This window comes from Streptococcus ovuberis (assembly GCF_012396585.1).
GTDB classification, from domain to species: Bacteria; Bacillota; Bacilli; order Lactobacillales; family Streptococcaceae; genus Streptococcus; species Streptococcus ovuberis.
In genome coordinates this window covers 1-55,202 of record NZ_JAAXPR010000015.1, presented here as the reverse complement: position 1 = coordinate 55,202, position 55,202 = coordinate 1, and the positions used below count along the sequence as shown (strand labels likewise).

49 protein-coding genes and 5 pseudogenes are annotated in these 55,202 nt (G+C 43.4%); 14 read left to right on the top strand and 40 right to left on the bottom strand.

Annotation, left to right across the window (positions count from 1 at the left end):
* The 5 genes from HF992_RS08305 to HF992_RS08285 all read left to right on the top strand — a co-directional run.
* Positions 1 to 437: IS30 family transposase (locus tag HF992_RS08305; RefSeq protein ID WP_168549570.1), on the top strand; the 437-nt coding region annotated here is incomplete at its 5' end.
* Positions 438 to 509: 72 nt separating this feature from the next.
* Positions 510 to 2,012, top strand: a complete 1,503-nt coding sequence (locus HF992_RS08300; RefSeq protein WP_168549569.1) for a sensor histidine kinase — start codon at positions 510 to 512, stop codon at positions 2,010 to 2,012.
* A 4-nt stretch (positions 2,013 to 2,016) separates the two neighbouring features.
* Positions 2,017 to 2,601 (top strand): response regulator transcription factor, encoded by a 585-nt coding sequence (locus HF992_RS08295; RefSeq protein ID WP_168549568.1) that lies wholly within the window; start codon positions 2,017 to 2,019, stop codon positions 2,599 to 2,601.
* Between the two features lie 209 nt (positions 2,602 to 2,810).
* Positions 2,811 to 3,686 carry an ABC transporter ATP-binding protein gene (locus tag HF992_RS08290; RefSeq protein WP_168549567.1) on the top strand — a complete coding sequence of 292 codons (876 nt, stop codon included), beginning with the start codon at positions 2,811 to 2,813 and terminating at the stop codon, positions 3,684 to 3,686.
* Entirely contained in the window at positions 3,683 to 4,852 is a 1,170-nt protein-coding gene (locus HF992_RS08285; protein ID WP_168549566.1) for an ABC transporter permease, read from the top strand. The genes HF992_RS08290 and HF992_RS08285 overlap by 4 nt, the downstream gene beginning before the upstream one ends.
* 94 nt (positions 4,853 to 4,946) lie before the next feature.
* On the opposite strand, the pseudogene HF992_RS08280 reads toward HF992_RS08285, so the two are convergent.
* The 4 genes and pseudogenes from HF992_RS08280 to HF992_RS08265 form a co-directional block, all read right to left on the bottom strand.
* Positions 4,947 to 5,460 (bottom strand): annotated as a pseudogene (locus tag HF992_RS08280) (IS3 family transposase); the annotation flags it as partial.
* A 602-nt stretch (positions 5,461 to 6,062) separates the two neighbouring features.
* A complete protein-coding gene (gene ytpR, locus HF992_RS08275) occupies positions 6,063 to 6,686 on the bottom strand; it encodes a YtpR family tRNA-binding protein (RefSeq protein WP_168549565.1) in 624 nt (207 codons plus the stop codon).
* A complete protein-coding gene (locus HF992_RS08270; RefSeq protein ID WP_168549564.1) occupies positions 6,683 to 7,006 on the bottom strand; it encodes a thioredoxin family protein in 324 nt (107 codons plus the stop codon). The genes ytpR and HF992_RS08270 overlap by 4 nt, the downstream gene beginning before the upstream one ends.
* Positions 7,003 to 7,287: a DUF4651 domain-containing protein gene (locus HF992_RS08265; RefSeq protein WP_168549563.1), complete on the bottom strand. Its 285-nt coding sequence runs from the start codon at positions 7,285 to 7,287 to the stop codon at positions 7,003 to 7,005. Before HF992_RS08265 ends, HF992_RS08270 begins: the two co-directional genes overlap by 4 nt.
* 126 nt (positions 7,288 to 7,413) lie before the next feature.
* Between HF992_RS08265 and pepA the strand changes: the two genes are divergently transcribed.
* Complete coding sequence (pepA, locus tag HF992_RS08260) at positions 7,414 to 8,466, top strand: glutamyl aminopeptidase (RefSeq protein WP_168549562.1); 1,053 nt, start codon at positions 7,414 to 7,416, stop codon at positions 8,464 to 8,466.
* 71 nt (positions 8,467 to 8,537) lie between these two features.
* Here pepA and HF992_RS08255 read toward each other — a convergent pair.
* The 10 genes and pseudogenes from HF992_RS08255 to HF992_RS08210 form a co-directional block, all read right to left on the bottom strand.
* Positions 8,538 to 8,663 (bottom strand): annotated as a pseudogene (locus HF992_RS08255) (IS3 family transposase); the annotation flags it as partial.
* Positions 8,664 to 8,986: 323 nt separating this feature from the next.
* Entirely contained in the window at positions 8,987 to 10,840 is a 1,854-nt protein-coding gene (locus HF992_RS08250; protein WP_168549561.1) for a proline--tRNA ligase, read from the bottom strand.
* Positions 10,841 to 10,862: 22 nt separating this feature from the next.
* Positions 10,863 to 12,134: an RIP metalloprotease RseP gene (gene rseP / locus HF992_RS08245; RefSeq protein WP_168549560.1), complete on the bottom strand. Its 1,272-nt coding sequence runs from the start codon at positions 12,132 to 12,134 to the stop codon at positions 10,863 to 10,865.
* A 17-nt stretch (positions 12,135 to 12,151) separates the two neighbouring features.
* Entirely contained in the window at positions 12,152 to 12,946 is a 795-nt protein-coding gene (locus HF992_RS08240; RefSeq protein WP_168549574.1) for a phosphatidate cytidylyltransferase, read from the bottom strand.
* A 23-nt stretch (positions 12,947 to 12,969) separates the two neighbouring features.
* Positions 12,970 to 13,725, bottom strand: a complete 756-nt coding sequence (uppS, locus tag HF992_RS08235) for an undecaprenyl pyrophosphate synthase (protein ID WP_168549559.1) — start codon at positions 13,723 to 13,725, stop codon at positions 12,970 to 12,972.
* Between the two features lie 210 nt (positions 13,726 to 13,935).
* A complete protein-coding gene (locus HF992_RS08230; RefSeq protein ID WP_168549558.1) occupies positions 13,936 to 14,385 on the bottom strand; it encodes a MarR family winged helix-turn-helix transcriptional regulator in 450 nt (149 codons plus the stop codon).
* A 179-nt stretch (positions 14,386 to 14,564) separates the two neighbouring features.
* Positions 14,565 to 14,744: a hypothetical protein gene (locus HF992_RS08225; RefSeq protein ID WP_168549557.1), complete on the bottom strand. Its 180-nt coding sequence runs from the start codon at positions 14,742 to 14,744 to the stop codon at positions 14,565 to 14,567.
* A complete protein-coding gene (locus tag HF992_RS08220; RefSeq protein WP_168549526.1) occupies positions 14,719 to 14,904 on the bottom strand; it encodes a hypothetical protein in 186 nt (61 codons plus the stop codon). The genes HF992_RS08225 and HF992_RS08220 overlap by 26 nt, the downstream gene beginning before the upstream one ends.
* An 87-nt stretch (positions 14,905 to 14,991) precedes the next feature.
* Positions 14,992 to 15,201, bottom strand: coding sequence for a hypothetical protein (locus HF992_RS08215; protein ID WP_018368783.1), 210 nt, complete (start codon positions 15,199 to 15,201; stop codon positions 14,992 to 14,994).
* Between the two features lies 1 nt (position 15,202).
* Positions 15,203 to 16,300, bottom strand: a pseudogene (locus tag HF992_RS08210) (minor capsid protein); the annotation flags it as partial.
* A 112-nt stretch (positions 16,301 to 16,412) separates the two neighbouring features.
* Here HF992_RS08210 and msrB point away from each other — a divergent pair.
* The 4 genes from msrB (at position 16,413) to HF992_RS08190 (ending at position 19,324) form a co-directional block, all read left to right on the top strand.
* Positions 16,413 to 16,844 carry a peptide-methionine (R)-S-oxide reductase MsrB gene (gene msrB, locus HF992_RS08205; protein ID WP_168549556.1) on the top strand — a complete coding sequence of 144 codons (432 nt, stop codon included), beginning with the start codon at positions 16,413 to 16,415 and terminating at the stop codon, positions 16,842 to 16,844.
* A 37-nt stretch (positions 16,845 to 16,881) separates the two neighbouring features.
* Positions 16,882 to 17,370 carry a peptide-methionine (S)-S-oxide reductase MsrA gene (gene msrA / locus HF992_RS08200; protein WP_168549555.1) on the top strand — a complete coding sequence of 163 codons (489 nt, stop codon included), beginning with the start codon at positions 16,882 to 16,884 and terminating at the stop codon, positions 17,368 to 17,370.
* Between the two features lie 18 nt (positions 17,371 to 17,388).
* The gene (locus HF992_RS08195; RefSeq protein ID WP_168549554.1) at positions 17,389 to 17,802 is read left to right on the top strand and encodes an Ohr family peroxiredoxin; all 414 of its coding nucleotides are present in this window, start codon (positions 17,389 to 17,391) and stop codon (positions 17,800 to 17,802) included.
* Between the two features lie 478 nt (positions 17,803 to 18,280).
* Positions 18,281 to 19,324 carry an LLM class flavin-dependent oxidoreductase gene (locus HF992_RS08190; protein WP_168549553.1) on the top strand — a complete coding sequence of 348 codons (1,044 nt, stop codon included), beginning with the start codon at positions 18,281 to 18,283 and terminating at the stop codon, positions 19,322 to 19,324.
* 130 nt (positions 19,325 to 19,454) lie between these two features.
* Here the strand turns inward: HF992_RS08190 and HF992_RS08185 are convergent, their stop codons facing one another.
* From HF992_RS08185 to HF992_RS08130, 12 genes and pseudogenes are all read right to left on the bottom strand, one after another.
* Positions 19,455 to 21,248, bottom strand: a complete 1,794-nt coding sequence (locus HF992_RS08185; RefSeq protein WP_168549552.1) for an LPXTG cell wall anchor domain-containing protein — start codon at positions 21,246 to 21,248, stop codon at positions 19,455 to 19,457.
* Between the two features lie 255 nt (positions 21,249 to 21,503).
* Positions 21,504 to 23,390 (bottom strand): annotated as a pseudogene (locus HF992_RS08180) (YfhO family protein); the annotation flags it as partial.
* A gap of 241 nt (positions 23,391 to 23,631) precedes the next feature.
* Positions 23,632 to 23,973, bottom strand: coding sequence for a preprotein translocase subunit YajC (gene yajC, locus HF992_RS08175; protein WP_168549551.1), 342 nt, complete (start codon positions 23,971 to 23,973; stop codon positions 23,632 to 23,634).
* A gap of 61 nt (positions 23,974 to 24,034) precedes the next feature.
* Positions 24,035 to 25,828: an oligoendopeptidase F gene (gene pepF, locus HF992_RS08170; RefSeq protein ID WP_168549550.1), complete on the bottom strand. Its 1,794-nt coding sequence runs from the start codon at positions 25,826 to 25,828 to the stop codon at positions 24,035 to 24,037.
* Positions 25,829 to 25,981: 153 nt separating this feature from the next.
* Entirely contained in the window at positions 25,982 to 26,974 is a 993-nt protein-coding gene (gene ruvB / locus HF992_RS08165; RefSeq protein ID WP_168549549.1) for a Holliday junction branch migration DNA helicase RuvB, read from the bottom strand.
* A 181-nt stretch (positions 26,975 to 27,155) separates the two neighbouring features.
* Positions 27,156 to 28,406, bottom strand: coding sequence for a DUF3114 domain-containing protein (locus HF992_RS08160; RefSeq protein ID WP_246201271.1), 1,251 nt, complete (start codon positions 28,404 to 28,406; stop codon positions 27,156 to 27,158).
* Between the two features lie 313 nt (positions 28,407 to 28,719).
* Complete coding sequence (locus HF992_RS08155) at positions 28,720 to 30,612, bottom strand: M13 family metallopeptidase (protein ID WP_168549548.1); 1,893 nt, start codon at positions 30,610 to 30,612, stop codon at positions 28,720 to 28,722.
* A 295-nt stretch (positions 30,613 to 30,907) separates the two neighbouring features.
* Positions 30,908 to 31,486 carry an excalibur calcium-binding domain-containing protein gene (locus tag HF992_RS08150; protein WP_168549547.1) on the bottom strand — a complete coding sequence of 193 codons (579 nt, stop codon included), beginning with the start codon at positions 31,484 to 31,486 and terminating at the stop codon, positions 30,908 to 30,910.
* 92 nt (positions 31,487 to 31,578) lie between these two features.
* Positions 31,579 to 32,424, bottom strand: a complete 846-nt coding sequence (locus HF992_RS08145) for a metal ABC transporter permease (RefSeq protein ID WP_168549546.1) — start codon at positions 32,422 to 32,424, stop codon at positions 31,579 to 31,581.
* Positions 32,417 to 33,274, bottom strand: a complete 858-nt coding sequence (locus HF992_RS08140) for a metal ABC transporter permease (protein ID WP_168549545.1) — start codon at positions 33,272 to 33,274, stop codon at positions 32,417 to 32,419. Before HF992_RS08140 ends, HF992_RS08145 begins: the two co-directional genes overlap by 8 nt.
* Positions 33,258 to 34,031 carry a metal ABC transporter ATP-binding protein gene (locus HF992_RS08135; RefSeq protein ID WP_168549544.1) on the bottom strand — a complete coding sequence of 258 codons (774 nt, stop codon included), beginning with the start codon at positions 34,029 to 34,031 and terminating at the stop codon, positions 33,258 to 33,260. The genes HF992_RS08140 and HF992_RS08135 overlap by 17 nt, the downstream gene beginning before the upstream one ends.
* Positions 34,032 to 34,047: 16 nt before the next feature.
* The gene (locus HF992_RS08130) at positions 34,048 to 34,977 is read right to left on the bottom strand and encodes a metal ABC transporter solute-binding protein, Zn/Mn family (protein ID WP_425505601.1); all 930 of its coding nucleotides are present in this window, start codon (positions 34,975 to 34,977) and stop codon (positions 34,048 to 34,050) included.
* 140 nt (positions 34,978 to 35,117) lie between these two features.
* Between HF992_RS08130 and HF992_RS08125 the strand changes: the two genes are divergently transcribed.
* Positions 35,118 to 35,765 (top strand): metal-dependent transcriptional regulator, encoded by a 648-nt coding sequence (locus HF992_RS08125; protein ID WP_168549542.1) that lies wholly within the window; start codon positions 35,118 to 35,120, stop codon positions 35,763 to 35,765.
* A gap of 193 nt (positions 35,766 to 35,958) precedes the next feature.
* Here HF992_RS08125 and treC read toward each other — a convergent pair whose 3' ends face one another.
* The gene (gene treC, locus HF992_RS08120) at positions 35,959 to 37,584 is read right to left on the bottom strand and encodes an alpha,alpha-phosphotrehalase (RefSeq protein WP_168549541.1); all 1,626 of its coding nucleotides are present in this window, start codon (positions 37,582 to 37,584) and stop codon (positions 35,959 to 35,961) included.
* Positions 37,585 to 37,793: 209 nt separating this feature from the next.
* A pseudogene (gene treP / locus HF992_RS08115) lies at positions 37,794 to 39,269 on the bottom strand (PTS system trehalose-specific EIIBC component); the annotation flags it as partial.
* Positions 39,270 to 39,465: 196 nt separating this feature from the next.
* On the opposite strand from treP, the gene treR reads away from it, so the two are divergent.
* Both treR and HF992_RS08105 read left to right on the top strand, forming a co-directional pair.
* Positions 39,466 to 40,179: a trehalose operon repressor gene (gene treR, locus HF992_RS08110; RefSeq protein WP_168549539.1), complete on the top strand. Its 714-nt coding sequence runs from the start codon at positions 39,466 to 39,468 to the stop codon at positions 40,177 to 40,179.
* A 10-nt stretch (positions 40,180 to 40,189) separates the two neighbouring features.
* Entirely contained in the window at positions 40,190 to 40,660 is a 471-nt protein-coding gene (locus HF992_RS08105; protein ID WP_168549538.1) for a GNAT family N-acetyltransferase, read from the top strand.
* Positions 40,661 to 40,738: 78 nt separating this feature from the next.
* Here HF992_RS08105 and glnA read toward each other — a convergent pair whose 3' ends face one another.
* The 6 genes from glnA to HF992_RS08075 form a co-directional block, all read right to left on the bottom strand.
* Positions 40,739 to 42,088 (bottom strand): type I glutamate--ammonia ligase, encoded by a 1,350-nt coding sequence (glnA, locus tag HF992_RS08100; RefSeq protein ID WP_168549537.1) that lies wholly within the window; start codon positions 42,086 to 42,088, stop codon positions 40,739 to 40,741.
* A 23-nt stretch (positions 42,089 to 42,111) separates the two neighbouring features.
* On the bottom strand, positions 42,112 to 42,474 hold the full coding sequence (locus tag HF992_RS08095) for a MerR family transcriptional regulator (protein WP_168549536.1): 363 nt from the start codon (positions 42,472 to 42,474) through the stop codon (positions 42,112 to 42,114).
* Between the two features lie 75 nt (positions 42,475 to 42,549).
* Entirely contained in the window at positions 42,550 to 43,068 is a 519-nt protein-coding gene (locus tag HF992_RS08090; protein WP_168549535.1) for an FUSC family protein, read from the bottom strand.
* A gap of 184 nt (positions 43,069 to 43,252) precedes the next feature.
* Positions 43,253 to 44,143: a C39 family peptidase gene (locus HF992_RS08085; protein WP_246201270.1), complete on the bottom strand. Its 891-nt coding sequence runs from the start codon at positions 44,141 to 44,143 to the stop codon at positions 43,253 to 43,255.
* A 296-nt stretch (positions 44,144 to 44,439) separates the two neighbouring features.
* Positions 44,440 to 44,667, bottom strand: a complete 228-nt coding sequence (locus HF992_RS08080; RefSeq protein WP_168549534.1) for a hypothetical protein — start codon at positions 44,665 to 44,667, stop codon at positions 44,440 to 44,442.
* A gap of 1,040 nt (positions 44,668 to 45,707) precedes the next feature.
* Positions 45,708 to 46,904: a phosphoglycerate kinase gene (locus HF992_RS08075; RefSeq protein WP_168549533.1), complete on the bottom strand. Its 1,197-nt coding sequence runs from the start codon at positions 46,902 to 46,904 to the stop codon at positions 45,708 to 45,710.
* A gap of 249 nt (positions 46,905 to 47,153) precedes the next feature.
* On the opposite strand from HF992_RS08075, the gene HF992_RS08070 reads away from it, so the two are divergent.
* Positions 47,154 to 47,864: an SDR family NAD(P)-dependent oxidoreductase gene (locus HF992_RS08070; protein WP_210729447.1), complete on the top strand. Its 711-nt coding sequence runs from the start codon at positions 47,154 to 47,156 to the stop codon at positions 47,862 to 47,864.
* 459 nt (positions 47,865 to 48,323) lie between these two features.
* On the opposite strand, the gene HF992_RS08065 is transcribed toward HF992_RS08070, so the two are convergent.
* From HF992_RS08065 to HF992_RS08040, 6 genes are all read right to left on the bottom strand, one after another.
* The gene (locus HF992_RS08065) at positions 48,324 to 49,052 is read right to left on the bottom strand and encodes an SDR family NAD(P)-dependent oxidoreductase (RefSeq protein ID WP_168549531.1); all 729 of its coding nucleotides are present in this window, start codon (positions 49,050 to 49,052) and stop codon (positions 48,324 to 48,326) included.
* 11 nt (positions 49,053 to 49,063) lie between these two features.
* Entirely contained in the window at positions 49,064 to 49,900 is an 837-nt protein-coding gene (locus HF992_RS08060; protein WP_168549530.1) for an aldo/keto reductase, read from the bottom strand.
* 17 nt (positions 49,901 to 49,917) lie between these two features.
* Positions 49,918 to 51,111: an iron-containing alcohol dehydrogenase gene (locus HF992_RS08055; RefSeq protein WP_168549529.1), complete on the bottom strand. Its 1,194-nt coding sequence runs from the start codon at positions 51,109 to 51,111 to the stop codon at positions 49,918 to 49,920.
* Between the two features lie 12 nt (positions 51,112 to 51,123).
* Positions 51,124 to 51,882 (bottom strand): GntR family transcriptional regulator, encoded by a 759-nt coding sequence (locus HF992_RS12290; RefSeq protein ID WP_343032966.1) that lies wholly within the window; start codon positions 51,880 to 51,882, stop codon positions 51,124 to 51,126.
* A gap of 330 nt (positions 51,883 to 52,212) precedes the next feature.
* Positions 52,213 to 53,238 (bottom strand): winged helix-turn-helix domain-containing protein, encoded by a 1,026-nt coding sequence (locus HF992_RS08045; protein WP_168549528.1) that lies wholly within the window; start codon positions 53,236 to 53,238, stop codon positions 52,213 to 52,215.
* The gene (locus tag HF992_RS08040; protein ID WP_168549527.1) at positions 53,235 to 54,485 is read right to left on the bottom strand and encodes an MFS transporter; all 1,251 of its coding nucleotides are present in this window, start codon (positions 54,483 to 54,485) and stop codon (positions 53,235 to 53,237) included. Before HF992_RS08040 ends, HF992_RS08045 begins: the two co-directional genes overlap by 4 nt.
* Positions 54,486 to 55,202 lie beyond the last annotated feature (717 nt).

The following is a 55,202-nucleotide window of genomic DNA, read 5'->3' as shown; positions in this document are numbered from 1 at the left end:
AAAATCTAGGCGATTATGAGATTGATACCGTTATTCAGACGCGTGCTAAAAACGAGTGCTTACTGACACTCACAGACAGGAAGAGTCGCTTTCAAATCATTCGTCTCATTCCTGACAAGTCAGCGACCTCAGTCAATCAAGCTTTGAAAGGGATTCTTCAAAACTATCACATCAACTCAATCACAGCGGATAACGGGACAGAATTTAGTCGCTTGGCAGATGTCTTTGATCCTGAGTGCATCTATTATGCCCACCCTTACGCCTCTTGGGAAAGAGGAACCAACGAGAACCATAACAGACTCATTAGACGATGGTTGCCAAAAGGCACAAAGAAAACGACCATAAGAATGGTCGCCTTCATCGAAAATTGGATTAACAACTATCCAAAGAAATGTTTGAACTATTTATCTCCTAGACAATTTTTACTAAATGCCTAACTTAGGCTTGAAATTTAGCAATAGTTTAAAATATAAATATTATTAAATATTTAGGATAAAGGAGTTGACAAAATGAATAATAGAGTGTTGAAGCTATTTGTGGAAATAGGATATATTGTAATGATGACTATTTTCTTACTTCTTACCACATATCATAAATTAGACAGCGGACACTATATCATTCTATACTTTTTTAATGTGTTTTGTATGCAGTTAATGGAAATGCTTGAATCAAGAATGAATAATTTTTTAATATATAAGTTCGGTATTTCAAGTTTATTATTATTATTTGTTTGTTTTACCTATTTACAAGATGTAGATAGCTATTTCGCACATATTCTATTATTAATAATGGTTTTATTACTATTAAGCAATTGGCATTTTATATTGGATAATAAGATTTATCGTACCTATAATATAATCATATCTACAGTAGTTACAATTTATTCGTTGGTTGGATATATCATATTCTCATCCAAAAATGAATGGATAGAGTGGTATTTGTTTTTATCTGTTTTGGTTATAATGTTTACCCCAATCATATATTTTATAATACACTACAGAAGAATAACTAACTATATGGAATACAAAAAGAACATAATGATATTTCTGATTGTATCATGGCTTTTTTCCGGAGTGTTGTATATAAAAATGGGATTGTTTGATAGTAGATATTCAACAGTAATGCTATTTTTAGTTATTAGTTGTTTTCAGTACGCTATTCAAAATATATTTTTAAGTTATTACTCTATAATAGTTTTTAGAATAAAAAGTTATCTGATGAGTTTAGCAATTATTGGTATTTTTATTTTGCTGACAAATTTTTATTATCTTCAGATATTGCTCTTATTAATAGTAAATCTTGTTTATGTTATTACGGATCATACCAAATTTGGAGTGCATTCAAAAGATAAGATAAAAAATACATATTTGATGAGGATTAGTCATCTAAGTAATGAGTTAAAATACAATAAGGATATGGCGAATTATTTGCATGATTCAATCCTACAGGATGTTATCTATTTGAAAAAATCTGTTGATGATGAAAATGTATCAAAAGAAGAAGTTTCTATGATATTATCTAATATCATAAACGATTTAAGATTAAAGCTTGACAATTTAGCACCTTCTATATATTTAGATAAATCATTATATGAAAATTTATGTTTAAATATTGAGCAGATAAAAAATCGTCATTTCGATAAAAGAATTGTTTTAGATCTATTTTGTGATGAGAAAGCTTATTTAGAAAACCCGTACGATGAATTGCTGCTAAGAGTGGTTAAGGAACTGATAAATAACATCTATAAACATACAGAATCTAATTTTGCCGAAATAAAAATATGTATAGAAAAATCTATTCTTAGCATTGAAGCGTTTAATGATGAGGGATTCTTGGATGAGAACTTGTTATATGAAAATAACAGGTTTTCCGGGCTAATTGGAATTTATAAGACAGTTCAAATGATAGGAGGAAAGATTATGGTAGATAATAGCGAGGGGGTTAATATAATAATAAACATTCCATTAAAAGGGGGAGATATCATTGAGGATTCTATTAATAGAAGATCATAGACTTTTGTCTGAAAGCTTAAAAAACTCTTTGTTAAGATATTCCGATATTCAATGTGTTGAAACTGTTGACTATAAGACAACGAAAAGTGAGATCATTAGTAAGATATTGAGGAATAGTTTTGATTTGCTCTTAATAGATATCAATATAAAAAAAATTCTTGATATAGATGGTCTTGAATTGTGCAGAAATATTTTGAAGGAAAAATCCGATTGTAAAATTATAATTTTGACCGGATACGATTATTACGCATTTGAAAAGGAGGCTAAAAAGAGCGGAGCGGCTGGATTTCTTAATAAGGATATTGAAACAGATAAGTTATATAGCATTATAAAAGAAACAATAAAAGGCAAAATACATTTTAAAATAAATGAAGATAAGCTAACAGATTTAACTGATAAGGAATTAGAAATTATAAACTTATATGCTCAAGGATTTACAAGAAATGAGGTTGCTTCAAGATTATTTATTTCATTAAGAACATTAGCGAATCATTTGAATATAATTTATGATAAGCTTGATGTGAAAAACTATCAAGAAATGCTTAGAAAAGCAACGCTGCTTGGCTATATTAAAAAAAATATCTTTTAAACTTTGCACATTAGTACCAATACTTTTGATTTATACAAAGATATACTGTTATTATCCTGAAAATAGTATAACGAATAGATCGAAAGATGGTTACTGAGTAAGTTTTGTGGTTTATTAATCCATCTTCGATTTGAAGGTGGTTTTTTATGTATTTAATAGGTTATTCTATTTTTACAAAATCAAAGACCATAAACAAGGAGGAGGTTTAGATGGAGTTAAATTTAACCAATGTAACTAAAAAGTATGGTAAGTATGAGGCGATTAGCAATCAGAGTCTTATTTTGAAAAACGGTGTGTATGGACTATTAGGAATTAATGGTGCAGGTAAAACGACATTAATGAATATGATTTGTACTCTAAGTAAACCGAGTGGTGGAAGCATTATGTTTAACGGAAAAGATATCTATAAGCTTGATGGAAAATACAGAGAAATACTTGGATACTTACCTCAAAATTTTGGATATTATCCGGACTTGAATATCCTTGATTATATGAGGTATATTGCTTGTTTAAAAGGAATAGAGACTGATTTAGCAGAAAAAAGAATTGATTATTTAATAAAAAAAGTTGGGCTCGAGAAAGAAATAAAGAAAAAAATGAGAAGCTTATCAGGTGGTATGTTAAGGCGTGTAGGGATTGCTCAAGCGATGATTAATGATCCTAAAGTGTTGGTTTTAGATGAGCCTACAGCAGGGTTGGATCCAAATGAACGAATCAGATTTAGAAATTTGATTAGTGAAATTGCACGAGATAAAATTGTCCTCTTATCTACACATATCGTTTCGGATGTTGAACACATAGCAGAAGAAATAATAATGATTAATAAAGGGAAAATTTTTTTGCAAGGACAACCTATGCAAATAATATCATCTTTGGATACAAAAGCATGGACTTGTAATATTCATAGGGATAAAGTTGATTTTTACTTAAAAAATTTTCTTGTCGTCAGTTCTAAATCTACTTCAAATGGAGTAGAACTACGAATTATTTCCAAAGAAATTCCTATATCAGGTGCTAAGGAAGAAGAAAAAACTCTTGAAGATGCTTTCTTATATTATTTTGGAAGAGAAGGAAAAATATTATGATGACTAAATTAGAAATAAAAAAAGTATTTAACAATAGAAAAAATCGTTTACTAATTATAGCGGCTTTTTTAGGTGCTATAGTTTTTAGTATATTTGCCATACATAGTTTCAGATTTGTTGATTCTAATGATAACATCAAAAAAGGTATATCTTCCCCACGTTTATTAATAGAAGAAAAAAATAAATGGAAGGGGGAAATAACATCGGATACTCTTTCTGAAATTGTTAAATCATATAAGAATGGGGAATGGCAATCAACTTATGACATTATTTTCACAACAAGCAGAATGCTAACAGGCGATCTGTTAGAAAATCTTGAAGGCAATGAAATATCAAAAGCAACTTCAAATGAAATTGATTCATTCTATGAAATTTATAGAAGAAATTTGTATTTAGAAAGCAAAGATAACGGAGATACTTCCGAAAAGATAGATTTTTTACAGAAACAATATAAAAAAATAAAGACACCATTCTATTATGAAGCAGCGGACTCTTGGGAAACGATGTTTTTATATGCAACAACTTATAGTTTAATATTAATTATTATTACAAGTTTTTTGACATCAGGGATATTCTCCGATGAGTTTAAGCATAATATATACCTTGTATTATTTTCTACCAAATATGGAAAAAGTAAATGTGTCAAAAGTAAAATCTATGCAGGAGTAATTGTTACAAGTTTAGTTTATTGGATCGGCATAAGCTTATTATCAATTATATGTTTTGGAGTAATGGGAACAAGCGGCGCATCAACCTTATACCAAGTATACAGTCCTTTTTCAATATATGTAGTTAGTATGAGAGGGTTATACATGATTATTATTTTATCTGGATATGTGGCTTGTCTGCTATCAGGAGCAGTATCCATGTTGATTGCGACTGTTTTCAAAAGCTCAAGTCTTGCTATTGGTTTATCGTTTGTCTTGTTTTTTGTATCTCCATTCATTGGGCGGGCATTACCTTTTAAAACATTCTTTAGTCTGACTCCGGATCAATTGACAAACGTAATGAATAGTGTTCGTATTCCGTATATATATCAGATTGGAAATATAGTGTTTAAACAAATTCCTTTTATTTTTGTTTTTTATACTTGCGTTTCGATTTTAATATTACCGTTGATATATATAAAATATAAAAATTCAATGAATACAATAATGAATAAATGATTACTGTAAGTAGAAATACAATTTTTATAAAGTGTTTTTTGGGTTAAGCGATCACTCGCTTAGACATGGGTGTTTGGTAATCGAGAGTGCTATGAATGCGACGACGAGACACCGTCATCCCTTGCACTTCTCTTCTAAGCGTTTCTTGATTTTTCGTGCACCATATCTGGCCTTGCTCTCAAGGAAAATCCTTTTGATTTTTTCTTCAAGTTCGGCCTCAGATACTGGCTCTACTGACCTGTAGTAATAACTGGAGCGAGGGATGTTTAGCCAGCGGCACATTTTTGAAATACTATATTTCTCCTTATTAGCAGTGATTATTTCTCTCTTCGCGCCATAATCACTGCTGCTTGCTTTAGGATATCGACCTGCATTTCAAGCTCTTTATTGCGCTTTCGGAGTGCGATCAGCTCCCGCTGTTCATCGGTAAGATTATCAATTGATTTGAAATATCCCGTTGTTTTAGCTTGTCTCACCCGCTTGTCAAAGGTCAAGGGAGTTAAGTCCTATTCTTTGATCAGCGCACTTCGTTTCATACCTGCATTGTGAAGGTCAACGATTTGTTGTTTGAAATCATCCGTAAAATGACGACGGATTTTTCTAGACATATAGTTCTCCTTTTGCTTTAGTGTAGATCACTTTATTCTGCGGTCTAGTTTAGTGTAACCTATTCAACGATACCTATGATTTATGTCTTAAGTTCTGAAGGTTAGTGGGCATTTGCGTCTTTGGGGATAAGCTCTATTCCGAATCAAACCATTAAGCGAACAATGTCTTTTAACCTGGATTCAGCTACTCTAAATGGCTCCAAAGAAAAGCAAACGTATCTTGCCCTAGTTCATCGGCTTAAACGTTGTCCTTGTAACTCAATGTCATAAAAATAGCACCCCAACAGTTAGATTTTGTGTCCAACGTTTGGGGTGCCGTTCAAAGTTCAGTCGCTTACAATCATTTATGTCAACAGTTTAGCAGAAGGGAAATTGACTGTTTTAGGCGTTTTTTAAACTCCACAACCGTCCCAACCGATGACATCAAAATTGCTTGTCAGATAGCCACCCTCAAACAGTCTCTTCACAGACCATTTCAGCTATCCAAAAACGCGAGTTTCTACGTTTGGAAGACCGTTTTGAGTGATTTCTAGACTCTTTTTCAAGGATTAGCGTTTTTTCGCCGCCCGCAATCTTTTTCGCTAATCTAGGATCTGCTAAGATTAACCCTTCCAATGCTTTTCGGCATCAAAGACCTCGCCCACAACCGCATCATCTGAAAGGCTAATGATGCCACGAACTTGTGGTGCATTGGGAAGCTCTAATTCACGCGCACTGCAGAGCATGCCATGACTGTCCATTCCGCGAAGCTGACCTGAGAAAATCAGACTTCCATTAGGCATCATAGCGCCAGGTAAAGCCGCCACTGTCTTGAGGCCAACAGCAGCATTAGGCGCCCCACAGACAATTTGAACAGGCGCTTCTTGACCAATCCCCACCTGACAAATATGGAGGTGGTCACTATCTGGATGGTCTTCCATTTCAAGGATCTCCGCGACGACAAAGACAGGACTTGGGGTCGCTTCCAGAGTTTCTGTGAAGCCTTCTCTGGCCAATTCACTGTTAAGACAAGTCAATGCTTCCTCAGACAGGAAAATCTGTCCTTGCCCCGAAATCGGAAAGAGCTCCGAGACCCCAAAGATATTCCAAGCTAGGGTTTCGCCTGACTCGCTAACCACCCTAGCGACACGCCCCTTACGCTCCACATGCCGCTTAACAGGAGTCGTTTCTTGCAAAATCACCATCAAGACATCTCCAACGTGTTCCTTATTGTAGGCAAAAATCATTTCTCTTCTAATCCTTCTAAAAATCTAATAATCTCTTCCTTGGTCTTCCGCAATTTATTGACCAGGCGACCAACTTCACGGCCATTATCAATTACAACAAAACTAGGAATTCCAAAAATATCCCATTCCTTGGCCAATGGCATAAAGGCATCTCTGTCCAGCTCAACAAAAGTTGCTGTCCCAAACCGCGCTTCAATCTCTGGCAAATAAGGGGCAATAAAATGACAATCTGGACACCAGCTCGTCATAAAGACAAAAACCAAACGCTGACCGGTTTCAATCAAGTCCGCAACTTCTTCTAAGCGAGTTGGTTTTCTCATAAGGTATCCTCCTCAAAAAATAACTCACCGGCCAAATAGTCAAAATGGTAGAAACGCCCATCTGTCATGATGACACCACCTTTAGTTTGAAGTTGGTCAGAGACGGTATAATCCACAAATACCGTTGCAATTTCTCCCATCGGTGCAAAAAACGCTCGGACTTGAAGCAGAATCTCTCTCATCCGCTCCTCTTCTTGATAATCCAAATAAGCCTTGGTCCCAACAGCCAGACAAGTCAAACCAACCAAACCGGCCAAGGCAATCGCTGTTCTTTTTTTCATATCCAAATTATACCATAAAACCTAGCTTTTGACCGATTAAACTCCTGTTTTTCTATGGTCTTTTGCTTCATTTTTCAATAGAAATGGTACAATAGAATCCATAGAAATCATTTTAAGGAGTCTTTTATGTCAGAACTTTTTCAAAAAATTCAAGAAGTCACTGCCTTAGATGGCTTAGCAGGCTATGAACACGACGTCCGTGATTACCTTCGGCAAAAAATCAGCCCACATGTCGATCGCATCGAGACAGATGGCCTTGGCGGCCTCTTTGGCATCAAGGAAAGCAAAGCTCCAGAAGCTCCTCGGATCATGGTAGCTGCCCACATGGATGAGGTCGGTTTTATGATCAATCAAATCCGACCAGACGGGACCTTCCGCGTTGTATCCATTGGCGGTTGGAACCCAATGGTTGTAAGCGCTCAACGCTTTTCTCTGTATACCAGTAAGGGAACTAAGATTCCTGTCATTTCAGGTTCTGTTCCTCCTCACCTAGGCGCTTCCGGTACACCCAAGATAGAAGATATCGTTTTTGATGCTGGTTTTAGCAACAAAGCAGAAGCTGAAAGTTTTGGCGTCCAACCCGGCAATATCATCGTTCCTCAGGCGGAAGCTATTCTGACAGCTAATGGTAAAAATGTCATTTCCAAAGCCTGGGACAATCGCTTTGGCCTCCTTATGATAACGGAGCTTCTAGAACAGCTATCTGGTCAAGAACTCCCCAATACTCTTATTGCAGGCGCAAACGTCCAGGAAGAAGTCGGCCTACGAGGAGCTACTGTTTCCACCACAAAATTCCAACCCGACATCTTCCTTGCCGTTGATTGCTCTGCAGCCGGTGATGTCTATGGCGAGCAAGGAACAGTGGGGGGAGGTACTCTATTTCGTTTCTACGATCCTGGCCATATCATGCTCAAGGATATGCGTGACTTTCTCATGACGACTGCTGAAGAAGCTGGCATCAAGTTCCAATACTTTGCTTCTAAGGGCGGCACCGATGCAGGAGCTGCCCACCTCAAACATCACGGAATTCCATCGACCACTATCGGCGTTGTTGCCCGATACATTCATTCCCACCAAACCCTGTTTAGCTTGACTGACTTTGAAGAAGCTCAAGCCTATTTGCAAGCGATCGTTAAAAACCTTGATCGTCTTTCGGTCGATCAAATCAAACGCTATTAAGGGTCAGCAGGGAGAACAAACTGAAAAGGTAACCATTTTGCTGCACAATTTTTATAAAGTGTTTTTGGGTAAGCGATGATTCGCCTGGTCATTGGTGTTCGGTAGTTGAGGCTGCCTTTAATGCGATGGTAATTCCACCAGTGGGCATAGTTCTTAGTTTTAATCGTTAGTTCTTCAAGTGAATGAAAGGTTTCTTGATTCCCAATTTGTAATATTAAGTTAGGGCTCTATAAGACTGTAGTGGGTAAATCCACTACGGAGATTATGGAGCCTTTTTGAGTATGCCCCCATATCACCTATAATGAAAAGTAACCGCCCAATAACGAAGTATTTATAAAAATAATCCAACCTCCCTTAAACTGGCTCATTGTCAACTGTAGTGGGTGACAATAAGCCGAAAATAAAGCAGTTAATCTTGCTCTAAATGCCCCAAAAACCAAACTAAAAAGACTGAAGAAAGTGACCGGTTCACCATCTTCAATCTTACGCAATCCTCAAATACACTGGTTAACTGTCTTTGTTAATCCTGTACCAAAATAGAAAGCGTCTCAATCAAGTTATCTGCATGCACTTCAATAGAAGCACCTGTTGCCTTGATTTTAACTTCCACAATTCCTTCTTCTGCTTTCTTACCGACAGTTACTCGGATTGGTAAACCAATCAAGTCGCTATCGGAGAATTTGACTCCTACTCGCTCATTGCGATCGTCAGTCAAGACCTCATAACCCGCTTTTTGAAGAGCAAGTTCAATGGCAGCTGTCACTTTATTAGAGACCTCATCCTTGCTATTAACTTCAATCAAATGCACATCGTAAGGGGCCAATTCTTTAGGGAAGTTAATCCCCCAAGCATAACGGTATTCTCCCTTTGGTGTCTTATTCACAAAGAGACGGGCGTGCTGTTCAAGAACAGCCGACAAGAGGCGACTGACACCAATCCCATAACAGCCCATGATCATTGGAACAGCTCTGCCATTTTCATCTAAAACCAAACCGTTCATGCTCTCCGTGTAGCGAGTTCCTAGTTTAAAGATATGCCCAACTTCAATTCCACGAGCAAATTTGAGCGTCCCTTGACCATCAGGAGACAACTCTCCCTCACGCACTTCGCGGATATCCACATATTCTGCAGTGAAATCTCGGCCTGGATTCACTCCAGTCAGATGGAAGCCGTTCTCATTGGCACCAGCGACAGCATTGCGCAGGTCTTGCACACGACGATCTGCCACGATACGAACCTTTTCGGCCAAATCAACTGGTCCTAAGGATCCAAAATCAGCTCCAAAAATCGCTCTAGCTTCTTCATCCGTTGCAGGTTCCAAGAAATCAGCTGCTAGGTAGTTTTTGAATTTCACATCGTTAAGCTGGTCATTGCCCACCAAGAGGGCAACAACTGGCAGGCCATCAGCCATGAAAAGCAAGGTTTTGATGGTCTGCTCCTGATCAACACCTAAGAATGCTGCCACCTCGTCAATGGTCTTGCAATTTGGCGTCTCTACCTTAGTGAGCTCTTCTTGTGCTACCACAATGTTACGTGGTTTGTAAAAATCAGTCGCCATCTCTAGGTTAGCTGCATAACCAGAGTCACTTGAATAAGCAATCGTGTCCTCACCTGATACTGACCACCTCAACAGTTCCGCCTTGATGCTTTCTAGAACATCCTCAGGCAAGTCAGCCAGACTTCCAGCGGACTTGTCCAAGACTACCCAGTGAGAAAGATCCGTCCGATCTGGAGTGATGGCCATAAACTCTTGGCTATCCTTACCACCCATCGCGCCACCGTCACCGATGATAGCCTTGTAATCCAAGCCTGCACGGTCAAAAATCCGCTCATAAGCCGCCTTGTGATCCAAGTAGCCCTGATCCAGGCTCTCATAATCCGCATGGAAACTATACGAATCCTTCATGATGAATTCACGGGTTCTCAGCAGACCATTTCGAGGACGTTTCTCGTTGCGGTATTTGGCTTGAATCTGATAAAGGGTCAGAGGTAATTGCTTGTAAGACTTAACCGAATCTCGAACCATAGCGGTCAGGGTTTCTTCGTGGGTTGGCCCCATGATAAATTCTGACCCTTCGCTATTTTTCAGCTTAAAAAGATCATCCCCGTAGGTATCATAACGGCCAGACTCCTTCCAGAGCTCTGACGTAATCATGGCTGGCGCCAGCATTTCAACCGCACCAATTTTATCAAACTCCTCACGGATAATCGTCTTGATTTTCTCGATAACGCGATTGGCCAGAGGAAGGTAGGTATAGCTTCCTGCTGAAATCTGGCGGACATAGCCCGCCCTAAGCATCAGAGCATGGCTAATCACCGAAGCGTCACTTGGCATTTCTCGTAGAGTTGGAATCAGCATTTTTGACTGTTTCATGAGTTATTTCTTCCTTTATCAATTAATTAAAGAGACGCATAATATCATTCCAAGTTACCGCTAGCATAAGGATCACCATAAAAGCAACTCCAGCAAGGGTAACCGTCGTCTCGATTTCTTTTTTTAGCGGCTTGTGGCGTACAGCCTCGATTAAGTTGAGCACAATCTTACCACCATCTAGGGCCGGGATAGGAATCAGATTGACAATGCCGAGGTTGATTGACAAGAGAGCTAACAGTTCTAACATGTCTTGGATACCGCCCTTAACCGCCTCTGAACTGACCTGGTAAATAGCGACAGGCCCCCCCAGCTGATCCAGGCTAGGCTTGGCAATAAGTTGCTTGAGAGCATTCAAAATGGTAAAAGCTGAGCGCCAAGCCATTTTCGCTCCCCCCAAGACCTTGTCCACTAGACCAGTCTTCAGACCAGGCTGGACTCCAATATAGTAGCGCCCCTTCTCTTCTTTCGGAGTTACCTCTGTTGTCTGCGTCTTACCGTCTCGGATATAGGTGACTGTAATAGGATGAGGTTCGTTTAAATCTGCTGTAGCCTCATTGACCGCAGTAATTAACTGCTCCCAGTTGTCAATCTTCTTGGAATTGATCTCAACAATAGCATCCCCAGATTGCATCCCCGCTGTGGCTACCGCTCCATCAGGGGTTACCCGAACTTGATTGGTTGAAGGATCTACGACCCCCCCTTGCAAGAAGACCAAAAGCGTAAAGGCAATCAGACCTAAGATAAAATTATTCATAGGTCCTGCAAAATTGGTGATCAGACGCCCCCAGATACTGGCATTTTGATATTGGACATCTAGGGGAGCAATTCGCAACTCTGTCCCATCCTCCTCGACAATCGTTGCGTCATGGTCGACAGGATAGCTTCTAGTTTCATCCAAGACCAAACCAGTAATTGCCAATTGATCTTCGAGATCATAATCAGTGATACTGATCGGTAGGCTAGTCCTATCGATCTGCTTTTGCGATAAATTGATTCGCGTCACCACCCCCTGGTCATTGAGGGTTAGGCTAGCAGCCTGACCAGTCTTAATGTCAGTTGTGTCTTCTCCCCAACCAGCCATACGGACATAGCCACCAACAGGTAGGATTCGGATAGTATAAACCGTGCCATCTTGCGCTGTGTGAGCAAAAATTTTCGGTCCCATTCCAATCGCAAACTCACGAACTAGGATACCGGACTTCTTGGCAAAATAGAAATGGCCGAATTCGTGAATGACCACGATAAGGCCAAAAATAGCTAAAAAAGCTAAAAGATTAATAAGTATTGACTGCATAAAATCCTTTCTATTGTCTAAAAAAGACCAAAAAAGTGCATAATAGGAAGGACGAAAATCAGGGAATCAAAACGATCTAAGATGCCGCCATGTCCAGGAATAACGCGCCCAGAATCTTTAACACCGTAGTGACGCTTGAGAGCTGACTCAACCAGATCACCAAACTGGGCAAAGGCTGAAAAGATAGCAACCAAAATAAGCATTAGCAAGTAAGGATAACCTGATTTGACCTGCGGAAAGAGGAGAAGGTAGATACCCGCAAAAATAACCGCTGACAGCAGGCCACCTAAAAAACCTTCGACCGTTTTATTCGGCGAAACCCTTGGCGCTAAACGCCTGCGACCAAATTGCCGCCCCAAAAGGTAAGCCCCACTATCTGTCACCCAAACAAGGATCAAGGCAAAAAAGAGAGTCTCTCTGCCATCCATCTGCGCCAATAACAGCGAATGAAACCCTAAACCAATGTAAAAACTAGAGGCAATCGGATAAACGGCATCATCAAAAGTGTAGTCGCCAAACTGCCAGACTGTTGCCCCCAAAATGACCAAGGCAATTACCGCAAAGGCTGCATAATTCCCATCTGTTGGCAAAAATGTAAGGTAGTTTTGAAGCGGGAGGGTCAAAACCAAAGTCCCCAACAAGGATAAAACTCCTTCTACTGAGGTTGGAGAAATACGGCGCATTCGTAACAGCTCAGACACTGCTAACATCGCTACCCCCCCAACCAGCACTTGAGCCACCTCACCACCAATCCACATGAAGGGAACAAAGATGGCTAGGGCTAGAGCCCCAAAAACGATCCTTTTTTGCAAATCCATCATTTTCATCTCCTTTTTCAAATGCCACCAAATCTACGCTGACGTTTACTATAGGCTTCAATCGCCGCCTGAAAAGCTACTTCGTCAAAATCTGGCCATAGTACATCTGTAAAATACAACTCGCTATAAGCTGCCTGCCAAGGTAGGAAATTACTGAGCCGTAGCTCTCCACTAGTCCTGATAATCAAGTCAGGGTCCCTGAGGCTACTAGGCAAGGTGCGAGTTTGCAAATAGTCCGAAACTAAGGCATCATCAACATCGCTAGGAGCGTACTTGGCTTCCAAGACATCTTGAGCAATCGCCCTTATGGCTTGTACAATCTCAGCTCGTCCTCCATAGTTGAGCGCGAAATTCAAAATAAGACCAGTATTGAGCTCGGTTAAGCTTTCTGCTTTCTTGAGAGCATCAAGTGTTCCAGCAGGCAAACGATCCGTCTCACCAATCATTTGAATTTTGACATTGTGCTGGTGAAGCTCTGGCACATACTTCTCATAAAAATCAACAGGGAGATTCATGATAAACTTAACTTCTGTCTCTGGACGAGACCAGTTCTCTGTGGAAAAGGCATAGACCGTCAACACTTGGACTCCCATATCGCTAGCGACCTTTGTCACCTTGTGGAGGGCTTCCATACCAGCTTTATGCCCCATAATTCTGGGTTGCATCCGCTTCTTTGCCCAACGCCCATTTCCATCCATGATGATACCGATATGCTTAGGGACCACTAGTGTTCCTTCTGCTTCTGCCTTTCGGCCTAATCGAAAATTAAACATCTCTTTTATCCTAAATTGTATAATATAGCACTTCATTATACCATAAAATTAGATAAAGAAAAAGCACACCACTCAGACCGTCGGATAAACAGACAAACGGCTGGAGGAAGAGGAGCGAACGGTTCAAGACAGGCTACCAGTCTGGTTCAAAATTTGATGACGTTCCCCCGCGTTTCGGTTGCCATCCTGATTGACTTCATACGTGAGGAACTACGGTCGAGAGGTGTCTTTTTGTTCTTTTAGAGCAGTAATCAAGACTTGGTGTTCTTCTAACAATTTCTGAGCAACGTCAGTTGTCAACTGCGGTATTTGACCGAAGTAGTCGCTCAGCGCTTTTTCGATGAAGGGTTGCTGAAATTTCCCTTTGTCGGTCAACCGAACGATCAATTGTCGCCGGTCTTTTTCTGGACGCAAACGACTCAACCAGCCACCGTCTTCAAGACGTCGCAAGAGCGGGGTCAAGGTATTACTAGCCAAGTCCAGTTGTTCACCGAGTTCTTGCAAGCTTTGGGTATCTTCTTGCCACAGTATCAACAAGACAAGGTATTGGGTATAAGTTAACTCAAAGGGGGCTAGTGCCTCTTTATAGAACTGGTTAAAGAGACGATTCACATGATAGAATGAATAGCAGAGCTGGTTTGAGAGGTTAAATTTTTCCAAATGAAACTCCTTTTAGATGTGTACGATAAAGATGGCACATAGCAATATTGCGTCTCCATTTTTTGTCTTTTGTTATTTTATTTGATTTAACACAGTTTTGAGAGGCTATTTCAGGCGTTCTTGTCAAAATTTTGCCTCCTTTTTGCTCCTTTATTCATCACAACATCCATTTTCGGTTATTATAGCACAATTTGACAAAACGCTCTACTTTCAGCGCTATGACCTAATGTCACGATACCATCCAGAATCTGTACAACATTTTCTTTGGTTTGCAGAATGAAAATTAAAAAAAAGAGTTTTATCACTTCATTTTCGTCTTTCTCGATAGCCAGTTTAGCTTGATAAATCCGTTTGTTCATCGGTTTTTACCTCCAAAAATTTATTTTTAATTGCTATCAACAAATCGTACTCCGATTTTGGGATAGTTATCATTTCAGGCTCTGTAACTCGGATACCATCAAATTTCTGTTCAAACGTGTTTTTCTCCTGTATTTCTACTGTATTTTCTGTTGATTTCATGCAATTTCTAAGTATTTTTCTACCGTATCACACGTTTTTTCTACTGTATTTTGAGCAGCAAAAAAGCACTTAGATTTCTCTAGGTGCTTATGCAGTTTCCCAACGCCCCCCTACGGAACTTCCGTCGATAGGTTTTGGATTTGTAAAACTATATAGATAATCTTCTCCACTATCATCTACGACTCTAACTAAATCATCTGGAAGAAACTCTAAGACATCGTAAATATTACCGTTGGTTAAAGAATCAACGCCGAATGACTCGCCGACATATCGTAATTTTGCAATGCTATTAGTCATTTTATTTCTCCTTTCTGAATTTAAGTTTTATATCTTTTTGAAGACCGTCATTTTTATTTTCATACCAGTGCATATCAAAGATATACTGATTGGATTCAATTTTACCGACCATTTTAGACCATTCTTTTGACTCCCCACCATACATCTGAACCAATCTATCAGCTATTCTTAATTCTTTATCGGCACCGAACCCAGCTATAGCTTTTGTAGCTTCAAAAACTGCGTTGGTAGGAATAAACTTCGGGACACCTTGCTCATAATAAGAAAATTGATGTTGCAAGTATTTCTCTGGTTCAATTATAACATTATCATTTACGCTGTTCAAGTCATTATCAATGCCAAATTTCTTATCGCGTTCCAACTCTTCCTCATCTGGAATAACCGTAGACCGGTAATTAAAATGAAATGGTGGAGCTGTAACACCGACCTGGAATTCGTCTAAGTGGTACCGTTTATCCTCCTTAGCGATATTTCGGCAAATCTGAGTCGTCCTGCCATCCAGCTGGACCAAGATCCGATAATACTCAAGCCCTGAGTCTTGATAGCGACGGATGGTTGCTCGATTAATGATAGAGGTACCGTCAGTCCTGATTAAGGTCTGAGCCCTTGAACGTGCCACATTGTATTTAGTTGCCAAATCCTGAGCCATAGCTCGGACGTCGTCACCACGGACGAAACCACGCTTAAAAACCTCTTGTAAATCTTTTACAAGCCTATCCGTGTTTCCCCAGAGTTGCTCGGAGTAATCAGCACCGTTAAATGGTGTACGTATGAGTTCTTGTAACGCCGGTTCATTCAAAGCGCTGACATGCCCACCCAAGGCTTTTTTATAAACATAATTAGCCGTAGATTTGAGATAGTTTTCAAAAGTCTTCTGTAGCACGCCATTCATTGCCCCGATTTTATACACCAGTTCTAAGTTCAAGGCCTCCATGCGGGTTACCTTAGATGCCGCATACTGCTCATTCAATCGTTTTAGTAGTTCTGGGTCCTTCTCAGCCTGCTCACGGTACTTTTTAGCGTTGGCTTGATAATCTGAAAGGTCTTGTCCTCGGAGACGCTGTAGGACCTCCTGATAGTTCATAGCATTGTTTTCAGCCTGTCACAAAGGTTTTCACTTGACAACCAAAACCTCGGAGAGTATACCATTGAATAAATCGCGCGCGATTTATTTGGTTTTCGTCAGAGCGCACCAGTTTAAGGAGGTTAATATGACAGAAACAACAGAGGAACTCCGACAGCGCATCGGGGATTTAGCCTATGAGGTCACCCAGAACAATGCGACAGAGCGCGCCTTTACAGGAGAATACGACAAGTTCTATGAACGCGGACTCTATGTCGACATCGTTAGTGGTCAGCCCCTGTTTTCGTCCAAAGACAAGTATGACTCAGGATGCGGTTGGCCAGCTTTTACGCAACCCTTGGAAGCTGCATCAGTTACTAGCAATCTCGATACATCCTATGGGATGAGACGGATTGAGATTCGTAGCCAAGAGGCTGACTCCCATCTGGGGCATGTTTTTGAGGATGGACCACTAGATCGAGGAGGATTGCGCTACTGCATTAACTCAGCAGCTTTACGATTTATTCCTTACGAGCAATTAGCTGAACAAGGATATGCCGATTACATTGACCGTGTTTAACCCAACAAAAAAACGAAAAAGAGGAGGCGGGGTACCTATGAAAACCATTTACTTAGCAGGTGGGTGTTTCTGGGGGGTAGAAGGTTATTTTGCTCAACTGGAAGGAATTATAGACACCACCGTTGGTTATGCCAACGGTAGAACAGAAGTCACGAGTTATGAGCTGATTGGGGCAACTGATCACGCAGAGACCATTGAGTTGACTTATGATCCAAAAGTAATCAGCCTAGACACGATTTTGCAGCATTACTTTCGGATAATTGATCCTTTTTCGGTCAACCAGCAAGGAAATGACCGAGGGCGACAATACCGGACAGGTATCTTCTATAGAGATGAAGCAGATGCTACTCTAGCACAAGGCTATCTGGATAGCATTAGCCACTCCTATGGGAAAGAACCCGCAGTAATTCTGGAACCTTTAACCCATTTTATTGATGCAGAAGACTACCATCAGGACTACCTTGCAAAAAATCCAAATGGCTACTGCCACATTGACCTGAACCTAGCCAAGGTTCCCTTAACGTAAACGAAAGTAGGAGATACTATGAAAAAAATTTATGCAACAAAGATGATTAACACAGGCGGACGCACTGGTGAAGTCCACGCACCAGATCACTCGATTCAATTTCAAGTCGTACAACCAGGCCAAAAGGTTCCTGGCGCAACCAATCCAGAACAGCTATTTGCAGCAGGCTTTAGTAGTTGCTTTAACAGCGCGCTCAGCTATGTCCTTTCCAGCAAGAAGCTGACTAACTCGAGTACAGTATCCGCTACAGTTTCGATGTATAACTTGAGTACGGGACCTGTTCCTGATGTGGTATTGGGTGTTGAGATTGAAGGACACATTGAAGGATTGGCGCTCGAAGAGGCACAAACCCTGCTCGAAGAAGCCCACACTGTCTGTCCTTACTCTCGCGCTGTAGCTGGCAACATTGAAGTGAGCGTTAAAGCAGTATAGTTTGGAATCATCCATTGTATAGGCCACAATTAATCTCATTCTAGAACTTTTAAGCATTGAAACACTACTAGGTGATTGATTATGGGCCTGACTATGGGGGAATTGATGACTCATTGGTCTGGCAGGTGCTGCCAATTGAAGAAAGAACAGTTGCGTAATTGTTATTAGCGACAAGGTTATCGTTACTGTTTTTCAATAAAAAAACAATTGCGGCTATACCTCGTTACTTATGTAACCAATGTCTAGTAGCCTCTATATGCTTTACAGCATGTCGCACGAGCTTAAACTAGCATATTCCCCCAAAATAGAGCCAATCACCTGTCTCAGTGAACTGTGATAGGTGATCTTTTCTAAAAAGATGCACACAGCGGATAATCATGTCTATTTTCATGACACCCTTTCATTACCTGGTGCTATAGCTTGTTACAAACGCTGATCAATGAATATCGTAGCAGTGACTACTGAAATGAGGAAATCAATGAAATTATCTGTCTTAAACTTAGCCCCGCTACGCGAGGGGCAGGATTTCAAGTCTGCCATGGATGATGTCGTCATCTTGGCTCAAGAAACAGAGCGCTTGGGCTATGAGCGCTATTGGATTGCAGAACACCATAATAGTAAGACTATCGCTAGTAGCGCAACTCAACTTTTGATCCAGCACACTCTTGCTCAGACATCTTCTATTCGTGTCGGGTCAGGTGGGGTGATGTTACCGAATCATTCCCCATACCTCATTTCGGAGCAATATGGAACACTTGAAACCCTTTACCCAAACCGTATTGATTTAGGGCTAGGACGGGCGCCAGGGACAGATCAGCAAACAGCGCGAGCCATTCGTCGAACCAATAATCTCTACCCTCACTTTGAAGAAGATATCCTAGAACTACAAGGTTATTTTAAGGGTACTCAAGCCGTCCAGGCCTACCCTGCTGCTGGTCTGGATGTTCCAATGTACATCTTGGGCTCCAGCACAGACAGTGCCCATTTAGCGGCAAAACTAGGCTTACCCTATGTTTTTGCGGCACATTTTGCACCAAGAATGTTGACAGAAGCTGTTTCTATCTACCGAAGGGAATTTCAACCTTCAGACAAGCTTTCTGCCCCTTATGTCATCCTCTGTGCCAATGTCATTATGGCAGATACAGATAATGAGGCCAATCGATTAGCAACCAGTCAGACAATGAGCTTCGCAGGGATTGTGACCAATCGTGCAGAACCACTGCAAGCACCGAAGAATTCTGATGAAGAGATCTGGTCAGCTATCTTACCATCTTCAGAAGTGCCTCATTTTGGGCCTGTTGGTTTCAGTGCCCAACCCAATCTTGATCGTATCCAGCAAGTCGTGCGCCAAATGACTGCCGTGTCATTGATTGGCAATAAGGCAACCGTTGCGCAGCAATTACATTCCTTGAAAAAAGAGGTGCACTTTGATGAATTGATGGCTAACTCCTATATTTTTGACCAAAAAGCACAAGCCTATTCTTATCAACTTTTGTCAGAATTAGTTACTAAAGATCGGTAACCGTTCATGGAATCAGCATCAAAACAATAACGAAAAGCACCCTGTCCTGCGAAAGCAAGATGACGGGGTGCTTTTTCTATCTAGTCTAGACGGTTCAATTAAATCCCTGCTAGATCTTTTTACTCTGATCCTACCGCTTCTTCCATGTCATCTTGAATCCGACAAACGTTAAAGCTAGTAAGATAAAACCGATGGTTAAGATTGTTTTACTCATGTCTTCTCCAGTTCGAGGCAAGTGATTGCGTTTTGAAGAAGATGGCAAATTAGTACTAATTGATACTGCTGAACCAGATACCGTTGTTATCGATTCTGAGCTTGATGCCGTTGGACGTGGCGCTGGAGTCGGATCTGCAGTAGTCTTGGTTGACTCGAGCGTTGTGGTCGACTCAGTCGTTGTCCTCGGCTCAGGCGTCGTGGTTGACTCAGTTGTTGTTGTCGGCTCGGCTGCAGTTGTTGACTCAGTTGTTGTAGTCGGCTCGGGCGTCGTTGTCAACTCAGGTGTCGTCGTCGACTCAGGTGTCGTCGTTGTCAACTCAGGTGTCGTCATCGGCTCGGGCGTCGTTGTCAACTCAGGTGTCGGCGACTCAGTTGTTGTTATCGGCTCGGGCGTCGTTGTCAACTCAGGTGTCGTGGTCGACTCAGTTGTTGTTGTCGACTCGGTTGTCGGCGGCGGCTCAGGCGTCGTTGTCAACTCGGTCGTTGTGGTCGATTCAGTTGTCGTCGTCGACTCTGGCGTCGTTGTCAACTCAGGCGTTGTTGTCGGCTCAGGCGTCGTCGTCGACTCTGGCGTCGTGGTCAACTCAGGCGTCGTGGTCAACTCAGGTGTCGTGGTCGACTCAGGTGTCGTCGTCGACTCAGGTGTTGTCGGCGGCGGCTCAGGCGTCGTCGTCGACTCAGTTGTTGTCGTCGGCTCAGGCGTCGTGGTTGACTCAGGTGTCGGCGGCTCGGGCGTCGTGGTCAACTCAGGTGTCGTCGTCGACTCAGGTGTTGTCGGCGGCTCGGTTGTCGTGGTTGACTCAGGTGTTGTCGGCGGCTCGGGCGTCGTGGTTGACTCAGGTGTTGTCGGCGGCTCGGGCGTCGTTGTTGACTCAGGTGTCGTCGTCGACTCGAGCGTCATCGGCTCGGGCGTCGTCGTTGTCAACTTGGGCGTTGTGGTCAACTCGGTTGTCGTGGTTGACTCAGGTGTCGTGGTCGACTCAGTTGTTGTCGTCGACTCAGGTGTTGTCGGCGGCTCGGGCGTCGTTGTTGACTCAGTTGTTGTCGTTGTCGACTCAGTGGTCGTCGTCGGCTCAGTTGTTGTCGGAGGCTCGGGCGTCGTTGTTGACTCAGGCGTCGTTGTGGTCGACTCGGGCGTTGTTGTCGTCGACTCAGGCGTCGTGGTCAACTCAGGTGTCGTGGTCGACTCTGGCGTCGTGGTCGACTCGGTTGTTGTCGTCGACTCAGGCGTCGTGGTCGACTCGGTTGTTGTCGTCGACTCAGGCGTCGTTGTTGACTCAGTGGTCGGCGGCTCAGGCGTCGTTGTTGACTCAGTGGTCGGCGGCTCAGGCGTCGTTGTTGACTCAGTGGTCGTCAACTCAGTTGTTGTCGGCGGCTCGGTTGTCGTTGTTGACTCAGTGGTCGGCGGCGGCTCGGTTGTCGTCGTCGGCTCAGTGGTCGTGGTCGACTCGGACGTCGTTTCGGGCATGGTTACTTCCGAAGCCGTGACTGTGGGGTATCCGGCAGTGACCGTTGGCAACCCCCCTGTGTTTTCCGTTGAGGGTGGGATCAACTCGGCTGATACGTGTTGACTAGGAACAACGAAGGTCAACAGACCCACTATCCCAGCAATCGTGGTCGTCGTAACAGCGATAATTGTCGCCTCTACCCCAAACTTTCGGAGAGAACGATCCCAGCCCCTTTCTTTTTTCGTATTCTTCTTTTGCATAAGAAATCCTTTTATATGATTTGATAACTTATATCCAAGTTTGAGAAAGCTCCAAACTCGGACACGATTCATATTATACCCCAAAATCAATGCATTAGCAAATAAAACGAATCTCCATTTTTCAGTATTTCCCTATCTCTTGGCACCATACTCTTTTGATTGACAAGAAATGATAGTATCACCGAACACCAATCCGAGTAGGTGACCACACTAGTTTTTCGCGCGACCACCCTGATGCCTGTATCCTAAGCATATCTAGAAAACGCGCTCTACCATTAAGAGACCCTTATTTTTTCTTGCGCAATACAAATAGATGAGACTTCCGATTGAAATCACCGAAAGAAGCAACCCTAGCACAAGTCCTGGTGTCCTATAGGTCATCTCAATGGTATGTTCACCAGCCGTAATTGGAAATGATAGGAGGCTCCCCCAAGCTGCATACGTCTCAATAGCTTGACCGTCCACTTTTACCGTCCAGCCCGGACCATAAGGAATACTTGTCATCATCACATCACTACCATCAGTGACATTGACCTTTCCTGTGATTCGAGTATCATTGACAGAGTCGGCGACCATTCCTTGAGCTAGTCTTTGTTGAACGATTTCTGCCATTGCCTGATCATTAGCACGCACCAAAGCATAGTTGGTAAAGTCCAGCTCATTCTGTGTGGCTAGTTCAAACTCCAGCACGATTTCTTTTCCGAATTCCTGATGGGCGATGTTCCAGAGTTGCACCTGGTCAAACATATTCGTATAGTTGTAAACTTGCCCATTTAGCCTGATCGTAAGGGCATCCTTGGTTGCCCTCAATGATACTGGCGCTTGGAAATAATAAGTATAGTCTGTTTGTGGTACAAATTTGAGGCGCAAAACACCTGGTTTGGTCTGATTAAGCCTACGGAGCAACGTTTTTCCACTTTCATCTGTCACTTCCTCAAGATTATCTAACTCTTTCTCATTAGCCCCGAGCTTTTCAAAAATTTTCTGTTTGTCACCAACCATAGAATCCAATATGATATTTTGATTTGAAACAGGATTATTAAGCCCAAATTGAATGTTTCTGGTGGTAGTATTTGTCGCAAAAGCGAGGGGTAGAACAGCTTTATTTTCATAAACGGTAAAGGTTTTATCTTCGTAAACTTTCTCGTAATAGCTCGGAATATCTTTGCGCATTGCTGTCTTGGTGAAATAATAAGTTTTAGGGTTATTATTAAATTCCTCAGCCGTGTAGTCGTTTCTTGTGACATAATAACGCACACCAAATAGCGCATCGGTTAAAACAGTTCCATTGGCGTAGAATGTTGAAGCATTACCACCCATATCTCCAAGAGATGCAAACAAATCCAAGGTTGATTTTTCAAGACTAGAGCTGAAATTGCTTAGCCCTCGATATGAGCCTATTAGCGGATCAACCTTTGAATAGGAAAAATCTGTCCCAACACGGTAAAATGGAACATTCTCTCCCTTATCGTTTAATTCCTCAATCTTATCGCCAAGGGAATGCAATTTGGTTGCTAAATCTCCAAACTTATAAGCATCTATGTAATAGAGTGTCTTCTGCGATAGATACGCATTGTAACCTAGTTCTAGCAAGGTCACCACAATCACAAGAACCTTTCCGAAAGTTTTGGCAAATCCTCGATAGAAGAATAAAGCGAGTAACCAGGTTAGTAGGGTCAGCATAATTTGACCGAGCAAGTACCCCTTGTATAAGAACAGTAAAGCGATATTAACAAGGATTAGAACAGGCAATAATTTTACCCAAGCTGTCAACTTTGACCCCTCTTGTTCGCGTATACGACGCCCATAGCCAATAATCAGACCAACAAGAGCAAGGAGAACAAGAATCAGAACGATACTTTTCTGTTCAATCAGAAAAGTGGTTAGCTTTCCTGGTTGTGCCGCTTGCAGGTAACTGTACGGATGATAGAGGACATAAGTAACAACGACTAGAGCTAAAGCAATGGCTTTAGCGAGATTAGCATGTGTTAAGCGAATATACGATTGCAAGGTTTGAAAGGCTAAAAGTACCATAAAGAAGGAAACAAGCCATGAAAAACGATGAAAGCATCCAGCTGGGTTTTGGCCCATATGCCAGATTTTACTTGTCGCTTCATGAACAAAAGATAAAAAGAAGAAACCAGTAACCGCACTTGCTGCCTACTGGCGATAGGGATGAGACTTGCTGTGAGAAAAATAGAGCAGAAACCCAATCAAAGCTAGAGCTCCAACATAGAGATTGGGAAGGCTCGGATAGCACCTAAGTATGACGGTCATCAGGACCTACTCATTCTTTTTTAACATATTATTTTTAACCTAAGTGACTAAAACTACAAAAACACAGCACCTCTGATAGGCACTGTGTTTTTCTCTATTTAATGTTCTATTCTTCAATCATTGACTCAGATACGACCGGCTCAACTGGATCCGCTGGCGACAGGTCTTCTGGTGTAACTACTGGCGTTCCAGCAGCCACTACTGTTCGAATCGCTGCACGCTCAAAGGTCAAGTAAATTCCATCAATGTCAAGTGTCACTGTATTAACCTCAGTGTCAATACTGTCCACCACCCCATAAAGGCCACCGATAGTCACCACCTTATCTCCTGGTTTCATGCTGTTAATCATATCCAGGCGAGCTTGTTGCTGCTTTTTCTGGCTGCGCATGGTCAAAAACATCATCCCGATCATGACAATCCCCATGATTAAAAACGAACTTCCGTTCATGTCGTTACCTCCATCATTTTTTCTTCTGCTAGTATACCATAGTTTGTTATTTTTTCAAAACTCAGGCTAGAAGTTCTTCTAGGCGGTCTACCAAGCCACCAATATAGGCGATGGTCTCTCTTAAAGGCCCATCGGTTGTCACATCCACACCTGCATGAAGGGCAAGGTCCTGAGCCGATAAGCTCGCGCCCAACTCCAAGGTTTCCAACCATTTAGCAACGGTTGTTTCGGGTGCTTTTTCTAATTGCTGCGCCATGACTGTACCGATAGTCAGACCAGCCGAATAAGTATACGGGTACAAACCACTGTAGTAATGTGGCTGACGCATCCAAATCAAACCCGCATCTTCTGTAATCTCAAAATCATCCCCCCAGAACTCTTGGATGACCTGACGCTTAATCTGGCAAAGTTTATCACCGTTTAGGAATTCATTGTTATCCAGGCGAGTATAGACTTCCCGCTGAAAAGCAGCTTCTAAAAGATGTGTCACCATGTTATGGAAATAAGTCCGACTAATCAACTCACTGATTAAGTAAGCTTGAAAAGCGGGATCTGGATTGTTTTTCAGCATTTGGTTGCACGTCAGAACTTCATTAGCGGTTGAAGGGGCCTCAATAAAGTAAAGAGACGGATCATAGTTCAAAATTGACTGCTTGCTGGCCAGTTGGAAATGCCCAGCATGGCCCAATTCATGGGCAAGCACTAGCACTTCATTCATCAAACCTGTCCAAGACAACAAGATATAAGAAGGCCCTTGATATAAGGTCGCACAGTAACCCCCTGTAGATTTTCCTTCGTTTTGCGCAAAATCAATCCAACGCTCATCAAAGGCTCGGTCAATCATTCGGCCATACTCTTCTCCTAAAACAGCTAGCGAATCCTTGAGCAACTGGCGGGACTCTTCTGGTGTAATCCGCACATTGTAAGTAGAATCCAAGCCTAATTTCAAATCTGCACTGGTAATCTTGTCCAAACCATGCTGGTCAGCCACTAACTTGACAAAACGGCGCATATGAGGAGCTAAATCCGACATGATCACATCTATCTGGCGGTCCATCAGGTCTCTTGAAACATTCTGTTGATATAAGAGATAGTCGATGGTCGAATTAAAACCTCTCAAGCGGGCCTCTATCTGCTCATTTTTGATTTTTGACAGATAAGCTTGGGCAGTGACATTCTTGTAACGGCGTAGGGTATTGTAAAAGGAGTCTGCTGCTGCACGACGAATACCGGTGTCATGGCTAAATTCATAATCATTTTCAAATAAGACATAAGAATTAGCGTAGACCTTGCCATCAACCTCAAAATCATCAAATACCATATCTTCAAACTTAGCCGCACTATAAATCGTACTAGGATGCCCAAAAACTGGACGCAACTGACTCAGTAATTCTTCTTGTTCTGTTGATAGCTGGTGCTTTTTCTGACGCTTCAATTCCTCCAAGAAGGGGCGATAAACCGAGCGGCGTTGCCCCAACTCATCAAGGTAAGAATCTTCCAGTGCCATGAGCTCCGTTTCCAAGAAAGCCAGACGTGGATAAGCCTTCTCATAGATCTGGGAAAAAAGATTCGCCTCTTGTGCTCTTGCTTCATTAAGCTTATCGACATCTAAATTGAGAAAAGCATAATACGATAGAGCGGATGACTCCCTCATTAATGCTTCATAAACAGGCAGAGCGTCCAATGCTCGGTCCAATCGGTGTAATTGGTCTTTGTAGGTCTCCTCGAAAGCCAATGTCGCCCCGTCAAAATTAGCAAGTGCCTCTTTATAGTCTTCTAAGGTCTCATAAATCAAACTCGTATCCCAAGTCTCTTCGACGGGTACCGCTTGACGTTTAGGTAAAGCCTTTGTCATATTGTCTCCTTTTCGTTAGTAATCTTTGAAAAACCTCTTGTCTATCTGTGAAAGGTATCCCCCACCAGTCTTTGATTTTCTCAACAAGCGTGTCTGCTAAAACAGTCTGCCATTTGACTAGCAAAGCCCGTTCGAATACTCTTAAACGATCGGTTATTCTTGAGGATAACCCAGATGCTCGTAAGCCTTTGCTGTTGCCACACGTCCTGTCCTAGTCCTCATGATAAACCCTTGCTGAATCAGATAAGGCTCATACATATCCTCCACTGTCTCTTGCTCTTCAGCGATATTGACCGCAAGTGTCCCAAGACCGACTGGTCCCCCCTTATACATCTCAATCATGGTTCGCAGAATCTTCTGATCAACATAGTCAAGACCCTCGCTGTCCACATCTAGCATCGTTAAAGCCTTGTCTGTAATAGCTTCATCAATCTGACCATCTCCCATAATCTGGGCAAAATCCCTTACCCGTTTTAGAAGACGATTAGCAATCCTTGGAGTCCCACGACTCCGCTTAGCCAACTGGTTAGCTGCTTCATGAGTGATGGTCATTTCAAAAATATCCGCCGTCCGCTCCACAATTTCTGTCAGATCTGCCTGAGCATAATATTCCATATGACCTGTAATGCCAAAACGAGCCCGCAAAGGGTTGGATAACATCCCCGCCCGAGTCGTCGCTCCAATCAAGGTAAAAGGAGGCAACTCCAGATGAACACTGCGGCTGGTCTCGCCACTTCCAATCATAATATCCACATAAAAGTCTTCCATGGCACTGTAAAGAACCTCTTCAACTGTCATTGGCAGCCGATGGATCTCATCAATAAACAGCACATCCCCTGGCTCAAGGTCATTTAAAATAGCGACCAAGTCACCCGCCTTCTCAATGACAGGTCCCGATGTCTGCTTAAGGTTCACACCGAGTTCATTAGCAATAACAAAAGCCATGGTCGTCTTTCCCAAACCAGGCGGGCCAAATAGAAGGGTATGGTCCAGAGCTTCATCGCGGCCTTTAGCTGCCTCGATAAACACTTTCAGCTGATCCTTGACCTTATCCTGACCGATATATTCTCTTAAATATTGAGGCCGAAGGGTCCGTTCAACGACCGCTTCATCCCCCATCAAATCACTGTCTAAAATTCTTGTCATGGTTTTATTATAGCAGATTTCGAGTAAAAGCGACAGGCGAAAATTATCCTTAAGCTCTCTTCGTTTGATCATTGCACAGAGCATTTGTTTCTATTTTTCTTCAACGAATCGGCCAAAAAATAGACAATAATATCCTTGCATCTATAAAAGGATACTTCCTTTTTTAAATCGCCTCAATTTTTCAAGTTTCAGATGGTGGTTTGCGTAACATTCTCTCAAACTCCTTTTGCCGTTGCTGGACACGCCGGAAGGCTGATTTTCCTTGATGCGAAAAGAGACCTTCAGGATTAAAGTAGGAAAGGTACCACTGCTTGTCCTGAGATTTTCGGGAAAGATTAGGCGCTTTAAAGGCCCGCAACTGATTCTTTCGAAAAACCGGATCATGAACCTTGACTGGTAAAATATCCAGTTGCTTATGGCGTTTATTATTACGGTTAGCGTAATTAAAGCTAGCCCCATTGACAACTCCTGCCTCGCTCATTTGTTCCGCATCCAGTTCGTTCAGAAAGTGACCTGCTTCATCCAAGATAAATTCCGTGTGAAAGCGCAGTAAAATTTTCAAATTAACTGGCGAGCTATCTGTCTGAACAGGCTTGACCTGCCCATTTCTCGTCTTTTTGATAGCTATTTTTTGATGGAGTCGGGCAGATTCTGTCAGTTCAAAATCAAAATAGGCCTTATAATTATTCACCCCTAGCTGCTCTAATCGCCCATTTCGCTCAGCCAAATCTCGAATATAAGCGCTCAACGCTCCCAAGTCTGTCTGGAAAAATGTCCTATAATGCTCTCTAATCCACTGGGCCTGTTGACTAGAGATGAGATAGCGCAGCTGGTGCACCTGATGGGCTAACCTTCCCTTTTCCACCATGTTCTCACCCGGAAAAGCAACTTGGACCGTTCTGGCAACCACCTGCCAAAAAGGGCTCGCCGGTTCTAAATCAGGAGAAAACCGAGTCAGCAATTGCTTCGTCTCCTCAGGATCTCCAGATAATTCCTCTGGCATATCTAAAGTACTCAAAGCAATTTGCAACAAGGATTGAGCTTCTTTCGGAGCTTGGTAAGGGTTGCTGAAGCGCCACATGTCCTGAAAGTGTTCCCCACCAAAAGATTTAGCAGACAATAAGCGTTTTTCTAAATAAGCCTCATGTGTCTCCCCATCTTCTGGAACATTAAGCCTCGCAAGGTAAACTACTGCAATCGCTCCGTTACTCCAACCAATAGCTTGCAACTCCCTGACATGTCCCAGAAGCTGATTGCGCCAAAAAGCCTTCTCAAAAATCGTCAACTCTCCTTGATAGGTCGCCTGCCAATACCCATCCAATGGCAAGACCAAGAGGCCTCGCCCAAAGCGACGTCTCATTGTTTTAATGATTAGACCTACCACCACCACAAAAACGAGCAGGCTAAGCAATACTAACCCATAAGCATTCATAGGCTTAGTATACCATAACTCTCTAAAAAACCTGACCTAGATAGCCTCCGCTAGATTACACATCAGAAAAAAGCCTGCCCTCTCCTTCTGAGAACAGGTCTTTTTATCAGCCTTGAAGGCAGGACAGAACTCTGACCAGTAAACAAGGCCATCTTTGCCTTCTTATGTTTAAGACTCCGACCTGAAACGGTTCAGCAGACGCATTGGAACAAAAGGGTCGTGAAACGACAACTAGAACCAAACTCTTGATGGCATCAACGGATAAAAGCCTAACGATAGTTGGGTATCTGTACTAAGAATCAACGCTCCTAGCTTACCAAATCTCCAGACGATCTGCCTGATCACGCCACATGGCATCTCCCTCTGTTACACCGAAGGTCTCGATAAAGTCATCAAAGTTTGGCAGCTGTACATTGGTACGGAGCTTGCCTGGTGCATGGACATCCACAGAGATAAGAAGTTTGAGGTATTCTTCCCGTGCCTTCATTCGCCAGATGCGTGCAAAATTCGTAAAGTACTCTTTTGCTGAAAAATCGGCTTCCTTCTTGGCGGCCTCCAAAGCACAAGCCAAGCCACCTAAGTCAGCAACATTTTCAGAGACTGTCAATTTACCATTGACCTTGCCACCAGCAAAATCAATGCCATCAAACTGAGACACTACCTTGTCTGTCCGCTCCTTGAAGGCCTCATAGTCTTCTTCCAGCCACCAGTTGTTGAGACTACCATGCTCGTCAAAGCTGGCACCGTTCGTGTCAAAAGCATGAGAGATTTCATGAGCAATCACAGCCCCTATCCCACCATAGTTAGCCGACGATGACTGTTCCAAGCTATAAAATGGCGCCTGTAAGATAGCTGCTGGAAAAACAATCTGATTCTGCTGGGGATCATAATAGGCATTAACCATATGGGCTGGCATGTGCCATTCTGATTTATCCACAGGCTTGTTCCACTTGCTCCAAGAATGCGCGATGGATAGTTTAGCCAAAGCATTGGCATTCTCAATCAGAGACTTGTTGTCATCAATCACTTTCTTGGCATAAGTTTCTGGCAATTTTTCTGGGTAGCCAATATGAGGCACGATGGCATCAAGCTTAACAATAGCCTTATCCCTAGTTGTTGGGTTGAGCCAGTCATTTTTAGCCAAACGCTCCTTATAAACCGCAATCATGGTCGCCACTTTTTCTTCCACATCAGCCTTGGCCTCCGGTGAAAAGCGCTCTTTAGCGTACCAGAGCCCTAAAGCCTGACTGTAAGGCCCCTGAGCTAAATAGGCCGCTGCCTTTTTCTTATCCATGGCCTGTGGCGTACCAGAAAGCGCACGGCTGTATGCGCCCGAAAGCACCCGAATCTCATCTGTCAGATAAGAAGTATAAGCTGTAGCTGCTCCATAAACCAAGGCAGCTTTTAAGTATTCCCAGTTCTTTTCCGAGAAAAATTCTGCCGCAAACTCTGTCCAGAAGCGTTCTTCTGGCACAATGATCACATCAGGCACCTGTCCCAATACCGTGGTAAAGAAAGCCTCTAGTGGCAACTCTGGTACCAGTGCCTTGAAATCTGCCCAAGCGTATGGATGATAGAGTTTGACGTACTCTGAACTTTCTTCGCTAGAAAGAACATACTGGGCAAGCTTGGCGTCAAGCACTAGCATTTTATCCAACAGCTCTGCCATCTCCTCCGCTGAAAAACCAAATAGGGGCAACAGCGCTTCTTGGCTTTCTCGCCATTTGGCCAATAGTTCTTCTTTTTGAGGATGGTCCTCAGCATAATAACTGGTATCAGGTAAGATTGTTGATGGCGCATAGGCCCAAAGGACATTGGTCTGGGCATCCATAAAATCAGGAGAAATCCCAAAAGGAAGAGCATTGGGTTTTCCAGCCAACTCATACTCAGCCAAACGACTTGTAAAATCGGTAAAAGATAAACTCTTGTACTCTTCAATCAAAGGAAGAACCGGTGTTACGCCGTCAGCTTCTCGCTGGTCAAAGTCCGCCACCTGCCGATGGAACTTGACAAAGTTCTGCAAAATAGCATCTTCTGGCAAGTCCTGACCAGCCAACCATTTGTCTGTCGTCTCAAGCATCAAAGCTTCAATCTCGTCGTGAAGATCCATGAAACCGCCAGTCGTTGGCTTGTCATCTGGGATAACAGCCGTCTGCTCCCAGTCGCCATTGACCGCTGCGTAAAAATCATCCTGTAAACGTACCATATAATTCCTCATTTCTATCAATCGTATTAGTTCTATTTTAACAAAAGCCTGATGAAAAAGCTTGTAAAAAGAAGGTGCTAACGCTGACACTAGCTTGCACCCCTTCGCTATGCTTTTTCATTCGCAACGGATCTTAACCAGAAAACCTTGCCCTAACGTTCAACCAAAATGAGCTATTTTATAGGTGCTTCTTAGATAAAGACCATAAACATAAACCAGAATCCTGGCAATTACATGGCAACCTTTAGCTCTTCAGGAGCTTCTTTAGTTAAAGGATACGTTCCAAACCGCACCATTATTCGCAAGCTACTCCGTCTCCGTCTCGATCAAGATGTCTTCCGTAGCCAGGATCTCCCGAATATAAGGGAGTGACACCTGCGGCCCTAGCCATGCTGCAATTCTTATAGTAGACACCCTCTACTGGCGCTGCAGGTGTAGAAGCAAAGCCAAACTGTCCCGTAGGCGCAGAGGCTTGCTGATTAGCAGCCTGTTTCTCTGCTTCTATCCTCACTGCTTCAGCTTGAGCTGCCTCTGCTTTCATTTTGGCTTCAGCTTCTTCTCTGGCTTTTGCTTCTGCCTCCTCCTTTTCTTTGGCAAGCTTTCCTAACTGAATAAAGGCCTCATTTTCCTCTTTAAAAGCTGTCAAGTCAGCCCGTGCTTGTCTTACCTGAGATGTTAAACTTTCTCTTTCCTTTTCAACATGCTCTAGTTCAGCTGCCAAGCTGTCTTTTACAAGAGTGAGTTGTTCAATATCAGCCTTTGCCGCATCTAATTCGCCTTTTAAGCCACCATCCCCTAGTCCGCCAAGAGTTGTCAAAGATAAAATAAGAATAGCTACATTTTTCTTATCTTTAAATAATCCAGGTCGCTTCATTTCAGTCTCCTTGATTTAATATAATATAACTTATTATACTATTTTTCAAAAGAAATAGAAAGCCCTTTCCTATTATCGAACACCCTAACTATCTAGCTTCTTTTATTACTACCGAGACCGAGAATATTTGCCATTATGAGAGACCCCATAAAAACAAGCAAACTCACAACTGCGCAGCTTCCAGCTACTGTCAAATCTCCCGTTAAAGCGATCACGTAGCCCAAACTGGCATTCAGCGTAGCAATTCCCCCACTTAACAGGAATAACTGGGACATCCGCTTAGCCCAAATCAAGGCAGTCATTCCTGGAGCAACCATGAAAGCAATAACAGCAATTGAACCGACGGCATCAAAAGAGACGACGGTTGTCAATGACACCAAAACCAGAGTCACTACCTGTAAAAAAACGACTTTAATCCCCTGTAAGCGTGCCTGACTAGGGTCGAACAACAGCATCTTCAAACGACTGTAGAAAAAGAAAACAAATAGTAAGTTGATCCCTAACATTAGGATTGTCTTGACTAAGGCAATCGGGACTGATATCCCAAAGAGTTCCATTCTGTAAAAAGGCGCAAAAAGCACTTCTCCCATCAAAATCATATCCAAATCAAGATGGACATTACGCGCAAACAAGGTAATCAAAAGAACCCCTAGAGCAAAAAAAGTTGAAAAAACCAAACCAGTTGCGGCGTCCTGTGCCAATCGTTTAGACTGAATAGCCTCAATCAGTATAACTGTCAAGATGCCAAAAACCGCTGCACCAAGAACCAAAAGTGGCGAATCCAAACTCTGACTCACGAAAAATCCAAGAACAATCCCCAGTAAGACCGAATGCGACAAAGCATCCGCCAGCATGGCTTGATTTTTCAATACCAAAAGATTCCCTAAAAGACTGGTTGAAAGCGCAACTCCTATTAAAATAACAAGTACTTCAGGCATTCCCACGTCCCCCTTTCAAAAACTCCAAGAGCCACTTGAATAAGGCAAGGAGCGCCATACTAACAATAATGCTTGGCCCTGTGGACAACCCAGGAATCAGAGAACTTGCTAGACTCCCCACCAGGGCTGAAACACCCGCCAGTGAAGCAGAAATCCACAGAGCCCTCGGGTAAGTCCTCCCCCAAAGAAGGCCGATACTGGCTGGAGCAATTAAAAAAGCGCTCATCAGCACAGCACCAACCACCTTAAGACCAACCGCTATCAAGGCAATCATCATCAATCGCGTCAAATGCTCTAGACGCTTCGAAGAGATCCCAGATAATTGTGCAAAGACAGGATCAAAGAGATAAAGGCATAGCCGCTGATAATACACGCCATAAACCAGCAGACAAAGCAACGAAACTCCCAAAATGAGATAAACATCCATCCTTTTGATAAAGGCCGCCTGACCAAACAAGTAGGTCTGCAAACCAGCCTGCGCACTGTTGGCAAAATAAGCATTGCCCTGAACAAATTGCTTAAGGACCATCCCTAAACCAAAGAAGGAAGAGGAAACCAAGGCCAAGCTATTGGTCAAACTTTGCCTACGATGCTTAGCTAACCAGTAGACGAGGTAGTAGGAGACATACCCTGAAACCATAGCTCCAAACATCAAGATCAACGGAGCCTTGGTCTGAAAAACCATGAAAGCAAAGACAATCCCAGGATAGGCAGCATGGCCAAGCATGTCCCCAATGAGACTCTGCTTGGTCAAAACGGTTAAAGTACCTACTAGGCTAGAGGCTACAGCCAGCACAAAGCTCCCGAAAGCAACCGTCAAAAAACTATAATCTTTAAGAAGTTCCAACATCTGTCCCCTCCTTACTACCTAACCAAGGCGTTAGTTGATCCGTATGATAAGCCATTTGGTAGTTTTCTCGGGTCAGCACATCGCCCATAGGTCCAGCTGCCACAACAAACTTATTGATCCAGACCAGATAGTCAAAATAAGTTTCCAACGTATGCAAATCATGATGGACGACGATAGACGTTTTGCCTTGTTTTTGGAACTGCTTCAAAGTATCCATGATGATCATCTCTGTCTTAACATCAACACCTGCCAAGGGTTCGTCCATTAAATAGAGCTCCGCCTCTTGAGCCAGGGCGCGAGCGATAAAAACCCGTTGTCTCTGACCACCCGAAAGTTGGTCAATCTGACGCTCTTGCAAGTCCAATAAAGCCATCGTCTCTAGACTTTTTTCAACCACTTCCCTGTCCTTAGGGGTTGTTTTTTTAAACCAACCCTTCATTTTTGCAAAGCGTCCCATCATGACAATGTCATAGACTCTCGCAGGAAACTGCCAGTTGACGGCATTGGCTTGTGGCACGTAGGCTACTGACTGTTCTATCAAAGAGCCTAACTGTTGGTCCTGTCCTAGCAAAGAGACACTTCCTTGACGATTTTCCAGCCCAAGAACAGCCTTAAAAAGGCTCGACTTCCCTGCACCATTTGGACCAACAATGGCACAACGGCTACCCACAGGAATCTCTAATGTAATATTGTCCAGAGCAGTAATCGCCCCATAAGTCACACTTAAGTCTTTTACTGCGAGCGCCGTTGTCTCCATCTTCTCTCCTTTACGTTTATTTCAAATACTTCACCATCAACGATACATTATGCTTGTACATATCAATAAAGTTGTCACCATCTTCTCCAAGTGGGGCCAACGAATCTGAGAAGAGTTCTTTGCCTTCACCCGTTACGACCTCCACTTTACCACCTTTGGCTTCAACCGCTTCTTTTAGCTTTTCCATCCGCTCTGGATTGGTAGTACTTTCTGTAAAAATAGCCTTGACCTTATGGTTCACAATCAAATCAACTGTCTTCATCATGTCGCTATTAGCAACTTCTGAATCTGTGCTGACCCCTTGTGGTGCGGCAATCTCAAAGTCATAGCTAGACGCAAAATAATTAAAGGCATCATGAGGCGTGATCAGATAACGGCTTTCCTTAGCAACCTGAGACAACTCTTGCTTATTCCAAGCATCCAATTCATCCAATTGCGCTAAGTAATCAGTTTCGTTCGTCTTAATAGTATCTGCTTCATCTGGTAAAAGTTTTTGCAACTCCTCAGAAGCTACTTGAACAGCTTGTTGGTAAAGCTTGATGTTAAACCAAAAATGGGGGTCCGTAATCACCTCGCCGTCCTCATCCATAGTATTCAAGTCTTCCTTGGCAAAATTCTTGGTGACAGCCACCCCTGTTTGTTCCAAGGCCTCAACCATTTTCCCTTCAAAGTGTAAGCCGTGGTAGAGGACCAAATCTGCTTTTTTGAGTTTGTCCAAATCGCTGGATTTGGCGGTATAAAGATGGGGATCTTCACCTGCCGGGATGATCAGTTCAACATTGACCTTATCTCCCGCCAACTGCTTGACCATATCCTGTAAAAATGATGTCGTCACCGTTACGGTAGGCTTATCTCCAGAAGTCCCCTTAGACTCACTGGCTTTCCCACATGCAAACAAGGTAACTGACAAAGCCAGTAATGCTACAATTCCTGCTAATTTCTTCAACATAGCAATCTCCTTAATAGTTATTATTTTTAAAGTTAATCTTGGTTAACTCAATAAATAATATAAATTAAAAAAACTTATTAGTCAAGTATTTTTAAAAAATTTGCTATAATTAAATAATAGACAAAGGAGAATTTGCCATGACCCCTAATAAAGAAGATTATCTCAAATGCCTTTATGAATTAAGCCTGACTTCCCAGAAAATTTCTAATAAGAAAATCGCAGAACTCATGGAAGTCTCTGCACCCGCTGTGACGGAAATGCTCAAAAAATTGGTCGCGGAAAACCTGATTAACAAGGATTCTCAACGCGGCTATCTCCTGACAGAGACAGGATTATTTTTGGTTGCTACTCTGTATCGAAAGCACCGTCTAATTGAAGTTTTTCTACTGGAACAACTGGGTTACACCATCGAACAGGTCCACGAGGAAGCAGAAATTCTAGAGCATACCGTATCTACCCTTTTCATCGAGCGTCTTGAAAAACTCTTGGATTACCCTAAGACCTGCCCCCATGGTGGAACCATTCCAGCTCAAGGACAATTCCTTGTCGAAAGCCATCAACAGACGCTTGATACTATCAAGGAACCCGGCTCCTACCAACTGGTTCGTGTCCAAGATAATTACCAACTCCTGCTCTACCTAGAGCAGCACCAAATCAAGGTCGGAGATTGTTTAGAACTCCTATCCATTGATGCCTATGCAGGAACCTATAGTCTAGCAACTAAGACCAAGCTCCTACAACTCACTATTCCCATCGCACAGAAATTGTATGTCAAAAAAGTTTAGTCTAACCTTCATTTTTTTGCCATATCATTAATCTCCTTTGGGACATCGACTAGAATTTTAGGACGCGACCGATGAAAATCGATAACCCTCCTCAGTCAACAGTCATGTGAATCGTTTTTTGATGTGAAAATGACGGTAACAACAAAGACCCCAACACCTTTTCTCTGGTTTGAAGGTGTTGGGGTCTTTTGAGTTAAGCTTTTAAGATAGCTAAGGTTTGATAAGGTTCTAGGTTAACGGTCTGGTTCAACTCTGTCACAGGGTAATTAGACAAAAGCACTTCTCCAGTTGCAAAAGCGCCCAAGTCAAGTTGAACCTTCTTGCCATAGAAATTGTTGAGCACCAGCAAAGTTTGCCCTTGGTAGTGACGCTCAAAAGCATAGACTTCTGGATGATCCTGATAAGCCGCTCGATAGCTTCCTTCTGCAATCAGAGGCATCTCCTTACGTAGACGAATCAACTCCTGATAGAACTTAAAAATATTGTCTGATTTAGCCGTTGCCACATTAATCCTTGGGTAGGATTTCCCAGGCTTCAACCAAGGTCTACCCGTGCTAAAGCCTGCATTTTCTGTCGCATCCCACTGCATGGGAGTTCGTGAATTATCCCGAGATTTGGTCTGAATGATCTTGAAGGCTTGCTCTGGAAGATGCCCCTGCTCTAACAAAAGGTCATAATTGTTCAAGCTCTCCACATCAACATAATCTGCCATGCTGTCAAAATCAGGATCTAGCATCCCAATCTCCTCTCCCATATAAATATAAGGAGTTCCTCGAGAAAGGTGGATACTGGCTGCTAACATCGTCGCTCCTTCTTCATGGAAATGCTCCACATCAACGAAGCGATTCAAAGCTCTAGGCTGGTCATGATTGTTCCAGAACAGGGCACTCCAACCATCGCCGTCACTCATTTCCTCTCCCCAAGTATGAAACAGGGTCTTCAACTCTTCAAAGTCAAACGCTTTGATGGTCCACTTCTGCCCATTTTCATAGTCTACCTTGAGGTGGTGGAAATTGAAGACCATATCAAGCTCCTGGCGCTCAGGTTTTGAATAGAGGATACACTGATCAATAGTGGTAAAACTCATCTCTCCTACCGTCATCAGTGCCGGATCTTGCCCATAAGTCTGCTCTGCCATTTCCCTTAAATAATCATGGGTTATCGGTCTATCGGTGTAAGCAGGCTTACCGTCATGTTCCGGGCAATCCGCCAAAACAGCGTCTTTTCCGATCAAGTTAATCACATCAAAACGGAAGCCCTCAACCCCTTTTTCGCGCCAAAAATTAACCACATCATAAAGCGCTTGGCGCACATTGGGATTACGCCAGTTGAGGTCCGCTTGGGTCTTGTCAAACAGGTGGAGATAATACTTGCCCGTCTCTCCAAAAGGTGCCCAAGCATTGCCTCCAAATTTAGATACCCAATCCGTCGGTTCATCCCTCAGGATAAAAAACTCTTGGTAATAGGGGTCCCCAGCCAAGGCTTTTTGGAACCATTCATGCTCTGTCGAGCAATGATTAAGCACCATGTCCAACATGATACCAATCCCGTGCGATTGGGCTACAGCAACCAACTCCTCAAAATCTGCCATAGTTCCAAACATTGGATCAATAGCAACGTAATCGGAAATATCATAACCGTTGTCTTTTTGTGGACTTGGGTAAAACGGATTGAGCCAAATCATATCAATCCCAAGTTCTGCTAAATAAGGAAGACCTTCTATAATGCCTCGTAAATCCCCAACACCATTTCCTGTTGTGTCCTTAAAGGACTTGGGATAAATCTGATAGACTACCTTCCGGTGCTTCTCGTTTCCCATTTCTTACTCCATTTCTATTTATTCCTTTTAGCTAAAACACTCGCTGAGTCTGGTCTTCTCTATTAACACCACCCCAACAACCTGATCTAGCTCGGATAATTGCAACTAAAGGCATTCATTGTTTCTTCTCTTGGTAGAATGCGCCGTAAAAAAAGGAGAGACTGGACACTTAATCGTCCCAGCCCCCACCTGTTAGTCCTTTAACCTTTTTTCGCAAAAGTACCTGTTTTCTTGAAGGTGAAGGTCAAAGCAATTGGCACAACAATAGCAACTGCCATACAGAGGATAAACATTCCCATTGATTGACCTTGGATGGCAAGGAATCCTGGTAAACCACCAACACCGATAGCATTAGCCGTTACACCGAATGTCGTTGACAAGAGGCCAGCTACACCAGAGCCGATGATTCCTGCCACAAATGGGTATACATACTTGAGGTTAACCCCAAAGAGAGCTGGCTCAGTAACACCAAGATAAGCAGAAATCGCTGCTGACATAGATAGTTGTGCTTCTTTTTCACTCTTACGGTTCATAAAGTAGTACGCCAGTACTGAAGAAGCCTGAGCAATGTTAGAAAGAGCGATCATTGGCCAAAGCATGGTGCCACCAGCATCTGCGATCAATTGAGTGTCGATGGCGTTTGACATGTGGTGCAGACCAGTAATAACTAGCGGTGCGTAAAGGGTACCAAAGATAGCACCAAACAACCAACGGAATGAGCCAGTCAAACCAGCTAAAACGACTGTTGAAATCCCCTTACCGATTGTCCAACCGAGTGGCCCAAGCACCGTATGCGCCAAGATCAAAGCTGGCAGAAGAGACAAGAAAGGTACAAAAATCATTGAAATGACTTCTGGAATACGTTTGCGCCAGAAGATTTCCAAGTGCGCCAAGGCCAGACCAGACAAGAGAGCTGGAATAACCTGCGCTTGGTAACCGATACGATTCACCGTGAAACCACCGAAGTTCCATACCCAGTTTTCAGCAATTTCAGCAGCTGATGTGCCACCTACTGCATAAGCGTTGAGCAACTGAGGGGAAACCAAACAGATCCCCAAAACGATACCGAGAATTTGGCTAGTTCCCAACTTACGGGTTACAGACCAAGTGATCCCAACAGGTAGGTAGTGGAAAATCGCCTCACCTGGTAACCAAAGGAAGTGGTTAACACCATTCCAGAATGGAGATACCATCGTAATGGTATTGTACTTCGCCGAACCATCTGGCCAGAATTGTTTCACGCCATCAACCACTTGTTGACCTAAAAATTCAAAACCGACACCTTCTAAGATATTACGGAAACCAAGGATCAAACCACCCACGATGATAGCTGGAATGATTGGTGTAAAGATTTCTGCCAAGAAGGCCACCGCCTGTTGGAGTTTGTTTTGGTTCTTGCTTGCTGCAGATTTCACCTGATCCTTAGAAACACCCTCTACACCTGAAACAGCTGCAAAGTCATTGTAGAATGTCGCCACATCATTTCCGATGATAGCCTGAAACTGACCTGCGTTGGTAAACGTTCCTTTTACTGAAGGAATTGCTTCAATCGCCGCTACGTCTGCGATACTCTCATCATTTAACACAAAACGCATCCGTGTCGCACAGTGAGATACCGCTGCAATGTTTTCTTTGCCACCGACCGCTTTTAGCAAATCTTTGGCATCTTGTTCAAATTTTGCCATTTGAATCTGTCAAGTCATCCTAAGACGACTTCCTCCCTTTTGAATTTTAAATTTGTACGAACAAATTTTTATGGTTGTATTGTAACCGATTCCGTAACAGATTGCAATACTTTTTGCTTAAAAAATGTCAAAAAAAATTATTTTTGGTATAATAAGCTTAATTGTACGGCAAATACCCTACTTATGAAAGAGATTTATGAAAAAATATCAAGAGATTTTCAATGATTTAAAAGACAAAATAAAAAACGAAGTCTATCCTTCTGACCAACTTCTGCCAACTGAACAAGAGCTACAAGACGCCTACGGGGTCAGTCGAGACACGGTTCGTAAAGCCTTAGCACTTTTGACAGACACAGGACTGATCCAGAAAATTCAAGGCCGTGGCTCACTGGTCATCAAACAAGAACAGGTTGACTTTCCCGTATCTGGTCTAACCTCCTACCAAGAATTAGTCCAAACACACGGCTTACAATCCATCACCCAGGTCCTTTCTCTAGATTTGATTACTGTCGACAGTAATTTAGCCCTGCTAACAGGATTTGAACGTCATTCAAAAGCATGGAAAGTTGTCCGTACAAGAAGTATCAATAATAAGATTGCTGTCCTAGATATAGATTACCTGGCAGAAGAATTGGTTCCTCATTTGACCGAAGACATTGCCCGAAAATCGATCTATTCCTACTTAGAAGACCAGCTCCACCTCGATATTTCCTACGCTCAGAAAGAAATCACGGTGGAACCAACCAGTGCAGAGGAAAAAAACCTCATGCAGACTAAGGATGATTTTTTAGTTCTGATCCGTTCTCGGGTCTATCTGAGCAACGCCCAGCAATTCCAATATACCGAAAGCCGACACAAACTGGACAAATTTAAATTTGTAGAGTTTGCCAGACGTAAACACAGTCTTTAAGGAGAACCTCATGCCTATTCGCCCAGCATCGCCCAGCGATATTCCTGACATTCTAAGCTTGCTTGACCAGATTTTAAAGGTACATCACCAGGCAAGGCCTGATCTTTTCGAAAGCCAGGGAACCAAATTTACGCATCAAGAACTGTTAGCCTTACTAGAACAGCCCGACAAACCGATCTTTGTCTACGAGGATCATCAAGGCAAGGTTTTAGGCCACCTCTTCTTAGAAATCCGTACGCCTAGCCATCCTGTCCGAAAACCTGTCAAAAGTTGTTTTATTGAAGATCTATGTGTCTCCGAACAAGCACGTGGTCTAGGAATTGGTAGAAAGTTCTATTGCTTTGCCAAAGACTATGCCAAGTCCCAAAACTGTTACAACCTCACCCTCAACGTCTGGAACGCTAACCAGACAGCTACTGATTTTTACCGCAAACTTGGCCTAACTCCCCAACAAACACAAATGGAAGAAATCTTGGACTAAATGTGGTTGATTTCAGCGAAAACCGCTGATTCCTTAAGAGTAAAAAATGGACCCGTTGAGGCCCATTTTTTAAATAGATTAATAAAGATCTAGATAGTTATCAATCTCCCACTGAGAAACATAGGTAGCGTAGCTGGCCCATTCAATCTTTTTCGCTTCAACAAAGTTCGTGTAAATGTGTTCTCCAAGAGCCGCCCTAACCACTTCATCCTTACGGAGACCTTTAATGGCATTATGGAGGGTAGATGGTAAATCAGTAATTCCAGCTGCCTTGCGCTCTTCCTCCGTCATAGCGTAAATATTAGATTCAATAGGAGCAGGAGCTTCTAATTGATTTTCAATGCCGTTAAGGCCAACTTCCAAGAGCACCGCCATTGCCAAGTACGGATTAGCCGTCGGATCAACAGACCGCAATTCCAGACGAGTGCTCTGCCCACGTGAAGCAGGCACGCGTACCAACGGCGAGCGATTTCTACCTGCCCAAGCTACATAAACAGGGGCCTCAAATCCTGGCACCAAACGCTTATAAGAATTGACCGTTGGATTAGTGACTGCTGTATAAGCATAAGCGTGATTGATCAACCCAGCTAAAAACTGATAGGCAGTCCTTGATAAATCCATGCCACGCTGATCTTCAGGATCATAAAAAGCATTGTTTCCGTCTTGGTCAAAAAGGGACATGTTGCAGTGCATCCCTGAGCCAGCGATACCATATTTGGGCTTAGCCATAAAGGTAGCATATAAGCCATGCTTCCGAGCGATCGTCTTAACGACCAACTTAAAAATCTGAATCTTGTCACAAGCCCTCAAGACATCATCGTATTTAAAGTCAATCTCATGCTGACCGACCGCACATTCGTGGTGAGACGCCTCTACCTCAAAGCCCATTTGGGTCAACACATTGACAATTTCCCGACGGGTATTGTCTGCAAGATCAGTGGGTGCTAAGTCAAAATAGCCACCCTTATCATTCACTTCAAGGGTAGGATTCCCATCCTTGTCCATTTTGAAAAGGAAGAATTCTGGTTCAGGTCCAAGATTAAAGGAACTAAAACCCATCTCCTCCATGTGTCGAAGGGCCTTCTTGAGATTACCACGAGGATCTCCAGCAAACGGAGAGCCTTCTGCAGTATAAACGTCACAAATCAAGCCACCAACACTGCCATTTTCATCTCCCCAAGGGAAAACCGTCCAAGTATCCAAATCTGGATACAAATACATATCAGATTCGTTAATACGCACAAAACCTTCAATAGATGAGCCATCAAACATGACCTTGTTGGTCAAAATCTTTTCGATTTGTTCTGGCGTTGCAGGAATTTCTACATTTTTTAAAGTCCCTAAAATATCCGTAAACATCAAACGGAGAAAGGTCACATTTTTCTCCTCAATTTCACGACGAATATCGGTTACAGTGACTGTTGGCATGACATGCTCCTTTTTCAAATGATTTAACGGCCAAATCCACCAAAGGGAGTGGCCGAGGTGGTAAAACGACTTTGCTGGGAGATTTCCTTTTGGAGAAGTTGCCGCACTTCACTGTCTGACAGCGCTTGACGTTTCTTCGCAGCTCGCTCTTCCAGTCGACGCTTGATCGCCGCAATGTTGAGCCCTTCTGATAGGTAGTCTTTTATCTCCAAGAGGTGGTCCATATCATTGAGCGAATACATGCGACGATTCCCCTCATTCCGCTCAGGGGAAATCAGTCCTTGGTCTTCATAGTAGCGAATCTGCCTAGCGGTCAAATCCGTTAGTTTCATGACACTCCCTATTGGGAAAACCGGCAGGTTGCGGCGTAGTTCCTTTTCCTTCACAGTTTACTCCTCTCTGTCTATTATAAGCGGTAAAAAGATTTTCGTCAAGTAATCATGTTAGAAAATATGACACAGCTATTTCTTTCTTAGATATTTTGAAACACTTGAAAGATTTTTCCATTCCGAATTGATTAAAACAGCAATAAAAACGCCGATAAAGGTTTCTGCAACTCGAATTAAAGCGTACACCAAACGGTTCCCCGAAGGCACAGATAAGGTAATGATCAGAAAAGCCGATACCCCACCGATGACACCCGCTTTATTGTCCATGGCGACATTCGTGGAAATCGTCAACATCGTCAAGATAGGCACCAGAACAAGAGTGACCCAAAAACTTTCACCGACTGCCATTTCCAAGAGAAAGAAGACAAAGGCATAGGCGCCCCCAACAGCGTTTCCATAGATTCTGGAGAATCCAAAATGCACACTGCTATCAAAATCTTCCCTCAGGCTAAAAACAGCTGACAAGGCTGCAATCTGCATCCCTTCCCAATCGAACAACTTAAAAAGCAAGAGTGTCAGAAATACAGCCAAACCTGATTTGATCACGCGCATCCCTGGTCTGAGTTGCCGCCAATCGATTTTTAATTTCATACTAGCCTCCTAGTATGCCTATTATATCATCTTACAAGGCAAATGGAAACTCACGACAACACCTCTAAACGAAAAATGAAGACCAAAAGGAGGCCTCGTGACCTCCTTGATTGTTTAAAAAATTCTTTCAACTACAGACAGCAATCTGCCTAATCCTAAACGATTATAAGGTCACCTAGATCATTTACCAACCATAGTTTGGCTCAATGCAAGGGACCATGGCTCTGAGCAACTCCTCAGGCGTGACGATTTTCAGACCGCCATAGGTCGGGTCCTGAGCCGTATAAGACGGATCAATGTAGTAAATATGAGACACATCCTTTCCATCAGGCGTCGCTACATAGCCGATTCCAATCAAATTGTGCTCACCAGATTTACCAGGATACATAACACTATTATCAATAGTATAGTACATCGGGTAGCCGTCCTTGATATTTTGCACCAGGCGTTCTTTAAAGAGTTTCATGTCCTGAGACTGGCTGGAAGCATCTGTCACCGTTGCCAAGCGGTAGCCCGCCTGATTGCCTGTCGGCGTCTCGTAGCCGAAGAGGTGTTTGTTGAGAATGCGGATCGCATCAGCATTATGGGTCCCAAAGTCTTCATCGGTTCCCATTTCGCTAGCCAATTGTTCCTGGGACACCGATATCCCCCTCGAAGACAGCATCATGCTGACCGCTGTCGGTGCACAAGTATTCCAAGCCCTCTGGACCTGCTGAGAAACCTCCAGAAGATACCGCGTCCCACCGCTAGGGTGCTTGGTTCCAGATACAAGATTGGTATCAGGTGAACCTTCCGCAGGTTTATCTGAATGAATCAGCCATTTTTCCGCCACTTCATCTGGTATCGGAGGATTTTCGACAACCTTTTCAGTTGTTGAAACAGACTCATTTCCTTTCACTGTAGCTCCAGGAGAGGTAGCCTTCTCTGCCTCACTGCGCTGATCCTTCGTCATGTAGACGGAGCTCGTCTGATCACGATTTTCCCCAAGACTCGACTGATTCCATCGAATAACAAGTACCACACAAGTTAAAATAGCCATCAGACCAATCAAGGCCAAACCTATTCGCTTTCCCATCAAAAACCTCACTGTTTCATAGCAGAGCTGAATAATCAACACATCAGACCCTATTTTTAATAAGACCTAGAATCACTCAAATAACATATCATATTCTATCAGAAATAACCTGACGCCCTAAAAAATAAGCAAGAAATAAGATAGTTAGAATACGTCTCTTATCATTGAAACCCACCTTCTGGAAGAATCAGTCAACCCCTCATCAAGCCTAGAGCACCGTAAGAATAAGCAAACGAAAATACCTATTGCAAGGTTAGCTGATTTTCATGGATAATACAATCCTACCGCCAAAACCCTTATAGCCAAAATAACGTTATAAAATAGAGAAAGATTACGATTAGCAGGCTATAAAGCCGGAAGCTATGCTTTCCCTTTTGATAGGATGTCCACATGATTACAAACGGGCTAAGTGTCAAAAACACTCGAACAGCAGTCTTGACCGAAGGCGCTTCTCCATAGATGGCCAAAACGGCTAATAGCACAACACCTAAGCCAAAATAGAGGATAGACAGTCCCCTTTTCATCTGCAAACCTCCTACAAATGGTCCAATGAGCTAAATGTAAAAGCAAAAATCCGTCACTCGCTAGGCTATATAAGAGCTTTATGATTAGACTTAACACTTGGAAATATAGAAATAACCAGGGCTTCAATTCTCTAAAAGTTTTTGTTGTAACCCCTTTCATATACAGTATACCATCATTGTTTCTTTTCATCAAGAAATGGTATAAATCTTTTCCCTCGATATCTTCCAGATTCAAATTACGAAAGAGAGTCGGACTCAATCAGTCATTCGTTAGCATTCGATTTCCCCTCATCTCCCCAAATTTTAGGATTCGGGCTGAAACAATCCACTGGACAGTGATTGACACTTACTTTGCAAGCTCCATTCCCCGATTAAAAAGGTCTCCCAGACCTTTTTGACACTTGCTTTGCAAGCTCCATTTCCCGATTAAAAAGGTCTCCCAGACCTTTTTGACACTTGCTTTGCAAGCTCCATTTCCCGATTAAAAAGGTCTCCCGGACCTTTTTGATACTTGCTTTGCAAGCTCTATTTCCCGATTAAAAAGGTCCCCCGGACCTTTTTTGACACTTGCTTTGCAAGCTCTATTTCCCGATTAAAAAGGTCCCCCGGACCTTTTTTGACACTTGCTTTGCAACTCACGATTTCCTACCTTCAAGGCTCAAGTGCCTTGAAGCACTCAGCAATGGCTCATTGGTGCTAAAGCGCCTAATGACCTGTGCAGAGGTAACACTAAAACTGGCAAAGCCAGTATGGTCTCTTTTCAATTTCTAGGAGACAAACTTGGACAGCCTAACTCCAGGCTGTCCAAGCTCCCAACCACTGCGTCTTGCTTTGTGAACAATAAAAAAGGAAGGACTAGGACTTTTGTCCTAGCCTCTTTTGGGTGCAAGATTATTTTTCAGTCAAAGCAGAAAGACCAGGCAACACTTTACCTTTACCTACCCTGATATTATAACCTCACTCCGTATCAGAGAACATCTAGGGATGGCACTAGAAAAGAGCTGTTTACACAGCTCTTTTCGTCGCGAGTATGTGGTTGCTTATTTTTCAGTCAATGCTGACAAACCTGGAAGAACTTTACCTTCCAAAAGCTCCATTGAGGCACCGCCGCCAGTTGAGATCCATGAGAACTTGTCTGCACGGCCAAGGTTGATAGCAGCTGCTGCTGAGTCACCACCACCGATGATGGATTTCACTTCTGGTTGCTTCACGATAGCGTCCATGACACCGATAGTCCCTGCTTGGAAGTCAGGGTTTTCAAAGACACCCATAGGACCGTTCCAAACGACTGTTTTCGCACCTTCAAGCTCTGCTTCAAATTTCGCGATAGACTTAGGACCGATGTCAAGACCAAGGAAACCTTCTGAAACAGCTTCGCCTTCTGTATCACGAACAACATCGTAATCTGCAAAGGCATTAGCTTCCTTAGAGTCAACTGGTAAGATGAGTTTGCCGTTAGCTTTCTCAAGGAGTGCTTTCGCCACATCAAGTTTATCATCTTCAACCAATGAATTACCGATTTCAATGCCTTGTGCCTTATAGAAGGTGTAGGTCATACCGCCACCGATAAGGACTTTGTCTGCTTTTTCCAGCAAGTTTTCAATCACACCGATCTTATCAGATACTTTTGAACCACCAAGGATTGCGACAAATGGACGAACTGGGCTTTCAACCGCTTCTTGGATATAGGCAATTTCGTTTTCCAAGAGGAAGCCAGCAACAGCCTTCTCAACGTTAGCAGAAATACCAACGTTTGAAGCATGCGCACGGTGAGCTGTACCGAAAGCATCGTTTACAAAGATGCCATCGCCAAGGGATGCCCAGTATTGACCAAGTTCAGGATCGTTTTTAGACTCTTTCTTGCCGTCCACATCTTCAAAACGAGTGTTTTCGACCAAGAGCACTTGACCATCTTCTAAAGCATTGATAGCTGCTTCCAAGGCTTCACCACGAGTAGCGCCTGGGAAGATAACCTCTTGACCCAATTTTTCACCAAGTGCCTTAGCAACTGGTGCCAGTGATTTGCCTTCTTTGTCCGCTTCTTCTTTGACACGACCAAGGTGAGAGAAGAGGATGGCACGTCCGCCTTGCTCAAGGATATACTTGATCGTTGGAAGAGCCGCAGTGATACGGTTGTCGTTGGTAATCACGCCATCTTTCAAAGGCACGTTGAAGTCCACACGAACGAGGACTTTTTTGCCCTTAAGCTCAACATCTTTAACAGTTAATTTAGCCATTTAGAAAAGCTCCTTAAAAATTTTTTCTACAAACTCATTATATCACAATTTCTAGCTTTTTCCTAAAAAGCTTGTCGTTTTCATCAATTTTTCGCAATCCCTCTTTCGACGTTCTTTTGAGAAGTCACTAGGAGTTCTACCATTCTTCTGCAAAACGGAGTATTGTCCGATCCCTTTAATACTAGTGCTACAGTAGATGACGATCCGATTCTTTTTTGCTATACTGGTTGCAAACAAATGGAGGTTTTTATGAACTTTACAGGGAAAATTGCCATCATCACCGGCGGAGCCCAAGGGATTGGTGCTGAACTAGCCAAACAATTTCGCGAAGCTGGAGCCACTGTTTACACGATTGACCGCAACCAGCCAGCGGACTTTATCGGGGATTTAGCCAAGCAAGACGACCTTGAAGGTTTTGCTGCCTTTGTCTTATCTCAACACCAAGGGATCGATATTCTGATCCACAATGCTGCTCCCCTCATGAAGGGGCTAGACGAAGCCTCTTACGAGGACTTCAGCTACGCCCTCCAGGTAGGCGTGACAGCTCCCTTTTACCTGACCAAGCTCTTTACTCAGCACCTTAATCCAGGAGCTAGTATTCTCATGATGTCTTCTAGCCGTGATCGGATGAGCCAGGCCCAGACAGAGTCCTACACGGCCGCCAAGGGCGCAATAGCTGCGCTGACACACGCTTTGGCGGTCAGTTTGGCAGGCATGGCTCGGGTCAACAGCATCTCCCCAGGTTGGATCGATACCAGTGGCAACGCCTTTACACCAGCAGACCACCAACAGCACCCTGCAGGCCGCATCGGTCGCCCTGAAGATATTGCTCACATGGCTCTCTTTCTGGCCTCAGACAAAGCCAGCTTCATTACCGGTGAAAATATTACGATTGACGGTGGCATGACGAAACTGATGATCTACCATGATGAACAAGGTTGGCGTTACGGGGGAAATTAAGATTCACAGAAAATCAATCTAACCTAGGAAACCAAGCTGATGATAGAACTGGCCTTCATCGAAACGAGTTGACAAGGGCTATCTTTCTACCATTTGTCAAGTCCATCAATGTTTTGATTTTGAAAAAGAATATCAGGCAATACAGTTGAAAACAAGGCCCGCAAACGGACCTTGTTTTTATCATAACTAAGCGAATCAGCTCTACGAATACGGTCGTAAACCTGTGTCCAGTCAAAATCCGATAGCCATTCGAGTACTGCTGCAGTGAACAGTCTAGCTGTTGCTGCTCTGAGATTGCTATCAATTTTAGCGGTGTGTTTAACACCAGGAATGACTGCTGTTACTCCAGCTTGCTAGAGAACCCACGTTCCCCTCAGCTCCTCTTAATGGTTCAAAATCCTAGACTGAGCTCGATAAGCTGCAAAACTGCCAAAGTGATTTCCTTGTCATGCTACTCCTTTATCCTTGGTCAAACGCTTTCACCGCTGTTTCAAGGTCATGGTCTCGATACTTCTGCGCACTGATCCACTGACCTGTTCTGCCTTTTTCAGCAAAAGCGCCAACAATCATCTCAGGAATAACCGTATCTACCGCGTGACTAGCATTTGGACCTCCCAAATCCGTCCGAATCCATCCCGGATCCGCCACATTTAGGGTAACATTGGATCCGACCAATTTTCCAGCATAATCTTTGGTGATCTTGTCCAGTGCTCCCTTAGACGCTGCATAGGCCCCCTGCTCAGGCTGATTCTTAATCCCGCTAGTCGTATTGACGATGCGACCAAAGTCAGCTTCTAGCATACTTGGTAAAAAGGCTTCCATCAAAATCAAAGGCGCAATCACGTTAACCTGGTAGGCCCAAATGTACTCTTCTGACGAGACGTCCCAAGGGTTGCTTTGTAATTTTGGCTGAACACCCGCATTGTTAAAGAGCAACTCAATCGTCACTTTTTCTTGAATGTCTTTTGCCATCTGACGAACAGCTGCCTCATCTGACAGTTCTGCTTCGACCGCAAAAGCTTTGACACCAAGTGCTTCAAGCTCTGCAACAAGATCCTCAGTATGGGCAATCTGGCGACTATGAACGACCAAGTTAGCCCCTTCTTTCGCCAAGGCCAGGGCGATTTCTCGCCCGATACCACGGCTGGCGCCTGTGACCAGGGCCCATTCCCCCCGGATAGATTGCATGACACAACCTCCTAAAAATTGGTTTGATCAGGATCTGTCTGCTTGCTAACGCCTTCTACCTTATCCAGTTGCACAATATCCTCATCAGATAGCTTGAAATCAAAAATGTCCAAGTTAGACGCAATATTAGCTGGTGTTACGGACTTAGGCAATGGCAAGAAACCTTTGTCCAGAGACCAACGCAGAGCAACTTGCGCCACGGATTTGCCATACTTGTCCGCTAAGGCTTGAACTGTCTCATTTTTAAAGATACTACCTGTTCCGAGCGGGCTGTAAGCCTCTAAGAGAATGTCATGCCGCTCACAGAACTCGACCAACTCATCCTGAGGGCAACCTGGTGCAAGCAAAACTTGGTTGACATGCGGTTTAATCTCAGCCGTTTCAAAGAGGGCTTCCAAGTGGTGGATCATAAAGTTCGATACCCCAATCGCACGGACTTTACCAGCTTTGTAAGCCTCTTCCATAGCCTTCCAAGCGCCTGCATTACCTTCTTTCCAAGTATCACGAATCGCCTTCGGATTTGGCCAATGTATCAGGAGCAAATCAATATAGTCAACCCCTAATTTCTTTAAAGATTCATCGATTGACGCTTTTGCCAAATCATAATCATGCTTGTCATTCCAGACCTTGGTCGTTAAGAAGATCTCTTTCCGCGCCAGACCACTGTCAGCAATAGCTCGGCCAACGCCAACTTCATTGCGGTAAATCTGGGCAGTATCCACATGGGTATAGCCGACTTTCAACGCGTGACTTACACTGTTATAAACTTCCGCACCATCAGGAATCTGCCAAGTCCCAAAGCCAATTTTAGGAATTGCAACGCCGTTTGATAAAATATAATGTTCCATCGTTTCGTTTCCTTTTATTAAAATGTCATTTCTTGAAATGAATTCAGGATAATGGTTTCTACATCTCTCACACTGAGAGGGACAAAAGTATTGCCATCCAAGCCCCCATTACGAACAGCATGTTGGCTCATTTCTGGGACCAATTCCTTCGTTTCAATGCCAACTTCTGGAAGTGTCATCGGAATTTCCATGTCCTGTTTGAAGAAATCATAGGTCTTCTTGACTGCTTCACGGGCAACGGTTTCATCATCGTTACCTGATATTCCCCAAACATTACGCCCATAGGCTGCAAATTTAGCATGCGTCGTCGAATCATTATCCAAACAAAACGCCATCCAACGCGGGGTCAGAATAGCCAGTCCAATGCCATGAGTAATATCATAGTAAGCAGACAATTCGTGCTCAATGGCATGGCAAGTCCAACCACCATTACGCCCACGCCCTACAAGACCATTAAGAGACAGGGTAGAAGTCCAGAGGAGGTTGGCTCTAGCAGTGTAATTTTCCGGCTCCTTGATCGCGACAGGCCCATGCTTAATAGCCGTCTTCATGAGACCTTCAGCAAGACTATCCTGAACATCCACACCTTCTGTGCGGTTGAAATATTGTTCAAATAAATGGCTGAGCATATCAGCTGTTCCAGCAGCAGTTTGCCACTTGGAAACCGTATAGGTCAAGGTAGGATCCAAGAATGAAACACGTGGTATCAGTTGCAAGCCACCTGTCCCCAATTTTTCCTTGGTCTCCAAGTTAGAGATAACTGCTCCACTATTCATCTCTGTACCTGTCGCCGCCAAGGTCAAAATGTCCACAATCGGTACTGCTCGGCCAATCTTGCTGCTATCTAAAACAAGGTCCCAAGCATCGCCATCATAGTAAGCCGCTGCTGCAATCACCTTACTCGCATCAACAACAGAACCACCGCCAACTGCTAAAATCACGTCCAATTGGTGCTCTTTGATCAAGCGAGCTCCCTCACGAACGGATTCAATACGGGGATTGGGTTCAATGCCAGATAGCTCAACCACTTCAAAGCCGCCCTCTACCAGCAAGTCCAGCACCTTACCATAAAGGCCAGATTGCTTGATCGAACCGCCACCGTAGGTCAGCAACACCTTTTTCCCAAAAGGCGCTAGAGCCTCTGGCAATTCTCCTAAACGGTCTTTCCCAAAACGAATATCCGTTGGGATATGCAAACGAAAATTCTCCATGTTTTCTCCTTTTTATTGATTGAACATCACCGTCTCAAAGTCAAAGACTTCAGGCAAATGATGCGATATAGAATATTCAAAGACCCGACAATTATCCAGACAACCAACCTGTTCAATTTCCATGAGGAAATCCGTCTTAGAAAGCCCCATTTCCCGGCATTCTAAGACAGTTGGGCGTTTGCCTGCTATTCTCACAAAAGCACTGTGAACCTTCCGATTCAACTCTGTGGTCACATAGCTGTAAATCGAGCGCTCCACATGTTCACGTTTGAGATGGGGAACCTCTGCCACCGGCATATAGGTATATTCGATAATAATCGGACGATTCTCTAGGAGCCTCAAGCGAACAATGTGATAAACAAAATCATCGGTTGAAATCGATAATTTATCCGCAACAGCTTCACTAGGACGGATAATGTCAAAGGTCAGAACCTTAGAAATCAACTGCTCTTGATAAGTTTGATAGGCCTCTTGCAAGGAATATAAATGAGACTGCTTGCCACTCTTCCAATCCCTCACAAAACTCCCATCTCCTCTACGACGAAGGACAAACCCTTCTGCTACCAAGAGATCCAAGGCCCGCTTCATGGTCATCAAACTGACCTGATAAATCTCTGCCAAGGTCTTTCCATCTGGCAAGCGGCTGTTGATAGGATAAGAACCATCCTTTATCCGTTGGCGAAGCTCCCTCGAGATTAGAATATACTTGGGTTCTACTTTTCCGATACCATCACCTCCCTTTCTTGCTAAAAGTATACTCTTTTCAGACACAAAAGTCTAGACTTTTCTTTTTCCCCAAAATAAACATTTTGGCTAACCATGATGCTATACCTCCAAGCATATCTTAATGAATACGCACACAAAAGAGACTGAGCCATCCATTCAGCCTCTTAAAATGATTTCAAAAAAGAGATGGATACAAGAGATTAGCAGTCTCATCCACTTGTAAAGTCATAAAACTCGCCTGACAAACGAGAGGCCTTTACAGACGCACATGCGACATCCTATCTCGGAGAACGGTCGAATGACTGAATAAAAACCGTTTAACAAGCATATGATTCCTCTTATACCTTGGGCGCAACAGAACGATTTCCTACATGCTCAATCCGATTCTAAGGCAAAATCTCTTGCTAATCGGTCCAACGCTTCTTTTAGAAGGGGTTTATTGAAAGTATAGACGCCCTTAGCTTGTCCTGAAATCAGCAAGAGGTTGGCATTGACCAGTTTTTGGACATGGAAGGTAACCGTGGCTGGACTGATGCCAAGATTGTCTGAGATGACCTTACTCTTCTCGCCGTGTAGGCCGATTCTCTGCAAAATCTCATAGCGGACAGGGTCACTGAGGCTTTTGACCACCACATCAAGGATTTCCTTGTCCACTACTTGACGGTTACCGATAAAAGCAGCCACACGGGGGAAGAGTTGGAAATAGGCAGGGCTATCTGGTCGGTGTTTATCATAGCCAATCATTTGCATAAACTGCAAAGGCGATGTCACAAAAACCTCACAGTTGCTGCGTCCTGTTTCAGCTAGGACACCCAGCACATCGTGTGATGTGTTCGCAAACAAGTCTGGGATGTCCAGCTGTTCAGAAAAAGAGCGAATCTCCTCCTCGAACTGGGCATAAAAGGGCTCATAGAGGGGACAAAGTTCCTGATAAAGAGCACTCATGCCCTGAACACATTCCTTTAGGTGCTGATAAGACCAAAGCAACTGCCAGCGATAAGCGGGGTCATCTGAGAAATCTTCCAAGACAAGCAGTAACGCCTCCAAACTAAGGCTGTCTTGTTCCTCATCCGTTAAGAAAAGGGCGAACTCCTGCTCCAACACTGCCTCTGGTAGAGCCTCAATCAAATGGAGCAGCTCTGCCATGTCCAAGGGATCCTGCCCCTGTGCCAAGAGATAACGGTAGAGCCGCAGAAAAAAGTGCCGATGAAAATAACGGTCAATCCGCTCCTTGTAAGGGGCAAGGACTGCTTTAACCTCCTCCAAGATGGCGAGGGCATCCGCCATGACTGCACGCTCCTGACTGGTCATGTCCACATGGCTATAATCCACATAAACGAGATTGGGCAGCCAGAGAAAATCAACCAGACGGCTGCGATGCAGATGCGTCAAAAACTTCATGATACCTCCTTTGTATTTAAGCGAAAACTGAAAATAATGTAACCAACAGACAGGACTACCATGACCAGCATCAGGTGCTGAGCTGGGAAGATGACCATAAGTCCAGCTAGAAGGACTTTCATCAGGATAACACCCAGCTGAAAATAGGTTGCCATGCCTGAGAAAATCATCCCCATCTTGTCCTCAGGGAGACTGTTTTTCACCAAGGCTCCCATCTTAGGGTTGACAATCCCGATACCGAAGTTGGTCAAAAGCAGCACAGCCAAAAACAAGTAAGTCTGGTGCCAGTAGAGGGTCAGAAAGATAGGCAGTAAAACAATGGTCCCATACCGTAAAAAACGGATTAAATCGATCGTCATGCGACCTGACATGACCGCGATATTACCCAGCAAACCACCGACCATCATCACCACACCAATAACAGACAGGGTCAGGGCAGGAGAGCCAAAACCGAAGGTTTTATCCTCTGTCATCACCAAGAGAACAAAGGTTTCAATACTGGCAAAAACAGCATTAAATAAAGGAACAACAAGCATGGCAAATCGCACAGCAGGAATGCGATTCATCTCTGTCAAGGCCAGCTTTAAGCTGGACCATAAATCTGCAACAAGGGACTCTTCCGACGGACGATCAACAACAGTGATTGGGTCCTTGAGCAGAAGAGCATTTAGTGACTTACTCAAGAACAGCATGCCCACCGCACAGACGAGAAAGGTGACTGCGTTGAGGTAGGCCAGGTTTTGGTAGGTCATGATAGAAACCAGAGCCGCGCCGCTAAATTTGAAAAGAATGGCCATGGTTTGAAAGACACTGGACGAAAAGGCCATGCCTTGCTCTCGCTCCTCAGGCGCCAGCACCCGCAAACTGATGGGCTGATAGAGCCCACCCTCAAACTGCCCTGACATATCAGACAAAAAATTCAGCAAAGACACAGCCACAACCACCCATAGGCTTGGCGAAAACCCCATGACAAGCCCGACCACCAGGTAAATGGCAAAGTGGAAAAACTGCGTTGCGATGATTAAGGGCACTTTTCTGGTCTGCTTATCCGCTAGGTAGCCCATGATAAAGGCAGATAAAATAGGCAAGGTCTCGGACATGGTCACAATAGCAATCGCTGTCTTGGGCTCTGGCAACAGCAAGACATAGTTCATCAGAGCTAGATAATAGACACTGTCACCAAAATTGGACAACAAGTCCAAGCCCAAAACAGATAGGTACAATTTATTGGATAGGATTTTTTTCATCACACCCTCCTTTCAATTATCGCTAAAAACTTTTTTTGCGATTATCTAAATTATAGCAGAAATCGAATTTTAGTCAATACTAAAATAGATTTTTGCAAATACTAAAAAAGACAACAACCTAAACTATTTCGTGCCGTTTGAAGATGATCAAGGCACAATAGCCAGGTGGAGATAACCTTGCTTTTTCAAAACTAAGACGATCCGACTAAAATTTGCGGATGAGAGGCATTCTTTTTGCCCTGCCTTATACGAAAACTCCCCTAAAAGTTATCGACTTCCTGTAAAGCCTCTAATACTTAGCGAATACCAACAGCTGATAGGTTGACTCGCTGTCCTAATATAGAAAAGTTATCGTTCAATGGTTTTTTAGCGACCGACGGGCCATCTAATAGCTAAATTAGCTAGCACCCCCAAAAACATGGTGGTCGCATGATTTGATTGAGATAGCTTAAGGCGACTGGTGACTTACCAGCCATCGTGATCAGTTGTTAATTTTAGATGCGTACCACCTGTTTTCTCAAATTCGCCTTCAAAAACAGAAAAAGACAAACCCAAAACTGAGTTTGCCTACAATCTGAATCTCCCTTATAAGGCTCTATAATTTCTGTAGTGGGTAAATCCACCTCGGAGATTATGGAGCCTTTTTGAGTATGAAAAAAGCCCCATATGACCTATAATGAAAAGCAATCAAACCACTCATTAGAAAGAATCATATGG

Bases quoted from the DNA above. Each gene is read 5' to 3' on its own strand.
- HF992_RS08300 (WP_168549569.1), top strand. From the start codon at position 510: ATGAATAATAGAGTGTTGAAGCTATTTGTGGAAATAGGATATATTGTA.
- HF992_RS08290 (WP_168549567.1), top strand. From the start codon at position 2,811: ATGGAGTTAAATTTAACCAATGTAACTAAAAAGTATGGTAAGTATGAG.
- HF992_RS08285 (WP_168549566.1), top strand. From the start codon at position 3,683: ATGATGACTAAATTAGAAATAAAAAAAGTATTTAACAATAGAAAAAAT.
- ytpR (WP_168549565.1), bottom strand. From the start codon at position 6,686: ATGATTTTTGCCTACAATAAGGAACACGTTGGAGATGTCTTGATGGTG.
- HF992_RS08270 (WP_168549564.1), bottom strand. From the start codon at position 7,006: ATGAGAAAACCAACTCGCTTAGAAGAAGTTGCGGACTTGATTGAAACC.
- HF992_RS08265 (WP_168549563.1), bottom strand. From the start codon at position 7,287: ATGAAAAAAAGAACAGCGATTGCCTTGGCCGGTTTGGTTGGTTTGACT.
- pepA (WP_168549562.1), top strand. From the start codon at position 7,414: ATGTCAGAACTTTTTCAAAAAATTCAAGAAGTCACTGCCTTAGATGGC.
- HF992_RS08250 (WP_168549561.1), bottom strand. From the start codon at position 10,840: ATGAAACAGTCAAAAATGCTGATTCCAACTCTACGAGAAATGCCAAGT.
- rseP (WP_168549560.1), bottom strand. From the start codon at position 12,134: ATGCAGTCAATACTTATTAATCTTTTAGCTTTTTTAGCTATTTTTGGC.
- uppS (WP_168549559.1), bottom strand. From the start codon at position 13,725: ATGTTTAATTTTCGATTAGGCCGAAAGGCAGAAGCAGAAGGAACACTA.
- HF992_RS08225 (WP_168549557.1), bottom strand. From the start codon at position 14,744: ATGAACAAACGGATTTATCAAGCTAAACTGGCTATCGAGAAAGACGAA.
- HF992_RS08220 (WP_168549526.1), bottom strand. From the start codon at position 14,904: ATGAAATCAACAGAAAATACAGTAGAAATACAGGAGAAAAACACGTTT.
- HF992_RS08215 (WP_018368783.1), bottom strand. From the start codon at position 15,201: ATGACTAATAGCATTGCAAAATTACGATATGTCGGCGAGTCATTCGGC.
- msrB (WP_168549556.1), top strand. From the start codon at position 16,413: ATGACAGAAACAACAGAGGAACTCCGACAGCGCATCGGGGATTTAGCC.
- msrA (WP_168549555.1), top strand. From the start codon at position 16,882: ATGAAAACCATTTACTTAGCAGGTGGGTGTTTCTGGGGGGTAGAAGGT.
- HF992_RS08195 (WP_168549554.1), top strand. From the start codon at position 17,389: ATGAAAAAAATTTATGCAACAAAGATGATTAACACAGGCGGACGCACT.
- HF992_RS08190 (WP_168549553.1), top strand. From the start codon at position 18,281: ATGAAATTATCTGTCTTAAACTTAGCCCCGCTACGCGAGGGGCAGGAT.
- HF992_RS08185 (WP_168549552.1), bottom strand. From the start codon at position 21,248: ATGCAAAAGAAGAATACGAAAAAAGAAAGGGGCTGGGATCGTTCTCTC.
- yajC (WP_168549551.1), bottom strand. From the start codon at position 23,973: ATGAACGGAAGTTCGTTTTTAATCATGGGGATTGTCATGATCGGGATG.
- pepF (WP_168549550.1), bottom strand. From the start codon at position 25,828: ATGACAAAGGCTTTACCTAAACGTCAAGCGGTACCCGTCGAAGAGACT.
- ruvB (WP_168549549.1), bottom strand. From the start codon at position 26,974: ATGACAAGAATTTTAGACAGTGATTTGATGGGGGATGAAGCGGTCGTT.
- HF992_RS08160 (WP_246201271.1), bottom strand. From the start codon at position 28,406: ATGAATGCTTATGGGTTAGTATTGCTTAGCCTGCTCGTTTTTGTGGTG.
- HF992_RS08155 (WP_168549548.1), bottom strand. From the start codon at position 30,612: ATGGTACGTTTACAGGATGATTTTTACGCAGCGGTCAATGGCGACTGG.
- HF992_RS08150 (WP_168549547.1), bottom strand. From the start codon at position 31,486: ATGAAGCGACCTGGATTATTTAAAGATAAGAAAAATGTAGCTATTCTT.
- HF992_RS08145 (WP_168549546.1), bottom strand. From the start codon at position 32,424: ATGCCTGAAGTACTTGTTATTTTAATAGGAGTTGCGCTTTCAACCAGT.
- HF992_RS08140 (WP_168549545.1), bottom strand. From the start codon at position 33,274: ATGTTGGAACTTCTTAAAGATTATAGTTTTTTGACGGTTGCTTTCGGG.
- HF992_RS08135 (WP_168549544.1), bottom strand. From the start codon at position 34,031: ATGGAGACAACGGCGCTCGCAGTAAAAGACTTAAGTGTGACTTATGGG.
- HF992_RS08125 (WP_168549542.1), top strand. From the start codon at position 35,118: ATGACCCCTAATAAAGAAGATTATCTCAAATGCCTTTATGAATTAAGC.
- treC (WP_168549541.1), bottom strand. From the start codon at position 37,584: ATGGGAAACGAGAAGCACCGGAAGGTAGTCTATCAGATTTATCCCAAG.
- treR (WP_168549539.1), top strand. From the start codon at position 39,466: ATGAAAAAATATCAAGAGATTTTCAATGATTTAAAAGACAAAATAAAA.
- HF992_RS08105 (WP_168549538.1), top strand. From the start codon at position 40,190: ATGCCTATTCGCCCAGCATCGCCCAGCGATATTCCTGACATTCTAAGC.
- glnA (WP_168549537.1), bottom strand. From the start codon at position 42,088: ATGCCAACAGTCACTGTAACCGATATTCGTCGTGAAATTGAGGAGAAA.
- HF992_RS08090 (WP_168549535.1), bottom strand. From the start codon at position 43,068: ATGAAATTAAAAATCGATTGGCGGCAACTCAGACCAGGGATGCGCGTG.
- HF992_RS08085 (WP_246201270.1), bottom strand. From the start codon at position 44,143: ATGGGAAAGCGAATAGGTTTGGCCTTGATTGGTCTGATGGCTATTTTA.
- HF992_RS08080 (WP_168549534.1), bottom strand. From the start codon at position 44,667: ATGAAAAGGGGACTGTCTATCCTCTATTTTGGCTTAGGTGTTGTGCTA.
- HF992_RS08075 (WP_168549533.1), bottom strand. From the start codon at position 46,904: ATGGCTAAATTAACTGTTAAAGATGTTGAGCTTAAGGGCAAAAAAGTC.
- HF992_RS08070 (WP_210729447.1), top strand. From the start codon at position 47,154: ATGAACTTTACAGGGAAAATTGCCATCATCACCGGCGGAGCCCAAGGG.
- HF992_RS08065 (WP_168549531.1), bottom strand. From the start codon at position 49,052: ATGCAATCTATCCGGGGGGAATGGGCCCTGGTCACAGGCGCCAGCCGT.
- HF992_RS08060 (WP_168549530.1), bottom strand. From the start codon at position 49,900: ATGGAACATTATATTTTATCAAACGGCGTTGCAATTCCTAAAATTGGC.
- HF992_RS08055 (WP_168549529.1), bottom strand. From the start codon at position 51,111: ATGGAGAATTTTCGTTTGCATATCCCAACGGATATTCGTTTTGGGAAA.
- HF992_RS08045 (WP_168549528.1), bottom strand. From the start codon at position 53,238: ATGAAGTTTTTGACGCATCTGCATCGCAGCCGTCTGGTTGATTTTCTC.
- HF992_RS08040 (WP_168549527.1), bottom strand. From the start codon at position 54,485: ATGAAAAAAATCCTATCCAATAAATTGTACCTATCTGTTTTGGGCTTG.